This window comes from Pseudomonas moorei, from assembly GCF_008801475.1.
In the GTDB taxonomy this organism is placed as follows: Bacteria; Pseudomonadota; Gammaproteobacteria; order Pseudomonadales; family Pseudomonadaceae; genus Aquipseudomonas; species Aquipseudomonas moorei.
In genome coordinates this window covers 1-57671 of the sequence record NZ_VZPP01000002.1, presented here as the reverse complement: position 1 = coordinate 57671, position 57671 = coordinate 1, and the positions used below count along the sequence as shown (strand labels likewise).

The 57671-nt window shown below is 60.6% G+C and carries 49 protein-coding genes and 1 riboswitch (1 of these 50 running past the window's edge); of the genes, 20 read left to right on the top strand and 29 right to left on the bottom strand.

The window, feature by feature from the left end; translation table 11 throughout:
- The 3 genes from F7R06_RS03175 to ahcY all read right to left on the bottom strand — a co-directional run.
- Positions 1-800 carry the 5' portion of a substrate-binding periplasmic protein gene (locus F7R06_RS03175; protein WP_090325985.1) on the bottom strand. 16 nt of this gene lie to the left of the window's left edge, so only the first 800 of its 816 coding nucleotides appear in the window; the start codon lies at positions 798-800; its stop codon lies off the left edge, out of view.
- A gap of 193 nt (positions 801-993) precedes the next feature.
- The gene (metF, locus tag F7R06_RS03170; RefSeq protein ID WP_090327591.1) at positions 994-1839 is read right to left on the bottom strand and encodes a methylenetetrahydrofolate reductase [NAD(P)H]; all 846 of its coding nucleotides are present in this window, start codon (positions 1837-1839) and stop codon (positions 994-996) included.
- 161 nt (positions 1840-2000) lie between these two features.
- Entirely contained in the window at positions 2001-3410 is a 1410-nt protein-coding gene (gene ahcY / locus F7R06_RS03165; protein ID WP_090325980.1) for an adenosylhomocysteinase, read from the bottom strand.
- Between the two features lie 23 nt (positions 3411-3433).
- A riboswitch (S-adenosyl-L-homocysteine riboswitch) is annotated at positions 3434-3536 on the bottom strand.
- A 198-nt stretch (positions 3537-3734) separates the two neighbouring features.
- Between ahcY and F7R06_RS03160 the strand changes: the two genes are divergently transcribed.
- Positions 3735-4142, top strand: a complete 408-nt coding sequence (locus F7R06_RS03160) for an acyl-CoA thioesterase (RefSeq protein ID WP_003229043.1) — start codon at positions 3735-3737, stop codon at positions 4140-4142.
- A gap of 176 nt (positions 4143-4318) precedes the next feature.
- A complete protein-coding gene (locus F7R06_RS03155; protein WP_090325977.1) occupies positions 4319-5206 on the top strand; it encodes a formate/nitrite transporter family protein in 888 nt (295 codons plus the stop codon).
- A gap of 21 nt (positions 5207-5227) precedes the next feature.
- Here the strand turns inward: F7R06_RS03155 and F7R06_RS03150 are convergent, their stop codons facing one another.
- Positions 5228-6397 carry an MFS transporter gene (locus tag F7R06_RS03150; RefSeq protein WP_090325974.1) on the bottom strand — a complete coding sequence of 390 codons (1170 nt, stop codon included), beginning with the start codon at positions 6395-6397 and terminating at the stop codon, positions 5228-5230.
- A 319-nt stretch (positions 6398-6716) separates the two neighbouring features.
- Between F7R06_RS03150 and F7R06_RS03145 the strand changes: the two genes are divergently transcribed.
- Entirely contained in the window at positions 6717-7550 is an 834-nt protein-coding gene (locus F7R06_RS03145) for an EamA family transporter (RefSeq protein ID WP_090325970.1), read from the top strand.
- 52 nt (positions 7551-7602) lie between these two features.
- Positions 7603-7986 (top strand): MAPEG family protein, encoded by a 384-nt coding sequence (locus tag F7R06_RS03140; RefSeq protein ID WP_090325967.1) that lies wholly within the window; start codon positions 7603-7605, stop codon positions 7984-7986.
- Between the two features lie 110 nt (positions 7987-8096).
- Here the strand turns inward: F7R06_RS03140 and mltA are convergent, their stop codons facing one another.
- Positions 8097-9281, bottom strand: a complete 1185-nt coding sequence (gene mltA, locus F7R06_RS03135) for a murein transglycosylase A (protein ID WP_090325965.1) — start codon at positions 9279-9281, stop codon at positions 8097-8099.
- 129 nt (positions 9282-9410) lie between these two features.
- Between mltA and F7R06_RS03130 the strand changes: the two genes are divergently transcribed.
- Positions 9411-9860: a c-type cytochrome gene (locus F7R06_RS03130; RefSeq protein ID WP_090325962.1), complete on the top strand. Its 450-nt coding sequence runs from the start codon at positions 9411-9413 to the stop codon at positions 9858-9860.
- Between the two features lie 175 nt (positions 9861-10035).
- On the opposite strand, the gene F7R06_RS03125 is transcribed toward F7R06_RS03130, so the two are convergent.
- The 4 genes from F7R06_RS03125 to F7R06_RS03110 form a co-directional block, all read right to left on the bottom strand.
- Positions 10036-10431 carry a DUF1090 domain-containing protein gene (locus F7R06_RS03125; RefSeq protein ID WP_090325959.1) on the bottom strand — a complete coding sequence of 132 codons (396 nt, stop codon included), beginning with the start codon at positions 10429-10431 and terminating at the stop codon, positions 10036-10038.
- A 99-nt stretch (positions 10432-10530) separates the two neighbouring features.
- A complete protein-coding gene (ligB, locus tag F7R06_RS03120) occupies positions 10531-12210 on the bottom strand; it encodes an NAD-dependent DNA ligase LigB (RefSeq protein WP_090325955.1) in 1680 nt (559 codons plus the stop codon).
- Positions 12211-12466: 256 nt separating this feature from the next.
- Positions 12467-13657 carry a methionine adenosyltransferase gene (gene metK, locus F7R06_RS03115; RefSeq protein ID WP_090325951.1) on the bottom strand — a complete coding sequence of 397 codons (1191 nt, stop codon included), beginning with the start codon at positions 13655-13657 and terminating at the stop codon, positions 12467-12469.
- Between the two features lie 19 nt (positions 13658-13676).
- The gene (locus F7R06_RS03110; protein ID WP_090325948.1) at positions 13677-14672 is read right to left on the bottom strand and encodes an ArsR/SmtB family transcription factor; all 996 of its coding nucleotides are present in this window, start codon (positions 14670-14672) and stop codon (positions 13677-13679) included.
- Positions 14673-14931: 259 nt separating this feature from the next.
- Between F7R06_RS03110 and tkt the strand changes: the two genes are divergently transcribed.
- The 7 genes from tkt (at position 14932) to F7R06_RS03075 (ending at position 22005) form a co-directional block, all read left to right on the top strand.
- Positions 14932-16929, top strand: coding sequence for a transketolase (gene tkt, locus F7R06_RS03105; RefSeq protein ID WP_090325945.1), 1998 nt, complete (start codon positions 14932-14934; stop codon positions 16927-16929).
- A gap of 204 nt (positions 16930-17133) precedes the next feature.
- Positions 17134-18198 carry an erythrose-4-phosphate dehydrogenase gene (gene epd / locus F7R06_RS03100; protein ID WP_090325941.1) on the top strand — a complete coding sequence of 355 codons (1065 nt, stop codon included), beginning with the start codon at positions 17134-17136 and terminating at the stop codon, positions 18196-18198.
- Between the two features lie 17 nt (positions 18199-18215).
- Positions 18216-19379: a phosphoglycerate kinase gene (locus tag F7R06_RS03095; RefSeq protein ID WP_090325938.1), complete on the top strand. Its 1164-nt coding sequence runs from the start codon at positions 18216-18218 to the stop codon at positions 19377-19379.
- Positions 19380-19414: 35 nt separating this feature from the next.
- On the top strand, positions 19415-19636 hold the full coding sequence (locus F7R06_RS03090; RefSeq protein ID WP_090325935.1) for a hypothetical protein: 222 nt from the start codon (positions 19415-19417) through the stop codon (positions 19634-19636).
- Between the two features lie 56 nt (positions 19637-19692).
- Positions 19693-20025, top strand: coding sequence for an MliC family protein (locus F7R06_RS03085; RefSeq protein WP_090325932.1), 333 nt, complete (start codon positions 19693-19695; stop codon positions 20023-20025).
- A gap of 260 nt (positions 20026-20285) precedes the next feature.
- Positions 20286-21350, top strand: a complete 1065-nt coding sequence (gene fba / locus F7R06_RS03080; RefSeq protein WP_019694035.1) for a class II fructose-bisphosphate aldolase — start codon at positions 20286-20288, stop codon at positions 21348-21350.
- Between the two features lie 238 nt (positions 21351-21588).
- Positions 21589-22005, top strand: a complete 417-nt coding sequence (locus F7R06_RS03075; protein ID WP_090325929.1) for a hypothetical protein — start codon at positions 21589-21591, stop codon at positions 22003-22005.
- A 97-nt stretch (positions 22006-22102) separates the two neighbouring features.
- On the opposite strand, the gene F7R06_RS03070 is transcribed toward F7R06_RS03075, so the two are convergent.
- Positions 22103-22771, bottom strand: a complete 669-nt coding sequence (locus F7R06_RS03070) for a polysaccharide lyase family 7 protein (RefSeq protein WP_090325925.1) — start codon at positions 22769-22771, stop codon at positions 22103-22105.
- Positions 22772-23093: 322 nt separating this feature from the next.
- Between F7R06_RS03070 and F7R06_RS03065 the strand changes: the two genes are divergently transcribed.
- Genes F7R06_RS03065 through F7R06_RS03055 form a run of 3 tightly spaced genes read left to right on the top strand, consistent with a single transcriptional unit; the run spans position 23094 to position 26068 of the window.
- Positions 23094-25217 (top strand): putative bifunctional diguanylate cyclase/phosphodiesterase, encoded by a 2124-nt coding sequence (locus F7R06_RS03065; protein WP_090325923.1) that lies wholly within the window; start codon positions 23094-23096, stop codon positions 25215-25217.
- A gap of 45 nt (positions 25218-25262) precedes the next feature.
- Positions 25263-25754: a M48 metallopeptidase family protein gene (locus F7R06_RS03060; protein WP_090325921.1), complete on the top strand. Its 492-nt coding sequence runs from the start codon at positions 25263-25265 to the stop codon at positions 25752-25754.
- A 17-nt stretch (positions 25755-25771) separates the two neighbouring features.
- Positions 25772-26068 (top strand): winged helix-turn-helix domain-containing protein, encoded by a 297-nt coding sequence (locus tag F7R06_RS03055; protein WP_007894945.1) that lies wholly within the window; start codon positions 25772-25774, stop codon positions 26066-26068.
- A 105-nt stretch (positions 26069-26173) separates the two neighbouring features.
- Here the strand turns inward: F7R06_RS03055 and F7R06_RS03050 are convergent, their stop codons facing one another.
- Positions 26174-26626 carry a GNAT family N-acetyltransferase gene (locus tag F7R06_RS03050; protein WP_090325918.1) on the bottom strand — a complete coding sequence of 151 codons (453 nt, stop codon included), beginning with the start codon at positions 26624-26626 and terminating at the stop codon, positions 26174-26176.
- 254 nt (positions 26627-26880) lie between these two features.
- Here F7R06_RS03050 and F7R06_RS03045 point away from each other — a divergent pair, with 254 nt between their 5' ends.
- A complete protein-coding gene (locus tag F7R06_RS03045) occupies positions 26881-27618 on the top strand; it encodes a substrate-binding periplasmic protein (RefSeq protein WP_090325916.1) in 738 nt (245 codons plus the stop codon).
- Positions 27619-27796: 178 nt separating this feature from the next.
- Here F7R06_RS03045 and yccS read toward each other — a convergent pair whose 3' ends face one another.
- The 9 genes from yccS to betI all read right to left on the bottom strand — a co-directional run bounded on the left by yccS (position 27797) and on the right by betI (position 41692).
- Positions 27797-29980 (bottom strand): YccS family putative transporter, encoded by a 2184-nt coding sequence (yccS, locus tag F7R06_RS03040; RefSeq protein WP_090325914.1) that lies wholly within the window; start codon positions 29978-29980, stop codon positions 27797-27799.
- Positions 29981-30232: 252 nt separating this feature from the next.
- Positions 30233-31411 (bottom strand): BaiN/RdsA family NAD(P)/FAD-dependent oxidoreductase, encoded by a 1179-nt coding sequence (locus F7R06_RS03035; protein WP_090325910.1) that lies wholly within the window; start codon positions 31409-31411, stop codon positions 30233-30235.
- A gap of 147 nt (positions 31412-31558) precedes the next feature.
- Positions 31559-32896: an ATP-dependent RNA helicase DbpA gene (dbpA, locus tag F7R06_RS03030; RefSeq protein ID WP_231977978.1), complete on the bottom strand. Its 1338-nt coding sequence runs from the start codon at positions 32894-32896 to the stop codon at positions 31559-31561.
- A gap of 105 nt (positions 32897-33001) precedes the next feature.
- Positions 33002-34429, bottom strand: a complete 1428-nt coding sequence (mdtD, locus tag F7R06_RS03025; protein ID WP_090325909.1) for a multidrug transporter subunit MdtD — start codon at positions 34427-34429, stop codon at positions 33002-33004.
- A gap of 162 nt (positions 34430-34591) precedes the next feature.
- Positions 34592-35929 carry a TldD/PmbA family protein gene (locus F7R06_RS03020; protein ID WP_090325906.1) on the bottom strand — a complete coding sequence of 446 codons (1338 nt, stop codon included), beginning with the start codon at positions 35927-35929 and terminating at the stop codon, positions 34592-34594.
- Positions 35929-37371 (bottom strand): TldD/PmbA family protein, encoded by a 1443-nt coding sequence (locus F7R06_RS03015; RefSeq protein ID WP_090325904.1) that lies wholly within the window; start codon positions 37369-37371, stop codon positions 35929-35931. The genes F7R06_RS03020 and F7R06_RS03015 overlap by 1 nt, the downstream gene beginning before the upstream one ends.
- Before the next feature lie 266 nt (positions 37372-37637).
- Entirely contained in the window at positions 37638-39338 is a 1701-nt protein-coding gene (gene betA, locus F7R06_RS03010) for a choline dehydrogenase (RefSeq protein WP_090325901.1), read from the bottom strand.
- Positions 39339-39518: 180 nt separating this feature from the next.
- The gene (betB, locus tag F7R06_RS03005; protein WP_090325899.1) at positions 39519-40991 is read right to left on the bottom strand and encodes a betaine-aldehyde dehydrogenase; all 1473 of its coding nucleotides are present in this window, start codon (positions 40989-40991) and stop codon (positions 39519-39521) included.
- 107 nt (positions 40992-41098) lie between these two features.
- Positions 41099-41692, bottom strand: coding sequence for a transcriptional regulator BetI (gene betI, locus F7R06_RS03000; RefSeq protein WP_090325896.1), 594 nt, complete (start codon positions 41690-41692; stop codon positions 41099-41101).
- Between the two features lie 378 nt (positions 41693-42070).
- Between betI and F7R06_RS02995 the strand changes: the two genes are divergently transcribed.
- The gene (locus tag F7R06_RS02995) at positions 42071-44011 is read left to right on the top strand and encodes a BCCT family transporter (protein WP_245706755.1); all 1941 of its coding nucleotides are present in this window, start codon (positions 42071-42073) and stop codon (positions 44009-44011) included.
- 201 nt (positions 44012-44212) lie between these two features.
- Here F7R06_RS02995 and choV read toward each other — a convergent pair whose 3' ends face one another.
- The 3 genes from choV to F7R06_RS02975 form a co-directional block, all read right to left on the bottom strand.
- Positions 44213-45391, bottom strand: a complete 1179-nt coding sequence (gene choV, locus F7R06_RS02985) for a choline ABC transporter ATP-binding protein (protein WP_090325891.1) — start codon at positions 45389-45391, stop codon at positions 44213-44215.
- Positions 45388-46233: a choline ABC transporter permease subunit gene (choW, locus tag F7R06_RS02980; RefSeq protein WP_090325888.1), complete on the bottom strand. Its 846-nt coding sequence runs from the start codon at positions 46231-46233 to the stop codon at positions 45388-45390. The genes choV and choW overlap by 4 nt, the downstream gene beginning before the upstream one ends.
- Positions 46234-46299: 66 nt before the next feature.
- Positions 46300-47247: a choline ABC transporter substrate-binding protein gene (locus F7R06_RS02975; RefSeq protein WP_090325885.1), complete on the bottom strand. Its 948-nt coding sequence runs from the start codon at positions 47245-47247 to the stop codon at positions 46300-46302.
- Between the two features lie 436 nt (positions 47248-47683).
- Between F7R06_RS02975 and F7R06_RS02970 the strand changes: the two genes are divergently transcribed.
- Positions 47684-49060 (top strand): L-serine ammonia-lyase, encoded by a 1377-nt coding sequence (locus F7R06_RS02970; protein ID WP_090325883.1) that lies wholly within the window; start codon positions 47684-47686, stop codon positions 49058-49060.
- A gap of 540 nt (positions 49061-49600) precedes the next feature.
- Positions 49601-50704, top strand: a complete 1104-nt coding sequence (gene gbdR / locus F7R06_RS02965) for a choline metabolism transcriptional regulator GbdR (RefSeq protein WP_090325880.1) — start codon at positions 49601-49603, stop codon at positions 50702-50704.
- A 155-nt stretch (positions 50705-50859) separates the two neighbouring features.
- On the opposite strand, the gene F7R06_RS02955 is transcribed toward gbdR, so the two are convergent.
- The 6 genes from F7R06_RS02955 to F7R06_RS02925 form a co-directional block, all read right to left on the bottom strand.
- A complete protein-coding gene (locus F7R06_RS02955) occupies positions 50860-51126 on the bottom strand; it encodes a hypothetical protein (RefSeq protein ID WP_090327589.1) in 267 nt (88 codons plus the stop codon).
- 368 nt (positions 51127-51494) lie between these two features.
- Positions 51495-52658, bottom strand: a complete 1164-nt coding sequence (locus F7R06_RS02945; RefSeq protein WP_090325876.1) for a gamma-butyrobetaine dioxygenase — start codon at positions 52656-52658, stop codon at positions 51495-51497.
- A gap of 13 nt (positions 52659-52671) precedes the next feature.
- Positions 52672-53148, bottom strand: coding sequence for a thioesterase family protein (locus F7R06_RS02940; RefSeq protein WP_090325874.1), 477 nt, complete (start codon positions 53146-53148; stop codon positions 52672-52674).
- Between the two features lie 124 nt (positions 53149-53272).
- On the bottom strand, positions 53273-54238 hold the full coding sequence (locus F7R06_RS02935) for an L-carnitine dehydrogenase (protein WP_090325871.1): 966 nt from the start codon (positions 54236-54238) through the stop codon (positions 53273-53275).
- A 129-nt stretch (positions 54239-54367) separates the two neighbouring features.
- Positions 54368-55255, bottom strand: coding sequence for a 3-dehydrocarnitine:acetyl-CoA trimethylamine transferase CdhC (gene cdhC, locus F7R06_RS02930; protein ID WP_090325869.1), 888 nt, complete (start codon positions 55253-55255; stop codon positions 54368-54370).
- Positions 55256-55344: 89 nt separating this feature from the next.
- Positions 55345-56289, bottom strand: a complete 945-nt coding sequence (locus F7R06_RS02925) for a choline ABC transporter substrate-binding protein (RefSeq protein WP_090325866.1) — start codon at positions 56287-56289, stop codon at positions 55345-55347.
- A gap of 208 nt (positions 56290-56497) precedes the next feature.
- Here F7R06_RS02925 and F7R06_RS02920 point away from each other — a divergent pair, with 208 nt between their 5' ends.
- Positions 56498-57442 carry a GlxA family transcriptional regulator gene (locus F7R06_RS02920; protein ID WP_090325863.1) on the top strand — a complete coding sequence of 315 codons (945 nt, stop codon included), beginning with the start codon at positions 56498-56500 and terminating at the stop codon, positions 57440-57442.
- The last annotated feature ends 229 nt before the right edge of the window (positions 57443-57671 follow it).

Genomic DNA, 57671 nt, shown 5'->3' with positions numbered 1-57671 from the left:
TCCTGCTGCTCAACGGTTTTTGCGGTGGTGGCAGTGGCGTGTTCCGCCGGCGCGGTGGTTGTCGGGTCGGCACCGTATCGGGCACTTAGTTCTGCGTAGGCCGGTTCGCGCTTGAAGCGCTTGAGCTCGGCACCGAAGCGCTGCACCAGCAAATCCATGCCGGCATTGCGGCGCACCGCCAGAAACTGGCTCTGCTGGCTGATGATGGTCGGGTTTTCGGTGATTTTGTCGCGGATGTTCAACTGGTCGAGCAGATGCTGGCCGACCCGGCGATCGGTGATCAGCAGGTCAATACGCCCCCGCAACAGTTTGCCGAAGTTGGCTTCATGGCTCGGCGCCGGCTCACGGGTGAACAGTGTCGAGTCCCTGAAGTCCTGGCTGTACAGGTAGCCCGGCGAGGTGCCGATGGTCAGGCCGCGCAGTTCATCGAGGCTGTGGAACGGATGCGGCCGCTCATTGGCGTAGAACATCACGAACTGTACTTCCGAGAGCGGTTCGCCGGGGTAGAGCAGCATCGCGTCGCGTTCGTCGCTGTGGAAAATGTCCAGCGCGCCATCGGCCTGGCCTGTTTCAAGCATCGACAGGCAGCGTTTCCATGGCAGGAATTGCCACTCGACTTCGATGCCCAGTCGCTTGAAGACAATCGCCGTGGTTTCGTAGTCCAGCCCCAGGGATTTGCCGTTCTCCTCATAGACATAAGGAGCCCAGGGTTCCGTGACAATGCGCAGTTTCTCGCCCCGGGCCGCGAAGCTCAGGCAAGTGAAGACAAGCACGGCGATTAGCTGCGTGATCAAAGGCATGGGCTTGAGATTACGACGAGAAACGGCAAAGAGCCAGAAACGGGATCCAGAAGCTCTATCTCCGTGTGTTGCATCACAATAAACCTGCTGTGGAAGCAAAAAATCGCCGCCCGAGAAGGCGCCTACAGAAACGTCGGTTTCCAATGCAGGCGCTTTCGCAGGCGGCGATCTTTTGATCTTGCTTCGATAGCTTTTAGCGCGGCAGCTTCAGGTTGTTCCACACCGCCAGGCTCGCTTCGGCCTGGTTCAGTGTGTAGAAGTGCAGCCCTGGCGCACCACCTTGCAGCAGGCGTTCGCACATCTCGGTGATGACGTGTTCACCAAAGCGTTGAATGCTCTGGGTGTCGTCGCCGTAGGCTTCAAGTTGCTTGCGGATCCAGCGCGGGATTTCCGCACCGCAGGCATCGGAGAAGCGCGCCAGCTTGCTGTAGTTGGTGATCGGCATGATCCCCGGCACGACCGGGATGTTCACGCCCAGTGCCCGTACACGCTCGACGAAATAGAAGTAGCTGTCGGCGTTGAAGAAGTACTGGGTGATCGCGCTGTCGGCACCGGCTTTGGCCTTGCGGACGAAGTTGGCGATATCGTCTTCGAAATTGCGCGCTTGCGGGTGCATCTCCGGGTAAGCGGCTACTTCAATATGGAAATGATCACCGGTCTCTTCACGAATGAATTCAACCAGGTCATTGGCGTGGCGCAATTCGCCGCTGGCCATGCCCATGCCCGAAGGCAGGTCACCGCGCAGGGCAACGATACGTTTGATGCCGGCAGCCTTGTACTGGCTCAGCAGGCCGCGCAAGTCATCCTTGCTGTCGCCCACGCAAGACAAGTGCGGCGCGGCAGGTACTTTGACTTCGCTTTCGAGCTGCAACACGGTGTTGAGGGTGCGATCACGGGTCGAACCGCCAGCGCCGTAGGTGCAGGAGAAGAAATCGGGGTTATAGGTTGCCAACTGGCGGGCAGTGGCGAGCAGCTTTTCTTGCCCGGCATCGGTCTTCGTCGGGAAGAACTCGAAGCTGTAGCGACGATCTTGGGACATGGTCATATCCTTGGAAACGCGTAAAGCGGACGCAGGCCGCTCCTTGCAGGAGCGAGCCTGGTCGCGAAAAACGTGAGGGAAGCGCGTTCAGCCAGGCAGTACGCGTTATCGTTAACGTCCTTGGCGAGCAGGCTCATTCCCACAGGGGAGGAGCCGGCCTATCAGTAGCGGTAAGCGTGTGGCTTGAACGGACCTTCGACGGTCACGCCGATGTAGTCGGCCTGGGTCTTGGTCAGTTGGGTCACTACGCCGCCGAAGCCACGGACCATTTCCAGGGCCACTTCTTCGTCGAGTTTCTTCGGCAGTACTTCAACGGTCAGGCGCTCGGCTTTCTGGGCTGGCGACAGGTCGGCGTACTTTTGACCGAACAGGAAGATCTGGGCCAGAACCTGGTTGGCGAACGAACCGTCCATGATGCGGCTTGGGTGGCCAGTGGCGTTGCCCAGGTTAACCAGGCGGCCTTCGGCCAGCAGGATCAGGTAGTCGTCGTTCTGGGCATCGAATGCGCCAGGACCGGTACGGTGGATCTTGTGAACCTGTGGCTTCACTTCTTCCCATGCCCAGTTCTTGCGCATGAAAGCGGTGTCGATTTCGTTGTCGAAGTGGCCGATGTTGCAGACAACAGCGCGCTTCTTCAGGGCTTTGAGCATGTTCGAGTCGCAAACATTGACGTTGCCGGTGGTGGTCACGATCAGGTCGATCTTGCCCAGCAGTGCCTTGTCGATGCTGGCTTCGGTACCGTTGTTGATCCCGTCGATGAACGGCGAAACCACTTCGAAACCGTCCATGCAGGCTTGCATGGCGCAGATCGGGTCGACTTCGGACACTTTGACGATCATGCCTTCCTGACGCAGGGACTGAGCCGAGCCCTTGCCCACGTCACCGTATCCGATGACCAGCGCTTGCTTGCCGGACAGCAGGTGGTCGGTACCGCGCTTGATCGCATCGTTCAGGCTGTGACGGCAGCCGTACTTGTTGTCGTTCTTGCTCTTGGTGACCGAGTCGTTGACGTTGATGGCCGGGATTTTCAGCTCGCCCTTGGCCAGCATGTCCAGCAGACGGTGTACGCCAGTGGTGGTTTCTTCGGTCACGCCGTGGACGCGATCCAGCACCTGCGGGTACTTCTTGTGCAGCAGCTCGGTCAGGTCGCCGCCGTCGTCGAGGATCATGTTGGCGTCCCATGGCTTGCCATCCTTGAGGATGGTTTGCTCCAGGCACCACTCGTACTCTTCTTCGGTTTCGCCTTTCCAGGCGAAAACCGGAATGCCGGCAGCGGCGATGGACGCAGCCGCCTGGTCTTGAGTCGAGAAAATGTTGCAGGACGACCAGCGTACTTCGGCACCCAGGGCAACCAGGGTTTCGATCAGCACGGCAGTCTGAATGGTCATGTGGATGCAGCCGAGGATCTTCGCGCCCTTGAGCGGTTGCTCTTCGGAGTACTTGCGACGCAGACCCATCAGGGCTGGCATTTCGGATTCGGCGATGATGGTCTCGCGACGGCCCCAGGCAGCCAGCGACATGTCGGCCACTTTGTAATCGGTAAAATCTGCAGGCGTGATAACAGCGCTCATGAAGAGCCTCCATTCGTAATGTATGCGAATGGGCGCCGTTGTGCGTTTAGTGTCTGGCTGATGACAGCCAGGCAACGCCCCATCCGAGCCTGACAGGTTGAACCTGCTGCAGCGCCCCTCGGACAGGTGGCGGGAAAACGGTACCCGGTAGAGGTTACCGTTTTGAAACGGGGGCGATTATAGCGGGCTATGCTGATCTTCCAAAGCCTTTCTGTTGGTCAATGTCCGAACGGTAATCGAGACCATAGTCGATGGTTAATAGAGCTCTGGCCCGGGGTCTGCCAAGATACCGCCCATCATTCGGCAAGACGCTCAGGAGTGAATATGAATTTCCACACCCGCAAATGGGTTAAGCCCGAAGACCTCAACCCCAACGGCACACTGTTCGGCGGCAGCCTGTTGCGCTGGATAGACGAAGAGGCGGCGATTTACGCCATCGTCCAGTTGGGCAACCAGCGCGTCGTCACCAAGTACATTTCGGAAATCAACTTTGTCAGCGCCTCGCGACAAGGCGACATCATCGAACTGGGCATCACTGCCACCGAATTCGGTCGCACCTCGATCACCCTGACCTGTGAAGTGCGCAACAAGATCACCCGCAAAAGCATCCTCACGGTGGAGAAGATGGTCTTCGTCAACCTGGGCGAAGACGGCTTGCCGGCGCCCCATGGCCGGACCGAGATCAAGTACGTCAAAGACCAGTTCAAGGAAGATGAATTGGTTACCAAGTGACATCGGTGTTGGCTACATCGCGAGCAGGCTCGCTCCCTCAAGGATCACGTTATACCTGAGGGGGCGAGCCTGCTCGCGAAAACGGTTGTGCAATCACCAAAGATTTACCTGCCTACTGAACAGCCATGAACCACGGGGGTCGTAACTTAATCGCACGCCAGCGGTTCAGGAGCCCCATGGACACTCAAAAAGACGGCAAGACCCCCGACCTCTCGGCCAAAGAGCAGCGCGAGGTCGAAAAGAGCCAGCCACCGCGCGCGGCGGTGCTGCACGAAATCATCCGCACCCAGGGCGATCAAGAGCTTGAGCGCAGCGTTGCCGCGCTCTGGTGGTCGGCGCTGGCCGCCGGCCTGACCATGGGCCTTTCCCTGATGGGCATGGGATTGCTCAATTCGCGGCTGCCGGAGGGTGAAGGCTTCAAGGTGATCGCCAGTTTCGGTTACTGCGCGGGTTTTCTTGCAGTGATCCTTGCCCGCCAGCAGTTGTTCACGGAAAACACTCTGACTGCTGTGCTGCCGATCATGAGCAAACCCACGCTGGCAAACTTCGGTCGCTTGCTCCGGCTGTGGACGGTGGTGCTGGTCGGCAATCTGTGCGGCACCTTGCTGGTGGCCTACGTCATGCTGAAGCTGCCGATATTCGATAGCAAAACCGATTTGGCCTTTCTGGACATCGGCCGCAAGGTCATGGAAAACCACCCCGGTCAGATGTTCGCCAAGGGCATCGTCTCCGGCTGGATGATCGCCACCATGGTCTGGATGATTCCATCCATGGAGAGCGCCAAGATGTGGATCATCATCCTCATCACCTACCTCATGGCGCTGGGGGATTTCACTCACATCGTGGTCGGTTCGGCCGAGGTTTCCTACCTGGTGTTCGCCGGCGAGCTGCCGTGGAAGGATTTCTGGCTGGTGTTCGCCGGGCCGACGCTGGCAGGGAATATCATCGGCGGCAGTTTCATCTTTGCGCTAATCAGTCATGCGCAAATTCGCAGCGAAAGCGGGGCGCCAAAGGAAGCTGCGGACCGAGACCGGGAGTCCGGTCCGCAGGAGCTCAAAAAATGATCAGGGCAAAAAGGCCGAGGCTCAGCCGGGCACATTGACCACGGCAGCATTGCGCCGCTGCAGATGGATGAAGTACAGCGCCGCCAGTACCGTCAAGCCGCTGACCAGCGCACCCGTCCAGGGCAGGTCGGCCAGGTCGGCACCGCTGGCGACCACCAGGCCGCCGATCCAGGCGCCCGCTGCGTTGCCAAGATTGAATGCGCTCTGATTCAGCGTCGACCCCAGGTTCGGCGCCTCATGGGCCTGGTCAATGATCAGCAATTGCAGGATCGGGCACAGGGCGAAGGCGAAGATTCCCCACAGCACCAGCGTAATGGCGGCCGGGATCACCGAGTGGCTGGTCTGGCTGAACGCGGCCAATACCACCACCACGGCCAGCGCCATGCCCACCAGTGACGGCAGCAGGCGACTGTCTGCCAGGCGCCCGCCGAGCATGCTACCGGCCGTCAAACCGACACCGAACAACAGCAGCATGATGGTCACGCCGTGGGGGCTGACGCCGGTGACGTCTTGCAGAATCGGGGCAATGTAGGTGAACACGCTGAACAGGCTGGTCGATGCCAGCACGCTCATGCCCAGCGCCAGCAGCACGTTGGTTTTACCCAATACCTTGAATTCGCTGGCCAGGTTGGCCCTGTCCATCGCGATGTTCGTGGGCAGCCACACCCACTGTGCAATCGCGGCAATCACGCCGATCACCGACACCGCCCAGAAGGTAGAGCGCCAGCCGGCATATTGTCCGAGTGCCGTGCCCAAGGGGACGCCGAGCACGTTGGCCAGGGTCAGGCCGGTGAACATCATGGCAATCGCCTGGGCCCGTTTGTTGGGTGCGACCAGCCCGGCGGCCACGACCGAGCCGATGCCGAAGAACGCACCGTGACAGAGCGCGGTAATCACCCGCGCGGCCATCAGCGTGGCGTAGTTCGGCGCCAAGGCGCAGAGCATGTTGCCGAGAATGAACATCAGCGTCATGCCCAGCAGCGTGGCCTTTCGGGGCATGTTGGCCGTGCCGACGGCGAGGATCGGCGCACCGAACACCACGCCCAGCGCATAGCCGGTAATCAACAATCCGGCGTGGGGAATGCTCACGGCCAGATCGCGGGCGACGTCGGGCAACAGGCCCATGATGACGAATTCAGTGGTGCCGATGCCGAACGCGGCAACGGCGAGGGCAAGCAAGGCGAGTGGCATGCGCAAGGTCTCTGTCGGTAGTCTTGACGCTGTGATCAGGCATACGCATGCCAAAGTCCGTTCTCGACGAGAGCGGGCAGGGGCAGATTTTATTGGAATTAGTCTGTGCGCAACTGAGTGCGGCGTGGTCACTTGCAGTATAAACAGCCGCTGACATATGGCGAATCAATTATCCGCCCGAACACTGTAGGAGCGAGCTTGCTCGCGATGAACGCCAACGATGACGCGTGCTTGCTGGCTAGTCGCGTTGCTCTTGGTCTTTTCGCGAACAAGCTCGCTCCTGCAGGGGGCGCGGAAAAAATAAAAAAAGGAGTGTGCCGTGCTTGCGACGGCTTTGGTGTTGGTGGCGGCGCTGTTACACGCGGCGTGGAATACCTTGATCAAATTCAGCGCCGAACGGCTGCTGGTGGTGGCCTGCATGGACAGCGTGGCGTTGCTGTTTGTCGCCATCATGCTGCCGTTTGTGGCGTTGCCGCCGCTTGAAATCTGGCCGTGGATCCTGGCGTCGGCGGCGTTCGAGTTGCTCTATCGCTACTTGTTGATCCAGGCCTATCGGGTCGGCGACCTGGGCTTGGTCTATCCGCTGATGCGAGGCTTGTCGCCGCTGGTGGTGCTGGCGTTGACGCTGATCTTTGCCGGCGAGGCGCTGACGGATCAGCAGGTTTTCGGAATTCTGCTGATCCCGCTCGGCATGCTGTGCCTGCTTTGGCAGGGCGGCGGCGGTGCACGCTTGCCGTGGTCGATGTTGCCGGTGGTGGCGTTGATCGGCTTGTGCATCGGTTGCTACACCTACATTGACGGCCAGGCGCTGCGGCGCTGGTCGCATCCGCTGGATTACCTGGTCTGGGTGACGTTGCTCAGTGCCTGGCCATTTCCGTTGTTGGCCTGGGTGAGCAAGCGACCGGCCTTCAAGCTGTTCTGGCGTGAGCAGTGGCGATTGGGGCTGGCGGTCGGGTTCTGCGTATTGTTCAGCTACGCTCTGGTGCTGTGGGCCATGCAGTTGGGTTCGATTGCCGAAGCGGCGGCGTTGCGCGAGATCAGTGTGATTCTGGTGGTGCTGTTCGGCATGCGCTATCTGAAAGAACCTTTCGGCAGACCTCGGCTCTTAGCCTGTGGGCTGGTGTTGGTTGGCATGCTGGTCATGAAGTTCTGACCGGCCCGCGAGGGAGCCCGATTGTCTATAACGTGAAGAAGGGACTGCTTTTATGACGGTTGCTCTGTGGTGCATTTTGATCGCGATTTTTCTGCCCTACCTGTGCACGGGGATCGCCAAGGCCAGTGGCCGGTACAACCTGAAAGACAACCATGACCCACGGGACTTTCTCGAGTCACTCAATGGTTTGGGTCGACGCGCACATGCGGCGCAACTGAACGGCTTCGAAGTGACCCCGGCGTTTGCGGCGGCCGTGATCGTGGCGCACCTGGTCGGCAATGCCGAACTGGTGACGATCAATGTGCTGTCGGTGTTGTTCATTACCAGTCGGCTGCTTTACATCATTTGCTATCTGGCGGACTGGGCGATTTTGCGGTCGCTGGTCTGGCTGGTGGGGATGGGCCTGATTGTGTCGTTTTTTGTTGTATCTGTTTGAATCTCCACCGCCTATAACTGCCGCTTCGCAAGCAGGCTCGCTCCCACAGGGGTATGCATTCCAATGTGGCGAGCCTGCTCGCGAAAGCTTTCTAACGGGCAGCGCCGGTCTCAGGGTTTAGTCTTTTCTGCATCCGCCACCTGCGGTACTTGTGGCAATGCCGCCCCTTTGGGCCACAGCATCCAGATCTGCCCCTGCTGCTTCATGTCCCCGGCCAATTGCCCGGCGGCGTCGCCCGTGCCCCAGAACAAGTCCGCGCGTACTTCGCCGGCAATAGCGCCACCGGTGTCCTGTGCCGCCACGGGGCGGACCAGTGCCGTACCGTCCGGTTTGGTGGTCGACAACCACAACAGGCTGCCCAGCGGAATCACTTTGCGATCCACTGCCGCGCTGTAACCCGCCGTCAGCGGGACGTTCAGCGAGCCGCGAGGCCCTTCGTTGCTGTCGGGGTTGCGGGTGAAAAACACATAGCTGGGGTTGCTGCCGAGCAGTTCCGGAATGCGCGTCGGGTTCGCCTTGGCCCAGGTGCTGATCGCACCCATGGTCACGTCCTCTTTCTTCAACTCGCCTTGCTCGACCAGCCAGCGACCGATGGGTCGATACGGATGGCCGTTCTGATCGGCATAAGCGATGCGCAACTGACGGCCACTGTCGAGCTGGATGCGACCCGAACCCTGGATTTGCAGGAACTGCAGGTTCATCGGGTCGGTCAGCCAGGCCACCACCGGCGCCTTGACGCCCTTGCTCTCGATGGTGGCTGCATCGTCATAAGGTTTGAGCACGCGGCCTTCGAGCCGACCGCGCAGGCGTTTGCCTTTGAGTTCCGGATAGATGCTGTCCAGCGCAACGATGATCATGTCTTCGGGTACGCCATACACCGGGATGTTCGCCGTTGCGGTCTGGGTCAGGCTGCCGGGGTATACCGGTTCGTAGTAGCCGGTGATCAGTCCATTGGGGTTATCGTTGGCAGCGCGCAGGCCATAGACGTCAAGGTTCTGCTTGAGAAAGCCACGGATTTCGTTGGCGGTCTGCGGAACGTTGGCGGCCGCCGTGCAGGTTGCGCCCCAGACCGGGTCAGTCTTGAGTCGGGTGCAAGCGCTGCGCCACGAGCCGAAACCGGCGACAAGGTCATTGTCCGACACCGCCGGCAGTGCTTCCCACTTGGCACTGGAGTAGGTGGCCAGGGCGTGGGTTTTCGGTTTGTTGTTGTCACCTCCGGTGCAGCCTGCGAGCAGGGCCACCATCGGCAGGGTCCAGGCCAGGCTGTGACGCCATGCCTTGAAACGGCTATTCATGGAGTGATTTCCTTTGCCGGTTGCCTGAGTGCTCCATGCGCTCAGGCAACCCTTATCGATAATAGGGCTATTGGTGTTTGCCGATGACGCGAGGATACTGGCCGCCATTTCCCGTGACTTGAAGCCAACATGACTCTTAAAAGACTTTCTGTTGTATTGCTGGCCTGCCTGACGTTGACCGCTTGCGGCGCGGTCGATCCCAACTCGCCGCTGGGTCAGCGCAAGGCTATTTTCAAGCAAATGCTCAAGACCGGCGAAGACCTGGGTGGCATGTTGCGTGGTCGGATTGCATTCGATGGCCAGAAATTCGCTGACGGCGCCGTGAAGCTCGATGCGTTGTCCCATGAGCCATGGAAACATTTTCCGCAAGTGCGCGAAGAAGATCACGCCAGCGCCAAAAGCGATGTCTGGGAGCAGCAGGCACGCTTTCAGGCCATGGCCCGCGATCTTGAAAAGGCTACCGGTGAACTGGTAACGGTCAGTCAGGTTCAACCCTACAAGGCCAGCAACCTGGGGCCGGCGGTGCAGAAGGTCGAGGACGCCTGTAGTGCGTGTCATAAAGCGTTTCGGGATCATTGATTGCCTGAGATGACCGGGTAACTGAACAACTGTGGCGAGGGAGCTTGCTCCCGTCAGGTTGCGCAGCAGCCCCAAAGCCATTCAACCGATTTGTATCAGAAAGACCTGGTCGGCCGAATGTGCGACGGCTGCGCCGCCGAGCGGGAGCAAGCTCCCTCGCCACAGCGTTCGTGGATTACTTATCCAGTTCATCCAGCGCGTCCTGCAATTCCTTGCGCGACTCGGCGAGTTTGTCCTTGCGCTTGTTGATCTTGTCGGGATCGCCTTTTTTCATGGCCTTGTCGAGGTCGGCCTGACGAACGCTGACTTCATGTTTGGCGTCGAGGACCCTGTTTTCCCGTTCCTTTTTCAAGGCGGCGTCGGTGCAATGTTCGGTGACTTCGCTCAAGGCTTTTTCCAGGCCGGCCTGCTGGTCTGCATTGCCGTGGGATTTGGCCAGTTCGATCTGATTGATGATGCCTTGCTTCTTGGCGGCGCAGCCCGTCAGCTCTGGTGCCTCTTCAGCGGCCATCAGTGGGGCGGCCAACACGCTGCAGAGGGTCAACAGGGCGAGCGGTGAAAGAAATTTCATAAAAGCTCCAGGTGAAAAGGCGATCGGGTCAGCGCAGCGATGGCTTGTTTGAGCTCATCGGTACCACAGGGTTCCCGCACGGGCGGGCAGCTGCGGCCGTTAAAAACCGTCGATCCCCACCCTGCGTAAAGTTTCACTCAAGGCCAGGACCTGCGGGTCGCGGAAAAATGCGCTCAATTGCGCCGCGCGTCCCGGGCCGATCCCGGCCTCGGCCTGCCATTGTCCGGTGTCTCGCCGGGCCAGTTCCTGCCAGGAATCGGCAAGGTTCGCCTGGCCTGTCGGCGGCAAACCCAGTGCTTTCAACCAGCGTATAAAAGGGCGTTGCCGGGCACTGTTGAAACTGTCCACGAGACGAGCGGCACTGCGCTCGCCGAAACCGTCAATGTTAGCAAGCTCTTGAGCATCGAGGGTCAACCAATCCAGCAGGTTGTTCAGATGACCTGCCGCAAGCAATCTTTCCCAGGTGCCAGGGCCGACATGGGGCAAGGCCAGGCCCTGCTTGCCACTGAGCCAGGACAGGCGCGCAAGAAACTGACTTTCGCAGCCCGGCGTCGGTTGCCAGCAACTGAGCGGATGAAAGTCTTCTGCCGCCGGCACCCTCAGGTCTGGGCGCAGGGTGCTACGCAATACGACGTCATCCAGCCTTGGAATGGTCAGGCCCGCCAGGCTGATCGCGACCTGGTCGCCCGGACGGATATCCAGGGTTTGCCAGCGCTGCAGGGAGCCCACGCTGACGCGTTTGATTTGCCGGTCATCGAGTGTCACCGGTGTCAGCTCCAGTAGCGGGGTGATGCGCCCGGTCCGGCCAACCTTGAAGTGAACCTTACGCACTTCGGCCAGCGCCTGGGCGAAAGGGTATTTCCAGGCGGCGATCCAATACGGCGGTTTGGCCTGCCAGCGTTCGGCGGGCGGGCGTTGCTCCTGGCGCAGAACGATGCCATCAGTGGCGAAGGGAAGGGGCGAGCGATACCAGTGATCACGCCAGCGCTCGGCGTCGGCGAAACCACTGATCGGCTGGCTGTAGGCAGAGCTATCGGGGAAGCCCAGCGTATTCAGGGCTGCATGACGGGCGAGCAAACTCGCAGGCCCCTGTGGCCAGTCCCAGACAAACAGACCGATACCCGCCGTCTGTCCGGCATCCAGCACCTTGCGTGCCATCAGGCCGGCCACCGTGGTACGGGCATTGAGGCTGCCGGCCCGGACTTGTACGTGGTCGGTCAGGCGCCAGTAGAGTTCGCCTTGCACGACCAAGTCCAGTGGTTGCGACAGTTGCCCGGGAATGGCCGGTATCTGGCGCGCCGCGGCCGTCCAGTCCTGGCCACTTACACCGTCGCCGCGACTGATGGCTTGCACAAGCAGGCCACTGCGATACACCAGGGTGACCGCCACGCCGTCGACTTTGGGTTGAACCCACACATCGGAGCGATCCCGCAGCCAATGCTCGACGGCGCGGGCATCGCGCAGTTTTTCCAGGCCAGTGTGGACGACAGGGTGGGAAGCCGTGCCTCGCGCGGTGCGCAGCGGATCTGTGGAGGGGTCAAGGTTGAAGCATTGGCGCCAATCGGTGAGGCGTGTGTGGGACTGGTCATACAGTTCATCGGCGATCAGTGAGCGACCCTGGCGGTGATAGTGGTCGTCCCAGGTGTCGATTTGTTTTTGCAGGGCGGTGACTTCTTTGAGGACGCGTTCGGGCGGCCAGTCGGGGCATTGGTCTGCCTGGGCGTTCAGGCAGGAGAAAATGAACAGGCAAGTGAAAGACAGGCACAGGTTGCGGAACATCGCGAGCGTCCTTGCTCATGGGGGTGTTTGAAAGCTAGGTCAGTAATGGTGGGTGCGAGGAGCGGGAGTTTTGCCGGGTATTTCTGCTGGCAGTGCCGGCCTCTTCGCGGGCAAGCTCGCTCCGCAGGGGCCGATGGTGTACGCAGAATATGCGCCCGCCCAATCCTTGCTCGCGAAGGCGGTGATGCGGTGAGAAAGCATAAAAAAGCCCCGCACGGTGAACCGTGCAGGGCTTTTGGGTACCGCGGGGGAGGGCTTACAGGCCGGCAGCGGAGCGCAGGGCTTCGGCGCGGTCGGTTTTTTCCCAAGTGAATGTGGTGAAGGTGTCGTCGCCCACAGTCTTGGTTGCCGGGGTACGACCGAAGTGGCCGTACGCAGCGGTTTCGCGGTACATCGGGTGCAGCAGGTCAAGCATCTTGGTGATGGCGTATGGGCGCAGGTCGAAGATTTCGCGGACCAGTTTGACGATTTTGTCGTCGCTGATCTTGCCGGTGCCGAAGGTGTTCAACGAGATCGACGTCGGCTGGGCGACGCCGATGGCGTAGGAAACCTGAATCTCGCAGCGTTCGGCCAGACCAGCAGCGACGATGTTCTTGGCGACATAACGGCCGGCGTAGGCCGCCGAACGGTCAACCTTCGATGGATCCTTGCCGGAGAACGCGCCACCGCCGTGACGGGCCATGCCGCCGTAGCTGTCAACGATGATCTTGCGACCGGTCAGGCCGCAGTCGCCGACCGGGCCGCCGATGATGAACTGGCCAGTCGGGTTGATGTGGAACTGGGTGTCCTTGGACAGCAATTCGGCCGGCAGCACGTGCTTGACGATCAGCTCCATCACGCCTTCGCGCAGGTCGTTGTACGACACTTCCGGGTTGTGCTGGGTCGACAGAACGACGGCGTCGATGCCGACAACCTTGCCGTTTTCGTAGCGGCAGGTCACTTGCGACTTGGCGTCCGGACGCAGCCAGGGCAGCAGGCCGGATTTACGGGCATCAGCCTGACGCTGAACCAGCTGGTGCGAGAAAGTGATCGGTGCAGGCATCAGCACGTCGGTTTCGTTGCTGGCGTAGCCGAACATCAGGCCCTGGTCGCCGGCGCCCTGATCTTCAGGCTTGGCACGGTCGACGCCCTGGTTGATGTCAGGGGACTGCTTGCCGATGATGTTCATCACGCCGCAGGTCGCGCCGTCGAAACCGACGTTGGAGCTGGTGTAGCCGATGTCGGTGATCACGTCACGAACGATCTGCTCCAGGTCAACCCAGGCCGAGGTGGTGACTTCGCCGGCGATGATCGCCACGCCCGTTTTCACCAGAGTCTCGCACGCCACACGGGCGAACTTGTCTTCAGCAATGATGGCGTCCAGCACCGCATCAGAAATCTGGTCGGCGATTTTGTCCGGATGCCCTTCAGACACGGACTCGGAGGTGAAAAGGGAGTATTCGCTCATCTCGATGTTTTCCTGATATTTACCGATGGTGAGTGTCGCCAGTCGACCGCTGAAAATGGCGGACCTGAATCTGGAAACCATTACGTAAGCCTACATAGAGGCTTTCCCCGGGAACGAGTCCCGCAGCGGTGGCCCAACGGGCCAGATCGTCCTGTTCAAACCCCAACCAAAGATCACCGCAGGCTTCCCTGGCCCAACTCTGGTTGTGGCTACATAACTCTGTCACTAACAGGCTACCGCCTGGTTGCAGCAAGTCGGCCATGTGCTTGAGCGCTTCGGCCGGCGCGGCGAAATGGTGCAGCACCATGTTCAGTACAACGCAATCTGCCGTCAGGCTGACGCCATTCAATGCATCGGCCAGTTGCAGGGTAACGTTAGCCAGCGCGTCGCGTTCGCAAACCTGGCGGGCCAGTTCAAGCATCGCCGAGCTGTTGTCCAGCGCCGTGACCTGAGCGAAGCGGCGTGCCAGCTCCGGCAGAAAAGCGCCATCACCGGGGCCGACTTCAATCGCCGTGGCGTCAGCGCTGAAGCTCAATTTATCGAGCAAGGCCACCACGCTTTCGCGGTACTGCGGCAGGCCGGCAATCAAGTCTTGCTGGGCGCGAAATTTCTCCGCGACCCGTGAGAAAAAGTCCTGGCTGGCGGCTGCCCGTTGTCCATGGACCTGAGCAATTCGTGACTGCACATCGACAGGCAGGGGCAGGTTGTCCACTTCTTCGAGCAAGGCGGCGTGCAGCTTACCGCCCAGCAGTTCGGTGTGGGGCAGGGCGCGACGGTAGAAAATCGCATTGCCTTCACGGCGGGTCGCCACCAGGTCGGCCTGGGCCAGTACCTTGAGGTGATGACTCATGCCGGACTGGCCGATGCCGAAGATCTGCGCCAGCTCCAGTACGCCAAACGAGTCGTTGGCCAGTGCGCGCAATACATTCAACCGCAGAGGATCGCCGCCGGCCTTGCACAGGGCCGCCAGGTCATCGCAATCGTCATGTCGAATGGAAGGCGCGCGTAGATTCATAAGGCCGGCAGTCTAGACACGCGCCGAAAGCACCGCAAGGGCAATATCAAAAAGTTTTGATATTGCACGATAAATGGCACTTCTCACGAGGTGGTTAACTCTACAAGCGAACAGCGGAAAGGTTTCATCAGTCGAAACCGCCGTAAACCATGGGAAAAACGTCTCCAGATGACTATCTGTCATTGCCCCGAGGCGGCCGGGTGAGGGAAAATGCTCGCCTTTTTTCCGTTTCGTTTATTCAAACCCCAGGAGATCAGCGATGCCTAGCCGTCGTGAGCGTGCCAACGCCATTCGTGCCCTCAGCATGGATGCCGTGCAAAAAGCCAACAGCGGCCATCCCGGTGCCCCCATGGGTATGGCGGATATCGCCGAAGTGCTTTGGCGCGACTACCTCAAGCACAACCCGAGCAATCCATCGTTCGCCGACCGTGACCGCTTCGTGCTGTCCAACGGTCACGGCTCGATGTTGATCTACTCGCTGCTGCACCTGACCGGCTACGACCTGTCGATCGACGACCTGAAGCAGTTCCGCCAACTGCACAGCCGCACCCCGGGTCACCCGGAATTCGGTTACACCCCTGGCGTCGAGACCACCACCGGTCCACTGGGTCAGGGCCTGGCCAACGCCGTGGGTTTTGCCCTGGCTGAAAAAGTCATGGCGGCGCAGTTCAACCGTCCAGGGCACAACATCGTTGACCACCACACCTACGTTTTCCTGGGTGATGGCTGCATGATGGAAGGCATTTCCCACGAAGTCGCTTCCCTGGCCGGTACCTTGGGCCTGGGCAAACTGATTGCCTTCTACGATGACAACGGCATTTCCATCGACGGCGAAGTCGAAGGCTGGTTCACCGACGACACGCCGAAGCGTTTCGAAGCCTACAACTGGCAAGTGATCCGCAATGTCGACGGTCACGACCCGGAAGAAATCAAGACCGCGATCGAGACTGCACGCAAGAGCCCGCTGCCGACCCTGATCTGCTGCAAGACCACCATCGGCTTCGGTTCGCCGAACAAGCAAGGCAAGGAAGACTGCCACGGCGCCCCGCTGGGTGACGCGGAAATCGCCCTGACCCGCGCGGCACTGAAGTGGAACCATGGCCCGTTCGAAATCCCGGCCGACATCTACGCCGAGTGGGACGCCAAGGAAGCCGGCCGCGCCGTTGAAGCCGAGTGGGACCAGCGTTTTGCTGCCTACTCCGCCGCTTTCCCGACTGAAGCCAACGAGCTGATCCGTCGCCTGAGCGGCGAGCTGCCGGCTGACTTCAGCGAAAAAGCCGATGCCTACATCGCCGAAGTGGCCGCCAAAGGCGAAACCATCGCCAGCCGCAAGGCCAGCCAGAACGCGCTGAATGCCTTCGGTCCGCTGCTGCCTGAGTTCCTCGGCGGTTCGGCTGACCTGGCCGGTTCCAACCTGACCCTGTGGAAAGGCTGCAAGGGCGTCACCGCTGATGACGCCAGCGGCAACTACATGTACTACGGTGTGCGCGAGTTCGGCATGACCGCCATCATGAACGGCGTTGCCCTGCACGGCGGCCTGGTGCCTTACGGCGCGACCTTCCTGATGTTCATGGAATACGCCCGCAATGCCGTGCGCATGTCGGCCCTGATGAAGCAGCGCGTGATCCATGTCTACACCCACGACTCCATCGGTCTGGGCGAAGACGGTCCGACTCACCAGCCAATCGAGCAACTGGCCAGCCTGCGCTGCACGCCGAACCTCGACACCTGGCGTCCAGCCGATGCCGTTGAATCGGCGGTGAGCTGGAAGTATGCGCTGGAGCGTAAAGACGGTCCTTCGGCCCTGATTTTCTCGCGTCAGAACCTGCAACACCAAACCCGTTCTGCCCTGCAGATCGCCGACATCAGCCGCGGTGGCTACGTGTTGAAAGATTGCGCGGGCGAGCCTGAGCTGATCCTGATCGCCACCGGTTCGGAAGTCGGCCTGGCCGTACAGGCCTTCGACAAACTGACCGAGCAGGGCCGCAAGGTACGTGTGGTTTCCATGCCGTGCACCAGCGTGTTCGATGCCCAGGACGCCGGTTACAAGCAGTCGGTTCTGCCGTTGCAAGTCAGCGCCCGTATCGCCATCGAGGCCGCTCACGCGGACTACTGGTACAAATACGTCGGCCTGGAAGGTCGCGTGATCGGCATGACCACCTACGGCGAGTCGGCGCCTGCGCCTGCCTTGTTCGAAGAGTTCGGCTTCACCCTGGAAAACATCCTGGGTCAGGCTGAAGAACTGCTGGAAGACTAAGCACAACGCGGCGGTTTCACGACCGCCGCGATTCCCCTGTAGGAGCGAGCCTGCTCGCGATGGTCGTTAACGATAACGCTGGGTGTCTGTATGCCCGCGTTGTCTGGGTCACCATCGTCGGAACGCCGCCCGGAGCCGGCTCGCTCCTACAGTGGGGTGTGTTGCACACAAGAATTTCGTCTGACTGCGTCTATCGAGAACCCCATGCCTCAACCGCGTCCCTACAAAGTTGCACTCAACGGCTACGGCCGGATTGGTCGTTGCGTCTTGCGTGCGTTGTTCGAGCGAGGCGAGAAGGCCGGGTTTGAAATTGTCGCGATCAACGATCTGGCCGACATGGCCAGCATCGAATACCTGACACGCTTCGACTCCACCCACGGGCGCTTTCCCGGCGAGGTGAAGGTCGACGGCGATTGTCTGCATATCAATGGCAACTGCGTGAAGGTCCTGCGCAGTGCCACCCCCGAAAACATCGATTGGGCGTCCCTGGGCGTCGATCTGGTGCTGGAGTGCTCCGGCGCCTACCACACCCGTGCAGACGGCCAGCGTTTTCTCGACGCCGGCGCGCCCCGGGTGCTGTTTTCCCAGCCGATGGCCAGCGAGTCGGATGTCGACGCCACCATCGTCTACGGCGTGAATCAGGATTGCCTGACCGGTGATGAACTGCTGGTGTCCAACGCGTCCTGCACCACCAACTGCGGCGTGCCGTTGTTGCGCCTGCTGGATCAGGCGATTGGTCTGGAATATGTGTCGATCACCACCATTCACTCGGCGATGAACGATCAGCCGGTGATCGATGCGTATCACCACGAAGACCTGCGTCGCACCCGTTCGGCGTTTCAGTCGGTGATTCCGGTTTCCACTGGTCTGGCGCGCGGCATCGAACGCCTGTTGCCGGAACTTGCCGGGCGAATTCAGGCCAAAGCCGTACGGGTGCCAACGGTTAACGTGTCTTGCCTCGACATTACGATGCAGACCGTCAGCGATACCGACGCCGTCGAGGTCAACCGGATCCTGCGTGAGGCTGCCACCAGCGGCCCGCTCAAAGGCCTGTTGGCCTACACCGAGCTCCCCCATGCAAGCTGTGATTTCAATCATGACCCACATTCGGCCATCGTCGATGCCAGTCAGACCCGTGTTTCCGGCCCCCGGCTGGTCAACATCCTGGCCTGGTTCGACAACGAATGGGGTTTTGCCAACCGAATGCTGGATGTAGCAGAACATTATCTGCAAACAGCTACTTCACTTTCTGTCTCTACAAAACAGTAACTCAGGAAATGCGACCCATGACCGTGTTGAAGATGTCCGACCTCGATCTGCAAGGTAAGCGCGTATTGATCCGCGAAGACCTCAACGTCCCAGTCAAGGACGGAGTTGTCACCAGCGACGCGCGAATCCTGGCTTCGCTGCCGACCATCAAGCTGGCCCTGGAAAAAGGCGCGGCCGTGATGGTTTGCTCGCACCTTGGCCGTCCGACCGAGGGCGAGTTCTCGGCCGAGAACAGCCTCAAGCCAGTCGCCGACTACCTGAGCAAGGCCCTGGGCCGTGAAGTGCCGCTGGTGGCTGATTACCTGGGCGGCGTCGACGTCAAGGCCGGCGACATCGTGCTGTTCGAAAACGTGCGCTTCAACAAGGGCGAGAAAAAGAACGCTGACGAACTGGCCCAGCAATACGCCGCCCTGTGCGACGTGTTTGTGATGGACGCCTTCGGCACCGCTCACCGTGCCGAGGGTTCGACCCACGGCGTGGCCAAGTTCGCCAAAGTTGCTGCGGCAGGTCCCCTGCTGGCTGCCGAGCTGGAAGCACTGGGCAAAGCGCTCGGCGCCCCGGCCAAGCCAATGGCCGCCATCGTCGCGGGCTCCAAGGTGTCGACCAAGCTCGACGTGCTGAACAGCCTGAGCCAGATCTGCGACCAGTTGATCGTCGGCGGCGGCATCGCCAACACCTTCCTCGCGGCTGCCGGTCACCCGGTCGGCAAATCCCTGTACGAGCCGGACCTGCTCGACACCGCTCGCGCCATCGCCGCCAAGGTCAGCGTGCCGCTGCCGGTGGACGTGGTAGTGGCCAAGGAATTCGCTGAAAGCGCCGAAGCGACCGTCAAGCTGATCGCCGACGTGGCGGCCGACGACATGATCCTGGACATCGGCCCACAGACCGCCGCGAATTTCGCCGAGCTGCTGAAATCGACGAAGACCATCCTGTGGAACGGCCCGGTCGGCGTGTTCGAATTCGATCAGTTCGGTAACGGCACCAAAGTGCTGGCCCAGGCCATCGCGGACAGCGCGGCGTTCTCCATTGCCGGCGGTGGCGACACCCTGGCCGCTATCGATAAGTATGGCGTTGCCGGGCAAATCTCCTACATTTCTACCGGTGGCGGCGCGTTCCTCGAATTCGTCGAAGGCAAAGTGCTGCCTGCCGTTGAAGTCCTGGAAAGCCGGGCCAAGGCCTGAGGGTCGCCCGTTTGACCTGGCAAGGGAGTGTTCACATGGTCAAGACGCTAGCGCTGTTGGTCGTCGCGGGCTCACTGGCGGCTTGCGGGAGTAACCCGAAAGCCACGCCGGAGCCTGCACCGGTTGCGCCCCAGAACGGCTGCTACCAGGCCGAGTGGCAGGCGGAAACCAATCCGGTGATCAACAAGCGTTCCGGGCCTGATGGCCTGGACAAATACGAGACACAGACTCCCGCCAAGGAACATGGTTGCCCTTGACGGGTCTGACTGATTACTCAGGGCTGGCGGCGTGTGCTGTCAGTCGAGGAGCACGGATGAAAGGTTTTATCGCCGTCGCGGCGTTGTCGTTGCTGGCCGGTTGTTCTCAGTTGAACCTGTTCCAGTCGTCCGCTCCTGTGGATAACTGGACCACCTGGACCTGCGACAGCCAGGCCAAAGTGCTTTGGCGCTACACCGATGACAGCCGCAAGGCAGTTGACGTGCGCCTGGGCGGTGCCGATCAGGTCTACCGCTTGAAGCAGGAACCGGGCGCGTCCGGTTCGTTGTACAGCGACAACATGCTGGCTTTTCACATAAAAGGTGAGGAAGGCCTGGTTTACTGGGTCGCCACCAATGATTTGATCGGGCGTGGTTGTAAAGCGCAATGATTGACACACCACGGACCCAATGTGGGAGCGAGCCTGCTCGCGATGGTCGTTAACGATAACGCTGGCTATCTGGTTAAACGCGTTGTCCAGAAGTCCATCGCGAGCGGGCTCGCTCCCACAGGGATCTTTGTAGTGTTTGAGGTTTTGGTAACACCGAATTCGCAGCCCGGGCCAACCCCCGATCTGCAATAACTTGAATAGCCGCCGCCGCTACGGCAGGCTGGCACGATTAACGACCCAAACCGGGAGAGACACACACAATGGCACTTATCAGCATGCGCCAGATGCTGGACCACGCAGCCGAGTTCGGCTACGGCGTTCCAGCCTTCAACGTCAACAACCTTGAGCAGATGCGCGCCATCATGGAAGCCGCTGACAAGACTGACTCCCCGGTGATCGTCCAGGCTTCGGCCGGTGCTCGCAAATACGCCGGCGCGCCGTTCCTGCGTCACCTGATCCTGGCGGCAATCGAAGAATTCCCGCACATCCCGGTGTGCATGCACCAGGACCACGGCACCAGCCCTGACGTCTGCCAGCGTTCCATCCAGCTGGGCTTCAGCTCGGTGATGATGGACGGCTCCCTGGGCGAAGACGGCAAGACCCCGACCGACTACGACTACAACGTCCGTGTCACCCAGCAAACCGTGGCCATGGCTCACGCCTGCGGCGTTTCGGTAGAAGGCGAGCTGGGCTGCCTGGGTTCGCTGGAAACCGGCATGGCCGGTGAAGAAGACGGTATCGGTGCCGAAGGCGTTCTGGATCACAGCCAGATGCTGACCGACCCGGAAGAAGCCGCTGACTTCGTCAAGCGTACTCAGGTCGATGCCCTGGCCATCGCCATCGGCACCAGCCACGGCGCCTACAAGTTCACCAAGCCACCTACCGGCGACGTGCTGGCGATCGATCGCATCAAGGAAATCCACAAGCGCATCCCGAACACTCACCTGGTGATGCACGGTTCGTCTTCGGTTCCGCAAGAGTGGCTGGCGATCATCAACCAGTACGGCGGCGACATCAAAGAAACCTACGGCGTACCGGTTGAAGAAATCGTTGAAGGCATCAAGCACGGCGTGCGCAAGGTCAACATCGACACCGACCTGCGTCTGGCATCCACTGGCGCAATGCGTCGCCTGATGGCCACCAACCCGAGCGAATTCGATCCGCGTAAATTCTTCGGCGCCACCGTAACCGCCATGCGCGACGTGTGCATCGCTCGCTACGAAGCCTTCGGCACCGCGGGCAACGCTTCGAAGATCAAGCCGATCTCCCTGGAAGCGATGTTCCAGCGTTACCTGAAAGGTGAGTTGAACGCCAAGGTCAACTAAGCCTCCAGCGTTTTATTTGCATGAAAAACCCGTCGGAAGGCGGGTTTTTTTATGGGCGTGTTAAAAGTCGAAGCTTGAATCTATTCATTTTATTAGTTGTAGGAAGAGTTGCTCAATGAGCAGGTATTTTTCCGTTTGTTTTGGTGGCCTTTGACAGGGTATAGGGCATGCGCTAAATGAGTTTGTCGATGGCTGGATTGCCATCGATTTTGTTTATTCATGGAAGAGGAACTTGAGCATGTTTTCTGGAAAAAATATCAAGCAACCAGGTCTTTATGTTTTATCGATGTTGTTCATGGGGGCTGGCTCGGCCGGTGCCCATGCTGCAGACCGCTTCTTTACGGCCTCAATTGATAGCAAGGGTGCAGTGATAAGGCAGTCACCCGAATGGATCAGTGGTGTGAAACATTACCCCCGGCCGGGATATTTTTCTGAATATGAAATATCCCTCAAGGCTGGCGTATTTGAGCGAGCGTCAGAGTTCTGCTCTGTATCAGTAACCGATGTTGAGTCATACGACGATTTGTTATTCGCTCAAGCCAAACTGGCTGGAACGCCGACGACGCGTAAGTTGAAAGTGATCACCCAAATATCAGGCAGTTCAGAAAAGGATGTGGGGACGTCGAAGAGTTTCATGCTGATGTGCGTTCGCTAGACTTCAGGACGAGCAAGTGATCCGGCGGGTTTTCGGTCGCGCCGGGTCACTCTGTTGCAGCCTCGTCAGGTGTTTCGGGACTTGAAGGACAAGACCGTTATTTATCGTGATCAATGTCCAGCTTGCTGAACGTCACCATCCCGCCCTCGCTGGTATATCCGGTGTTGTCCTGCACATACACCCCGGCCTTGAAGTACAACGGTTTATCGCGCCACGTCGCGCTGATATTGGTATCCCACTGGTAACCCGCCGCGCTGATGCCAAGCGCGCCGCCAGGGCTGAGGTGGATAAGGTAGGAGAACTGCTGATTGAGTTTCACACCGGTGGCGATGGTGATCACCCGGCCCTCATCGTCATCGGGGTGCATGCGCACTTTGGCGACGATGTTGCCGGTCAAGGTCGAGGTCTTGTATTGGTACTCGACCTTCACCAAGGGCTTCTGGCTTTTATAGGCATGGATCTGGCCAATCACGATCTTGCCCGAACTGGGTACCTGGTTCACCGCCAGGGTGGCGCGCAGGGAGTTGTCGGCGTCCGGGTAGTACCAGTTTTTCAGCGTGCCATTGCTGTAGGTTTCCCGCAGTTCGGTGCGTGGGTAAATGGCGTTTTCAGTGCGCGAGCCGGTCACCGGGGTCCAGAAGAACAGCGTGCCGGTGTCGGAATGGAAGTATTGATCCTTGAAGCCGTTCACCAGTTTGGAGGTTTCAACGGTGTACGGCGGACTGCCGACGGGAACGCTGAGGTTCCAGGTTGCGAGGTCGATCATAGTCAGAAACTTCCACGAATTTTTACTGCACGCGCGTACCAATCGCTCTAGCACGCGCCTTTGGGCGGCCTTTATAAGCGTAGAGGACTTTTTTGTTAATGCCCGTCTGGCGGTTTGCTGGCGCCAACATCCTGTCGAAATGCCATCTATGCCAGTTTTAGCGGGCTGTAGCGCCGACCGTTAGTCGGCAAATGAACCCTTCAGTTAAATGATGGCGCTCTGACACCTTCTGATTTTCCGGATCCGGGTCTAGAGTGAAGGCTTAGTATTTGTCCGGTTTTCACAAGAGCCCGGCCTGACGTCCCGAATATAGAGAAGCAGCATGGAATGCGCCCACCCGAAGCCAGTCGAAGGCAGCTCAACCTTATTAATCGTCGACGATTACCCTGAAAACCTGATCAGCATGCGCGCGTTGTTGCAGCGCCAGGACTGGCAAGTCATCACCGCGGCTTCGGGTTTCGAAGCCCTCAGCCTGTTGCTGGAACACGATGTCGACCTGGTGCTGCTGGATGTGCAGATGCCGGGCATGGATGGTTTTGAAGTCGCGCGCCTGATGCGCGGCAGTCAGCGAACCTGCCTCACACCGATAATTTTCCTGACGGCCAATGAACAGTCCCAGGATGCCGTGATCAAGGGTTATGCCAGTGGCGCGGTGGATTACCTGTTCAAGCCGTTCGACCCGCAAATTCTCAAGCCCAAGGTTCAGGCATTGCTGGAGCACCAGCGTAATCGCCGGGCATTGCAGCGCCTGAGCCATGACCTGGAAGTCGCTCGCGCCTTCAATGCCTCGGTGTTGGATAACGCCGCCGAGGGCATTCTGGTGGTTGGCGAAGACGGCCGGATCGGCTTTGCCAACCCGGCGATCTCGCGGCTGCTCACGGCCCCGGTGCAAGAACTGCAAGGCCGGGAGTTTCTGGATTTCCTGCAAAAACCGCATGTCCCGGTCTGGGCCGATTCGGATCTGTTGGCCGGGTACAGGCGCGGCGAAACCTTGCGCCTGCATGATGCGCTGCTGCGTACCGCGCCCGGTCAGCAGGTGCCGGTGGCCCTGTCCTGCGCGCCGTTGCCCGCCGAACAGCGGGCAATGGTGGTGACGATCCAGGACATGTCGGTGGTGCGTCACCTGCATCAGCAACTGGAATCCCAGGCGGTCACCGACCCGCTCACCGGGCTGCTCAATCGGCGCGGTTTTTACCAGACCGTGGAGAACCTGCTGCTGCGCGGCGAACGCTCCGACAGTGCCTGGGTGCTGTTGTACCTGGACCTCGATGGCTTCAAGCGAGTCAACGATTCCCTCGGTCACGATGCCGGCGACCGGGTGCTGCGTTGGGTTTCCGAGCAACTGAAGGCCTGCCTGCGGCCGTTCGATATCCTGGCGCGCATGGGCGGCGACGAATTCACCGCGTTTCTGGACCTGGAATTCCCGGAGCAAGCGGCCAAGATCGCGGAAAAACTGATCGAGCGGGTTTCGATTTGTCAGCAGATCGACGGTCTTGATATTGCCTTGGGTGCGAGCATCGGCATCGCCACATTCCCGGATTGCGGTGCCAATCTGGACGGTTTGCTGCGGGCTTCCGACATCGCCATGTACGAGGCCAAGCGCGCCGGGCGACAGCAATATCGCTTTTACGATCATGAAATGAATGGACGGGCACGCTCGCGGCTGATGCTCGAAGAAAGTGTGCGCACGGCCATCGAGAATCGCGATTTCAATCTGGTGTATCAACCCCAGGTGTCCATCGCCGACGGGCAGATTCGTGGCTTCGAGGCGTTGCTGCGCTGGCAGCACCCCAGCGTTGGCGATGTGCCTCCAGGGCTGTTTTTGCCATTGCTGGAAGAGGCGCGGTTGATCAGTCGGCTGGGCAGCTGGATTTACCATCGCGGTGCCGGGCAGCGCAAAGCCTGGGAAGCGCTGTTTGCCGAGGATCTGGTGCTGGGCGTCAGTTTGAGCAGCACGCAATTTGCCATGCCCAATCTGGTCACCGAGTTGCGCCAGGTGCTGGAGCGACATGGCTTGCAGGCGCGTCATCTGGAAGTCGAGGTGACGGAAGCGGCCTTGATGCATCATCCGGAAGAAACCCGTAAACAGCTGCGTTTGCTGCGTAATCTTGGGGTCCGGGTCGCGCTGGATGACTTCGGTTCCGGCCCATGCTCGCTGGCTCATTTGCGCGATCTGGAACTGGATACGCTCAAACTTGACCGCCATTTAATCGCCCGGCTACCGGATTCTTCACGGGATGCAGCGCTGGTGCGCAATGTCATCGAGCTGTGCAAGCAGTACGGGATGCTGGTGATTGCCGAAGGGGTGGAAACCATGGCGCAGTACGACTGGCTGCAAGCCCATGGCTGCGAGTATGTGCAGGGCTTTCTGGTATCGCGTCCGATGATGGCCGAGGACATCGGCCACTTTGCGCAGCCGTTTGACTGGAGCGCGCTGACTGGCTGAATTCGCTACACTGGCGACCTTTTCGTCACTTGTGTTGCCGCACCGATGACCGCGTTGAAATACCTCCAGGCTTATCCCGCCACGTTGCAGGACCAGGTACGCCAGTTGATCGCTGACGATCGGCTGGGCGACTACCTGAGTCAGCGTTATCCGGAAAAACACGGCGTGCAGAGCGATAAGGCGCTGTACACCTACGCGCTCGACCTCAAGCAGGAATACCTGCGCAACGCCCCGGCCATCGACAAGGTGTTGTTCGACAACCGTCTGGACCTGACCCACCGTGCGCTCGGCCTGCACACCACGATTTCCCGGGTGCAAGGCGGCAAGCTCAAGGCCAAGAAGGAAATTCGCATCGCCTCGCTGTTCAAGGAAGCGCCTTCCGAGTTTCTGAAAATGATCGTGGTGCATGAGTTGGCGCACTTCAAGGAATCCGATCACAACAAGGCGTTCTACAAACTGTGCGAACACATGCTGCCGGGCTATCACCAGGTGGAGTTCGATGTGCGGGTGTACCTGACCTGGCGGGATATGCAATAAAAGAAAAGGATCGTCAGATGGATGTCAGCAAGACCAAAAGCAGCTTCTACCGTCGACTGTATGTGGCGTATCTGATCGACAGCGGGCTGGCCAGCAGCGTCCCGGCATTGACCGAGGTCACCGGGATGCCACGACGCACGGCCCAGGACACCATCGCCGCGTTGGCGGACCTGGATATCGTTTGCGAGTTCGAGCAGGAAGAGGGCGCACGCAACCACGCCGGGCGCTATCGGATTCGCGAGTGGGGAGCGATCGATCGGGGATGGATCGAGCGCAATTTGCGGCAGATCAAGGCGGTGCTGGAGTATCCCTGAGATTTTGTGGCGCCGATGATGAGGCCATCGCGGGCAAGCCACGCTCCCACAAGGTTTGTATCGTTCGCAAAAACTGTGGGAGCTGGCTTGCCAGCGATGGAGCCCTTACTGGCGACGCATGCCTATATGTGGAATGCCATCCTCGACATACTCCTCACCCGCCACCACAAACCCGTACCGCCCGTAGTACCCCTGCAAATGCGCCTGGGCAGAGAGGTAGATCGGGATCTCGGGCCAGTACTTTTCGGCCTGCTTCAGCGCCTGGGCCATCAGCTCGTGACCTAGCCCGGTGCCCCGTGCAGCGGGAGCAATGACCACTCGCCCGATCACCACGTCGCCGCCCTGTAGCTCGGGGTCCAGCAGGCGCAGATAGGCCACCAGGCGATCGCCGTCCCACGCCATCAAATGGCAGGTGTCACCTTCCAGGTCCTGGCCATCGATATCCTGATAGACGCATTTCTGTTCGACGACAAATACCTCTGCGCGCAATTGCAGAATGGCGTACAGCTGTTCCTTGCCCAGATCGCTATGGTGTTTGCAGACCCAATCGATTGTCATGTTCCTGATTCCCTGAAAACGTCCCTGAGATACTAAGCGCCTCGACGCTGGATGTCTTGAAGGCGGAGAAATCTGTGAAAAAGACCAAAATGCCATCATTCATTTCTCGCGCCGCTGTCTTCTTTGTGTAATCTGGGATCAAGCGATGTGCAGTGGCTTCAATGAGCTAACGTTAGTGCCTGGGCGTGCCGGTACGGGGCTTGGAGTTTGGCTGAAAACACGTCGGGCAGCCCGCCCGCTAAGGATTTTCTAGCATGCCGCGATTGCATCGAGCCTTTGCTTTGATTGGATTGCTGTTGCTGACTCAAAGTGCCGCGGCGGAGAAGCTGCGACTGGTGGCGGATGCCTGGCCTCCGTTTACCGACGCCACGCTGATCAATGGTGGGTTGGCCACCGATATTGTCAGCACCGCCCTGGCGCGCGCCGGCTATGCCAGCGATTTCGAGCAGGTGCCTTGGGCACGCGCACTGTTGGGCGTGGGCGAAGGACGCTACGACGTGCTGGTCAACGCCTGGTACACCGACGAGCGCACAAAGCTCGGCCAGTTTTCATCTGAGTACCTGCTCAATCGCGTGCGCTTTCTCAAGCGCAAGGACGCGCCAATCGAATTCAACAATTTGCAGCAACTGCACACCTATCCGATCGCGGTCGTGCGTGGCTATGCCTATTCGGCGGCGTTCGATGAAGACGAATCCCTGCAGAAAATCCCGGTACACAACTTTGCCATGGCCGTGCGGATGGTCGCCGCCGACAGGGTCAAGCTGACCCTGGAAGACGAGTACGTCGCCCGGTATTACCTGGCCCGTGAATCAGCCAAAGTGCGCAACGCCGTGGAGTTTCTGCCCAAGCCCCTGAGCGAGAACAGCCTGCATATCCTGGTCAGCCTGAAGAACCCGCAGCATGAGCAGATCGTCGCGAGTTTCGACCGCGAGATCGCGGCGATGAAGGCGGATGGCAGTTATGAGCGGTTGATGAAGCAGCATGGGATGTAGGCTTTGTGGCGGGGCTGATGGCCTCATCGCTGGCAAGCCAGCTCCCACAGTATCCGGTGGGTTACAAAGGGTTTGTGTCCAACCCATTTCCCTATGGGTTACATAGGATTTGTGTCTACCCCATTTCCCTGTGGGAGCTGGCTTGCCAGCGATGACGTCCGTCAGGACGCCGCAGCCCTCAATCCTCGCTCGTATCCTTGATCAAATGCGCCGCCAGCGTCCTTAGCGGCCCCAGTTGCCGGCAGATCAACGCCAGTTGTGTCTGAACCAGCCGTTGGCCTTCATCGATTTCATCGGGCATCTGCTCAAGCGTATTGGCCAGCGCTTCTTCCTCATCACTCTGAATGGCAATCGCCGCTTTGCTGGCAAGCCCTTGGGCGATTTCGTCGATGCTGGCGGCCAGCTTCACGCCGGCGCCTTCGATCAACTGCTCGCGAACATCCGGCGGCAGTTGGGTTTCCCGGTGTGCGCCCAGTCCAGACAGGTAACTGAGCAATGTGTGCGAGAGCACCAGGAAGCGGAAGCCAACATCGGCCTCCTTACGGAAATGCCCCGGCTCCATCAGCATGTTCGCCAGCGTGGTCGACAGCGCCGCGTCAGCGTTGTGCGCGTTGCGCCGGGCCAGGCGATACGCCAGGTCGTCGCTCTTGCCAGCGGCGTATTGCTGCATGATCTGGCGCAGATAAATGCTGTTGCAGGTCAGGGTATTGGCCAGCACCTTGTTCAGGCGTCGACCCTGCCAGTCCGGCAGGAACAGCAGCACCGCGAGCCCGGCGATCAGCCCGCCGAGCAGGGTGTCGAGCAGCCGTGGCAGAAACAATCCGTAGCCGTCGCCCACCTGGTTGAAACAGAACAGCACCATCAAGGTAATCGCCGCCGTCGCCGCGGTGTAGCGGGTGGTGCGGTTGGTAAAGAACACCACCCCGGCGGCAATCGCGAAGCACGACTGGATCAACGGATTGGGGAACAAGTCGAACAGTGCCCAGGCCAGGGTCAGGCCGATGGCGGTGCCGATGATCCGTTGACCGAGCTTGCGCCGGGTCGCGCCGTAGTTCGGCTGACAGACAAAGAGCGTGGTCAGGATGATCCAGTAGCCCTGGGACGGGTGGATCAAATGCACCATCGCGTAGCCGACGCTCAGGGCCAAGGGCAAACGCAGGGCGTGGCGGAACAGCAGGGACGTCGGCGTCAGCTGCGTGCGCAGGCGTACCCAGACATCCTTGAGGTTGCGTGGCGAGCGGTCGAGCAGGCTGCTGTCGGTGGCGTCGGCCAGGGCGTCGGGGTTGCTGGCGTCGCTGAGCAAACGGTCAAGGGTGGCGAGGTTGGCCGCCAGTGCCCGCAACGAGCGCAGCAAACCGCGCCAGGCCGGGTTGCTCTGGATGCGCAGGTGTTCGAGGGAGGCGTGCAGGTCGCTCAGGGCTTCGGCGAAGCTTGCGTCATAGATGAACGGCTGGCGCATCTGGATCGATTCGGCCAGCGCCCGGCAGGCCTTGCCCTGCTGACGCAGCAGGCGTTGGCAGCGGAACAGCACGTCACTGTGGAAAAACGCCTCGGCCAGTGCGTTATACGGGTAGTGCGAGGAGCTGGCGCGTTCGTGGATGTCCTGGGCGAGAAAGTACAGCTTCAAGTAACGGCTGACTTTCGAGCCCGGCCGACCGTTGCCGACCCGATGCAGGATGATTTCCTTGGCGGCGTTCAGCGCGGCGACCACGCGACCGTTCTGCTGGGCCAGTTCCAGGCGCCGTGCTTCCACGTCCAACTGGCGGATCGGCTCGAACAGCGACGACTTCAACTTCAGGTAAAAACCCAATTCACGGAACAACCGCGCCAGGCTTTGTTGCACCGGCTGATTGGAAAACAGCGCCTGCCACAACACCGACAGAAAACCGTACCAGGCCGCACCGGCCACCAGTAGCACGGGTTCGTGCCAGAAATCGGTGACCGCGCCGCCGCGCTGGTCGACGCCGATCATGGTGTAGACCGACAGAATCAGCGTCGCCGAGGCAATCGCGCCATAGCGTTCGCCCAGGGCACCGAGCATCGTCAGGCAGAACGCAGCCAGGGCGAAGGCAATGATGAAAATGATGGGGTAGGGGAACAGCAGTTCAACCGACAGCGCGGCGACCAGGAAACACACCAGCGTCACCGCCAGTGCGTTGAGTCGACCTTGCCAGCTATCGTCGGTCTCGGCCAGGGCGCTGGCGATAATCCCCAGGAACAGCGGGATCAGCAGCCCCATTTCATCCTGATACCAACACAGCGCCATGGTGCCGGTCAGGGCGATGAACACCCGCACGCTGTAACTGAATTTATCCAGCGCCCAAAGGCGCCGCAAAGACTGACGAAACGAGGTCGATGACATGAAGTGCGAGGGCCTTCCGAGGCGATGACGCTAAATTGAGCCAGTAATGACGCCGACGCAATGGCGCCGATCACATCTGACAGCAAAATCTGTTCCTTTGAGATCCTGTGTCGACCGCAATCTTTGAGATTGATATAGAACCCTGTGGAAGCTGGCTTGCCAGCGATAGCGACCTGGCAGTCAACAAAGACGTTGGATGTACCGGCCTCATCGCTGGCAAGCCAGCTCCCACAGGAATTGTATTTACATTGGTCAGACGTACTGCGCAGCAGCGTAGCCGGAGGCCCAGGCCCACTGGAAGTTGAAACCGCCCAGGTGCCCGGTTACGTCGAGCACTTCGCCGATGAAGTACAGGCCAGGGCTTTTCAGCGATTCCATGGTCTTGGACGAGACCTCGTTGGTATCGACGCCACCCAGGGTCACTTCGGCGGTGCGGTAGCCTTCGGTGCCGGCCGGCACGATTTTCCAGCACGCCAGTTTTTCGGCGATGGCAGCCATTTCAGCGTGGGTGTACTGCTTCATCGGTTTGGAGACGAACCAGTTGTCCGCCAGGAGGTTGGCCATCTTCTTGGTGAAGATTTCACCGAGCAGGGTTTTCAGCTCGCTGTTGGGGCGTTCGGCTTGTTGCTGTTGCAGCCAGGACGGCACGTCATGGTCGGGCATCAGGTTGATCTCGACCGTGTCGCCGGGCTCCCAGAACGAAGAAATCTGCAGAATCGCCGGGCCACTCAGGCCGCGGTGAGTGAACAGGATGTTCTCGCGGAAGCTCTGGTCATTGCAGCTCACCAGGCAATCGACCGAAGTGCCGGACAGCTCGGTGCACAGTTCCTTGAGCTGATCGGTAATGGTGAACGGCACCAGCCCGGCGCGGGTTGGCAGCAATTCGTGGCCGAACTGCCTGGCCACCTGATAGCCGAAACCGGTGGCGCCCAGGGTCGGAATCGACAGGCCGCCGGTGGCGATCACCAGGGATTCACAGGTGACCTGGCCCAACGTGGTGTCCAGCAGGTAGCCCTTTTCGAGCTTCTCGATGGTCTGGATCGAGGTGTCCAGGTGCAGGCTGACGCCGACCTGATCACACTCGTTGAGCAGCATTTCGAGGATGTCGCTGGATTTGTTATCGCAGAACAACTGGCCGAGCTTTTTCTCGTGGTACGGCACGCCGTGCTTGGCGACCATGCCGATGAAATCCCACTGGGTGTAGCGGGCCAGGGCGGATTTGCAGAAATGCGCGTTCTGCGAAAGGAAATTGCCGGGTTCTGTGTACATGTTGGTGAAATTGCAGCGGCCGCCGCCTGACATCAGGATTTTCTTGCCGGCCTTGTTCGCGTGGTCGAGCAACAGCACCTTGCGCCCGCGCCCGGCGGCTGTCAGCGCGCACATCAACCCTGCGGCGCCAGCGCCAATGATCACGACTTCGGTAGAGCGCAAAACGGTGTCCTCAGACAAAATTCATGTTCCCCAGAAACCATTGTGGGAGCGGGCTTGCCCGCGATGGCGGACTGACAGGCAAAATGAATGTTGAATGTACTGACCTCATCGCGGGCAAGCCCGCTCCCACAGGGTCGGTGGCGTTTTTTACAAAATACGCACGCGCAGCGAACGGCCCTTGATCTTGCCGTCGTTCAGGCGCTGCAGGGCTTGTTTGGCGATGCCACGCTCAACCGCCACATAGGCCTGGAAATCGAAAATCGCAATCTTGCCCACCTGAGCGCCGGGAATACCGGCATCGCCGGTCAGTGCGCCGAGAATGTCGCCCGGGCGTACCTTGTCCTTGCGGCCGGCACCAATGCACAGGGTGCTCATCTGTGGCAGCAGCGGACCACCACCCTGGGACGTGAGGTTGTCCACCTGGTCCCAGGTCAACGGCGATTTCTGCAACTGTTCGATGGCTTGGGCGCGCTGCGCTTCGGACGGCGCCACCAGGCTGATCGCCAGGCCTTTCTCACCGGCGCGACCGGTACGGCCGACGCGGTGGATGTGGATTTCCGAGTCACGGGCCAGCTCGACGTTGATCACCATGTCCAGCGAGTCGATGTCCAGGCCACGTGCTGCAACGTCGGTGGCGACCAGTACCGAAGTACTGCGGTTGGCGAACATCGCCAGGACCTGGTCGCGATCACGCTGTTCCAGATCGCCGTGCAGGCCGACGGCGGAAATGCCTTTGGCGGTCAGGTGATCGACGGTTTCCTGAACCTGCTGCTTGGTGAAGCAGAAGGCTACGCAGGACGCCGGACGGAAGTGGCCCAGTACCTTGGTCACCGCGCTCATGCGCTCTTCCGGGGAGATTTCGTAGAAGCGCTGCTCGATCTGTGTGTCGTCGTGGAACGCCTCGGCCTTCACTTGCTGCGGGTTACGCATGAACTTCGAGGCCAACTGCTTGATGCCCACCGGGTAGGTGGCGGAGAACAGCAGGGTCTGGCGACGTTCCGGGGCCTGCATGATGATTTCTTCGATGGAATCGTAGAAACCCATGTCGAGCATGCGGTCGGCTTCGTCGAGGATCAGGGTGTTCAGGCCGTGGAGCACCAGCGAACCTTTGCGCAGGTGCTGCTGAATGCGCCCTGGAGTGCCGACGATGATGTGCGCGCCGTGCTCCAGCGAAGCGATCTGCGGGCCGAGGGACACGCCGCCGCACAGGGTCAGGACCTTGATGTTGTCTTCGGCACGGGCCAGGCGACGGATTTCCTTGGCGACCTGGTCGGCCAGCTCGCGCGTCGGGCACAGGATCAGTGCCTGGCAACCGAAGTAGCGCGGATTGATCGGGTTCAGCAGGCCGATACCGAAGGCCGCGGTCTTGCCGCTGCCGGTCTTGGCCTGGGCGATCAGGTCCATCCCCTTGAGGATCACCGGCAAGCTTTGCGCCTGGATCGGCGTCATCTGGGCATAACCGAGGGAGTCGAGGTTAGCCAGCATGGCGGCGGACAGCGGCAAAGTATTAAAAGCGGTGGCGATGGTGGTCACGGGACTGGCCTGCAAAACAAAATGTCGCGCAGTGTACCAGCCCGATGGCCATTCGCCCTAAGGCTCGATGTGTTCTTCCGGACGTTTGACGCGCCGTCCGTCTTCTCTTGAGAGCTGCGAGAAGATCGTCGCGGCCAGCATCGCCATGATGCCGACGGTCACAAAGGTCAGTTGGAACGCGCCCAGCACGGTTTCCACGCCGTCATTTCCGATCTCCGCCGTGAAGCCGCCAAGCAACGCACCGGCGCAGGCCACGCCCAGGCTCAGGGACAATTGCGCGACCACCGACAGCAGGCTGTTGCCGCTGCTGGCACTGGCGTCGTCGAGGTCGATCAGGGTCACGGTGTTCATGGCGGTGAACTGCAAGGAGTTGATTGCACCCAGGACCGCCAGCAGGCACAGCAGCAACCAGTACGGCGTCTGTTCACTGACCAGGCCCATGCTCGCCAGCATGATGCCCAAGGCCAGGGTGTTGCCGGTCAGCACGATGCGGTAGCCCAGACGCTCGATCAGCGGGCGCGCCACCCACTTGGCGATCATCGCGGCAGCCGCCAGCGGCAGCATGCTCATCCCGGCCTGGGACGGTGAATAGCCCAGCGCCACTTGCAGCAGCAACGGCACCAGAAACGGCAGGGCGCCGCTGCCCAGTCGGGCGAACAGATTGCCCAGAATGCCGACGGCAAAGGTGCGGGTCTTGAACAGCGAAGGCGCGAACAGCGGGTTTTCGATGTGTCCGGCACGAAGCCAGTAGGCCGCCAGGCAAGCCATGCCGCCGAACAGCAGCAACATCACCCGCAGGTGCGGCAGGTGCAGTTCGCCCAGGCCTTCCATGGCGATGGTGATCAGAATCATCGCCGCGCCGAACAGCAGGAAACCCAGGCTATCGAAACGGGTGCGCTCGTTGCCGCGCAGGTCCGGGATGAATTTCCACACGGCATAACAACCGACCACCCCCACCGGCAGGTTGATCAGGAAGATCCAGTGCCACGTCAGGTATTGCACCATCCAGCCGCCCATGGTCGGGCCGATCAACGGGCCGAGCAGGCCGGGAATGGTGATGAAACCCATGATTCGCACCAGTTCCGAGCGTGGGTAGGCGCGCAGCACCACCAACCGCCCGACCGGCAACATCAGGGCGCCGCCCAGGCCCTGGATGACCCGGGCGCCGATCAGCAGGGTCAGGCTGGTCGACAGCGCGCACAGCAATGAACCGATGCTGAACAGCAGGATCGCGCCGAAGAAGATTTTCCGGGTGCCGAAGCGATCGGCGATCCAGCCCGAAGCCGGGATCAGCAAGGCGACCGTGAGCATGTAGGCGATGATCACACCTTGCATGCGCAGCGGGTCTTCGGCCAGGTCTGCGGCCATGGCCGGCAGGGCGGTATTGAGGATCGTCCCGTCGAGGGACTGCATGAAAAAGGCAATGGCGACGACCCACGGCACCCAGCGGGCGGTGACAGCGTCGAGAGGTGGGCGGTTGGGCATGGGACCTCGTGTTAATGTGAGCTTTACACCATTCCTGTAGGAGCGAGCCTGCTCCGGGCGGCGTTTCGACGATGAACTCAAGGACGCCGCGGGGTATCAGGTTCCCCGCGCTATCGTTCACCACCATCGCGAGCAGGCTCGCTCCTACAGGGTTTTGCGCTTTTACAGGGTCAAGGTAAGTTTGCTGACCAGCGCCCCCGGCAACAACGCCGAAGCCGTGGCCCGCTGGCTGTAGGTACTGGCCGATAACAGCATCTCGCGTTCCTGGGTCAACGCCTCCAACTGCGAACCGAGCAGGCTGAAGGCGCTGTCGTCGAAACGCATGGTGCTGACCGGTGCCTGAATCTCGCCGTTTTCGACCCAGAACGTCGCAAACCGGGTCATGCCGGTCAGGCGCGCCGCCGGTTGGTCCGAGTAGTTCAGGTACCACAGGTTGCTGATGTACAAGCCGGTGCCCAGCTCCTTGAGGATTTCCGATTCAGGCAGCACGCCGCCCTTCATGTTCAAGGCACTGGGTGATTCGCCGCCGCTGGCGCCGTTGGCGGTCAGGCCATATTCGGCGGCACTGCGAGAACCCACCAATTGCGCCCCGGCCTTGCCCTCGACAATCAACTTGAGATCACTGCGCGGATAGCCTTCGTCGGAGAACGCCGGGCTCAACGAGCCGCTGACCTTTTCGTCCAGCGAGACCTGCGGGCTGAACGCCTGGTCGCCCCCGTAGAGCTTCTGCAGCGGGCTGTTTTTGCTGGCAATCGACTGCGCCGAAAAACCGCCCCAGCACAGCATGCTCATGATCTCTTCCAATGCGGCTGGCGCAAGATAGGCGCGGTACTGGCCCGGCGCCAAGGTGCGCAAGGGGCGGCCCAGGAACTCAAGCTGCTCGCGGGCCTGCCGGAAGCGCCTGGCGAAGCCTTCGCTGCTCCAGTCGTGCCCGGCGTAGCTGGCTTTCACCGCCTGGCCGTTTTCATGAAACAGGCTGAAATCGAAATTGAAACTGTTGGCCTGATGCCAGCCGAAGGCGCCGGAGGAGCTGGCAAAGCCACGGCTGATGTGACCGGCGGCATAGAAACCGACCAGATCCAGGCCTTGCGCGGCTTGAGCGATTTCAGCGACCACTTGCTCGGTGTCCGGCAGCGGATGCTCCTGCACGTTCTTGCTCTGCCAGCTGTTGTAGTTCAGCAGCAGATACGGGTCCTGCGGCAGCAGCGGCAAGGTTTCCCGCAGCTGTTGCAGGCCTTCGGACAGACGCTGCAAGTCGACGTCGGGGTCGCCAGCCAGGGTGATGTGCAAATCCGCATGACGACCCTCGTTGATCAATTTCAAACCGATGCTTGCCTGCTGCACTTGACCGGACTGGCGCACCTTGGCGTGGTTGAAACGGACGAAAGCCGACGACTCGGCGGCATAACTGAGGGTGAACTGTTCCGGTTCGCGCAGGGCTTCACGCAAACCGGCGACCAATGCCTTGAACGACTCGGCCTGGGTTTTCGATGGACTCATCAGGCGTCTCCTCCGAACACATCCACATGGCTGAACACACAGGCCGGCGAGGCATGGCCGACGCGGATCACCTGATTCGGTTCGCCTTTGCCGCAGTTGGGGGTGCCGAGCACCTCGAAGGTGCTGGCATCGCCGACAGCGTTGAGGCTCTTCCAGAACTGCGCGGAAATCGCCCGGTAATTCGGGTTTTTCACCACGCCCTTGAGTTCGCCGTTTTCAATCAACTGGCCCCATTCGCAGCCGAACTGGAACTTGTTGCGTGCATCGTCGATGGACCACGAGCGGTTGGTGCTCATCAAGATGCCGTGCTCAATGTTGCCAACCAGTTGCTCCAGCGGCTGATCGCCAGGCTCGATGTTGAGGTTGGCCATGCGGTCGATCGGCGGGCGGTTCCAGCCGCAGGCGCGGCTGTTGGCGACGCCTTCCAGGCCGGCGCGGAATTGCGACAACGCGCCACCCAATGGCCGCAGCAGCAGGCCTTCACGGATCAGGAACTGTTTGCTGGCGGCGCTGCCATCGTCGTCATGGCCGTAACTGGCGAGTTGTTCGGGGATGTCCGGGTCGAAGGTCACGTTGAGCAGTTTCGAGCCGTATTGCAGGCGGCCGAAGTCTTCGGCTTTGACGAAGCTGGTGCCCGCGTAATTGCGTTCGTCACCGAGGATGCGATCCAGCTCCAGCGGGTGGCCGATGGATTCATGGATCTGCAGCATCATCTGGTCAGGCATCAGCAGCAGATCGCGCGGGCCTTGGGGCGTGTTCGGCGCCAGCAGCAATTGCAGCGCCTGGTCGGCGACGGTCGGCCCGGCACCGACCAGGCCGCAACGGCTGATAACGTCGGCGCCACCTTGTTGGCCGAAGTTCTCGCGACCGAGGCTGCGGGTCTGGCTGTCGTTGCCGTCGTAGGCGGTGACGTCGAGGCCGGGGTAGACGAAGCGTTGAGCCTGACGCAATTCGGCGCCGGCGCTGTTGAGGTAGATCTGCTCGACATGGGTGATGCCGATGCTCACCTGCCAGTTCACCAGGCGCTCGTCCTTGGGCACGGCGGCGGACTCGTCGCCGAGCAACTGGTAGCAGTCGCTCAGGGACGGGAACGGCTGGTCGAGGTTCGGCGAAAAGTAATCGGCGCAAGCACTCGACACGGCATGTTCGCGCAGGTCCAGCAAGGCGTGGGGCTTGAGGCGGCGAGCTTGCTGTTCGGCACGTTCGAGGGCGGCTTGCAGGCCCTGTTGCGACAGGTCGTTGGTGGCGGCGTAGGCTTCGACACCGTTGACCCGCACCGTCAGCATCGCGCCTTCGTCACGGCTCAGGCTCGGCGGTTCGGCGACGTTCTTTCGCACCGACAGGTACTGACCGGACTCGCGCACATAACGCAGGGAAAAGAATTCAGCGCCCGTGCGCAAGGCAGCAAAACGCTGCTTGAGCTGGGGATGGAAATCGAACATTCGGGAACCTCCTTGGTGTGGAGCATCGATGTTGCGAGGGGAGGGTGAAACGTTTGCGTGGCGCTAGAGTAGGCCTGTGCGGGGGGTGGGATCAAGGTTGGAGCGGTGCGGGAGGGGATTGCTGTGTCTGGCAGGAAAATATGTACTGGTTTGCCCGGCCTCATCGCGGGCAAGCCCGCTCCCACAGGATTCGCGTGATTTCAAAATCGACGCATAACCTTGTGGGAGCGGGCTTGCCCGCGATGGAAGCGGCGCAGTTCTACGCCTTACGCCGTCTGGCCTACTTCACGCAGCGGCTTGCCCTTGACCGGCGCATCGCCGGCGACGTAGTAGGCAGCCTTGCTGCGCGGCAGCGGCTTGCGACCGCGGATTTTGTCGGCGATTTTCTCGGCGATCATGATCGTTGGCGCGTTGAGGTTGCCGGTGGTGATGATCGGCATGATCGAGGCATCGACCACACGCAGGCCCTGCAGGCCGTGCACGCGACCTTCGCCATCGACCACGGCCATCTCGTCGGTGCCCATCTTGCACGAGCAGGATGGGTGGAACGCGGTTTCGGCGTGCTCGCGGATGAACTTGTCCAGTTGCTCGTCGGTTTGCACTTCGATGCCGGGGCTGATTTCGCGGCCACGGAAGGCGTCCAGTGCCGGCTGTTGCATGATTTCGCGGGTCAGGCGGATGCCGTCGCGGAATTCCTGCCAGTCCTGCTCGGTGGCCATGTAGTTGAACAGGATGCTCGGGTGCTGGCGTGGGTCCTTGGACTTGGCCTGGATGCGACCACGGCTCGGCGAACGCATGGAGCCCATGTGCGCCTGGAAGCCGTGCTCTTTCACACCGTTGCTGCCGTTGTAGTTAATCGCTACCGGCAGGAAGTGGTACTGGATGTTCGGCCACTCGAATTCCGGACGGGTGCGGATGAAACCGCCGGCTTCGAACTGGTTGCTGGCGCCGATGCCGGTGCCGTTGAACAGCCATTCGGCACCAATGGCCGGCTGGTTCCACCACAGCAGCGACGGGTACAGCGAGACCGGTTGGGTGCACGCGTATTGCAGGTACAGCTCCAGGTGGTCCTGCAGGTTTTCACCGACGCCCGGCAGGTCGTGGACCACCGGAATATCGAGCTTTTTCAGCAGTGCGGCCGGGCCGACACCGGAGCGTTGCAGGATCTGCGGCGAGGCGATGGCGCCGGAGCACAGCAGCACTTCCTTGCGTGCCTTGACCTCGACGCGCTCTTCGGCGGCGCCGACCAGGTAACGCACGCCGACCGCACGCTTGCCTTCGAACAGGATCTTGTCGGTCAGGGCGTGGGTGACGATGGTCAGGGTCGAACGCTTCTTGGCGATGTCCAGGTAGCCGCGCGCGGTACTGGCGCGACGGCCCTTCGGCGTCACGGTACGGTCCATCGGGCCGAAACCTTCCTGCTGGTAGCCGTTCAAGTCTTCGGTGCGCGGGTAACCGGCCTGCACGCCGGCTTCAACCATGGCGTGGAACAGTGGGTTGTTGCCGGCTTTGGGCGTGGTCACGCTGACCGGGCCGTCGCCACCGTGGTAATCGTTGGGGCCGATGTCGCGGGTTTCGGCTTTGCGGAAATACGGCAGGCAGTCCAGGTAGGTCCAGTCTTCCAGGCCTGGCAGTTTGGCCCAGCCGTCGTAGTCCATGGCGTTGCCGCGGATGTAGCACATGCCGTTGATCAGCGAAGAACCGCCCAGGCCCTTGCCGCGCCCGCACTCCATGCGACGACCGTCCATGTGGGGTTCCGGATCGGTTTCGTAGGCCCAGTTGTAGCGACGGCCTTGCAGCGGGAACGCCAGGGCGGCCGGCATCTGCGTGCGGAAGTCGGAACGGTAGTCCGGGCCGCCCGCTTCGAGCAGCAGGACGGTGACGCCTTCGTCTTCAGTCAGACGGGTCGCCAGGGTGTTACCGGCCGAGCCGGCACCGATGATGATGTAATCGAATTCTTGGGACATTGAATGCACCCTCTTTAGATGTGGTCAGGTCGGACCCAGGCGAGTGCTGCGCACTCGAATCGCTGGCAAGCCAGCTCCCACAAGGATTGGGGGCTGCCACAGATTTGGTGGGCGACACCAAACCTGTGGGAGCTGGCTTGCCAGCGATGACGGCCCGGCAAGCAATACAGGACTCGGGTCTTAGAACACCGAGACGTAATCGCCCAGCTCGACCTGTACCGATTTGATGCGGGTGAAGTTGTTCAGCGAGCTGATGCCGTTCTCACGACCCACACCCGACTGCTTGTAGCCGCCAACCGGCATCTTGGCGTCGGATTCGCCCCAGGCGTTGATCCAGCAGATACCGGCTTCCAGTTGATGAATCACGCGGTGGGCGCGGTTCAGGTCGCGGGTGACGATACCGGCGGCCAGGCCGAAGTCGGTGTCGTTGGCGCGACGGATCACTTCTTCTTCGGTTTCGTAGGTGAGGATCGCCATCACCGGGCCAAAGATTTCTTCACGGACGATGGTCATGTCGTCGGTGCAGTCAGTGAATACGGTCGGCGCGACGAACGCGCCCTTGGCGAATTCGCCGTCGGTCAGACGCTCGCCGCCGCACAGCAGGCGGGCACCTTCTTCCTTGCCCTTGGCGATGTAGCCCAGCACGCTTTCCATGTGGGCGAAGCTGACCAGCGGGCCGAAGTTGGTGTTTTCATCTTGCGGATTGCCGACGCGAATGCGCGCAACGCGCTCAACGATCTTGGCTTCGAAGGCGGCTTTGAGGTGGCTCGGCACGAATACGCGGGTGCCGTTGGTGCAGACCTGACCGGAGCTGTAGAAGTTGGCCATCATTGCGGTGTCGGCGGCGCGATCGAGGTCGGCGTCGTCGCAGATGATCAGCGGGGATTTGCCGCCCAGCTCCATGGTCACGTCCTTGAGCGAAGAGCTCGAAGCGCTGGCCATGACTTTCTTGCCGGTGTCGGTGCCGCCGGTGAACGAAACTTTTTCGATGCGTGGGTGCTCGGTCAGCCAGGTGCCGACTTCGCGGCCGCTGCCGGTCAGGACGTTGAATACGCCAGCCGGAACGCCTGCCTCGGTGTAGATCTCGGCCAGTTTCAGGGTCGTCAGGGATGTGACTTCGCTAGGCTTGAAGATCATCGCGTTACCGGCCGCGAGGGCTGGCGCGGATTTCCACAGGGCGATCTGAATCGGGTAGTTCCACGCGCCGATACCGGCCACGACGCCCAGCGGCTCGCGACGGGTGTAGACGAACGAAGTGGTGCGCAGCGGGATCTGCTCGCCTTCGATGGCAGGCACCAGGCCGGCGTAGTACTCCAGCACGTCAGCGCCGGTGACGATGTCGACGTAACGGGTTTCGGAATATGCCTTGCCGGTGTCCAGGGTTTCCAGGGCGGCCAGCTCGTCATTGCGCTCACGCAGGATTTCCACGGCGCGACGCAGGATGCGCGAACGCTCCATCGCGGTCATTGCCGCCCAGATTTTCTGACCCTTTTCAGCGCTGACCACCGCGCGCTCGACGTCTTCCTTGGTTGCGCGCTGTACGGTTGCGAGGACTTCACCGTTAGCCGGGTTGATGGCTTCGAAAGTGGCGTCGCTGCTGGCGTCGGAGTACGCGCCATCGATGTAGAGTTTTTGCAGTTCGAAACGGGCCATATAGTCCTCGCAAGAGCATAAGTGGTTGGCGTTAACCACCGGGCGTGCCGTGGAGCCTTGGCGTCGCTGGTCGGTGGCGGTTCAGGGGTCGAGCGGTTATGTGTGCTCTAACTCACCTGCTTGGCCAATTGGATATCCATGTATTCGTAAGCGATCTGTTGCGCCTGCTCGGTGTCGAAAGCGTCTCCCGACAACGCGCCGCGCAACCACAACCCGTCAATGAGGGCTGCCAGGCCACGGGCGGCGCTGCGCGCTTGATCGAGCGGCAACACACGGCGGAACTGGCAGCACAGGTTGGAATACAGACGGTGATCGTTGATCCGCTGCAACCTGTGCAAAGACGGCTGGTGCATGCTGGTGGCCCAGAAGGCCAGCCAGGTTTTCATTGCCGGGCCATTGACCTGGCTGGCGTCGAAGTTGCCTTCGATGATCACCTGCAGATGTGCCCGGGGGCTGTCGTCTGCCAGCGCTTGGCGGCGCAGGGTGACGTTCTCGCTCAGGACGCTCATCAGATACCGCATCGTGGCGGCGATCAGGCCGTTCTTGTCCTGAAAGTAGTGACTGATGATGCCATTCGAGACACCGGCCAAACGGGCGATCAGCGCAATGCTGGCGTCCCCCATACCGACCTGATCGACAGCCTGCAAAGTGGCTTCGATCAACTGCTGGCGGCGGATGGGTTGCATACCGACCTTGGGCATCTTGCACATCTCCTTAGGCCTTCCGGCGGACGAAGAACGACCACCGGGCTGAGGCCAGTCTATTTTGTTTTGATTGAACGTTCAATCAACAAAGAATAAGATCTGCGACAATTCGTCGCTGCTTACAGATTTTTCCTACATGTAAATGGCGTCAAACCGACATCCGAAAACGCTCGAATCCTGTACGCGCTGGCGTCTGCAGGGCTTCGGGCTTTTTCGGCGTGTCTTTATATCACCCACCGGTCGGCTGCCCACTAACCGATTGGTCGGGTAACACACTGCCTTGCGTTCTTCTCTCGCACTGCCCGGAGCATCTGTGCCATGAGTTCTGCCTCGCTAATAAAGACCCCACCCGAGAAGGTGACGGTCAACGGTTGGGTGTTCTACACCTCTACCGCGTTGATTCTGTTGTTGACCGCCATTCTGATCATCGCCCCGCAAGAGGCCGGCAGAATGCTCGGTACGGCGCAGGCCTGGTTGTCCCGCAGCTTCGGCTGGTACTACATGGTGGTGATCGCCGCCTACCTGATTTTTGTCGTTGGCCTGGCGTTTTCGTCCTACGGCAAGCTCAAGCTCGGCAGCAAGGACGATACCCCGGACTTCAGCTACGGCGCCTGGGCGGGGATGCTGTTCTCGTCGGGCATCGGCATTTCGCTGTTGTACTTCGGCGCTTCCGAGCCGCTGGACCATTATTTCAACCCGCCGGAAGGCGTGGCGGGCAGCAACCTCGCCGCGCGTCAGGCGGTTCAGCTGACGTTCCTGCACTGGGGCCTGCACGGCTGGGCGATCTATGCGCTGGTCGGCCTGGCCGTGGCGTACTTTGCCTATCGGCATAACCAGCCACTGGCGTTGCGTTCGGCGTTGTATCCGCTGGTGGGCGAGCGATGGGTCAAGGGTGCGGCCGGTCATGCGGTGGACGGCTTTGGCATGTTCGTGACCCTGTTGGGTCTGGTGACCAACCTGGGGATTGGTTCGCTGCAAGTGTCGTCGGGCCTTGAAAACCTGTTCGGCATGGAACACAGCAACACCAACCTGCTGATCGTGATCATCGTGATGAGCACGGTGGCGACCATTGCTGCGGTGTCGGGCGTGGAAAACGGCATCCGTCGCCTGTCCAACCTGAACATCGTGCTGTTCAGCGGCCTGCTGATTTTCGTGCTGCTGTTCGGCCCGACCCTGCACTTGCTCAATGGTTTTGTGCAGAACGTCGGTGATTACCTGAACGGCGTGGTGCTGAAAACCTTCGACCTCTATGTGTACGAAGGCGACACAGAGAAGTCCGACCGCTGGCTGGGCCTGTGGACCCTGTTCTACTGGGCCTGGTGGATTTCCTGGGCACCATTCGTGGGCATGTTCGTCGCGCGTATCTCCCGTGGTCGCACGGTGCGTGAGATGGTGGCCGGCGTACTGCTGATTCCGTTGGGTTTCACCCTGGCGTGGCTGTCGATTTTCGGTAACTCGGCGCTGGACCTGGTGATGAACCACGGTGCGGTGGAGCTCGGCAAGACGGCGCTGGAACAGCCGTCCATGGCTATCTACCAGTTGCTGGAGCATTACCCGGCGTCGAAAGTCGTGATCGGCGTGTCGATCTTTGTCGGTTTCGTGTTGTTCCTGACCCCGGCGGACTCCGGCGCGGTGATGATGGCCAACCTTTCGTGCAAGGGCGGTAACGTCGACGAAGACGCCCCGCACTGGTTGCGGATCTTCTGGTCGGTGGTGATCACCCTGGTGACCATCGGTCTGCTGTTTGCCGGTAACTTCGAGGCCATGCAAACCATGGTGGTGCTGGCCGGCCTGCCGTTCTCGGTGGTGCTGGTGTTCTTCATGTTCGGCTTGCACAAGGCCATGCGCCAGGACGTGCAGATCGAACAGGAACAAGCCGAGCTGGCGGCGCGTGGTCGTCGTGGTTTCAGCGAGCGTTTGACGCAACTGGACCTGCAACCGAGCCAGTCTGTCGTGCAGCGTTTCATGGACAAGCATGTGAGCCCGGCGTTGCAGGATGCGACGGCGCAAATGCGTGCCCAGGGCCTGCAAGTGCAGACGCTGCTGGGCAAGTCCAAGCGTTGCATGGGCGTACGGGTGGAGATGGAAGAGGGCAACCCGTTTGTCTACGAAGTGAGCCTGGACGGCTACCTGGCCACGCCAACCGAGTCGGCTCAGTCCGATGAATCGCGTCAGCGTTACTACCGTGCCGAGGTGTACCTGCACAACGGCAGCCAGGACTACGACTTGATGGGCTTCACCCAGGATCAGATCACCCGTGACGTGCTCGACCAGTTTGAAAGCCATCGGCAGCTCCTTGGCCGGGTGTATAGCTAAGGCTTGAGGGATGCGGTGCGAGTAGCTGCACCGCAATCCCTGTGGGAGCGAGCTTGCTCGCGATGGCGGTGGGTCAGTCAACACTTAGGCTGAATGTTCCGCCCTCATCGCGAGCAAGCTCGCTCCCACAGGTTTTTCCACAGGTTCTATGCACCAACAAAAACGCCGCGATTCTCTCGCGGCGTTTTTGTGTCTGTTGCCTTACCCCAGGTTCTTGCCGAGCAGCGCGTGGTACAGCTCGCTGTCGCCGAGAATCCCGACCACATGGTTGTTGTCGTGCAGCACCAGTTTGTTGCCGGTCTGATAACGAATCTGCAGCGCATCGCGCATGCCGATGTTCGAATCCACCAGCGTTGGTCGACGACCCAACCCTTCAACCGCCTGACCCGGTACCCAGTTCTGCAGGTCCAGAACCGAGCCGTTCTGGCGTGCACCCTTGATGGTGTTGCCTTCGGCCAGGTCCAGCCAGGAGTCGCCGCCCGGATCGAGGCACACCGAACCGTTGATGCGCTTGCAGTTGTCCAGGGTGCGCATCAGGCTGCGACCGCACAGTACGTTCAGCGGGTTGGTGTGGGCCACGAAGGTCCGCACGTAGTCATCCGCCGGGTTCAGCACGATCTCTTCCGGCACGCTGTACTGGATGATCCGGCCGTCTTTCATGATCGCGATACGGCTACCGAGCTTCAGGGCTTCATCGAGGTCGTGGCTCACGAACACGATGGTTTTGCTCAGCTTGCGTTGCAGTTCCAGCAGTTCGTCCTGCAGGCCTTGGCGGATCAGCGGGTCGAGGGCCGAGAACGGTTCGTCCATCAGCAGAATGTCGGCGTCCATCGCCAGGGCGCGGGCCAGGCCCACGCGTTGTTGCATGCCACCGGACAGCTCGTTGGGTTTCTTGTTGCGCCACTGGGTCAGGCCCACCAGCTCAAGCTTTTCGTCCACCAGCTTGCGTCGTTCCTTCTCGGGACGACCCTGCATTTCGAGGCCGAAGCTGATGTTCTCGCGCACCGTCAGCCAAGGCATCAGGGCGAACTTCTGGAACACCATCGCGATGCGCTTGGTGCGCATCATTTTCAGTTCCGCCGGGGTACAGGACGCAATGTCGATCTGCTTGCCTTCATGCTCGACGAACAGCTTGCCGCGGCTGACGGTGTTGAGGCCGTTGATGCAGCGCAACAGACTGGACTTGCCGGAGCCGGACAGGCCCATCAGTACGCAGATTTCACCTTTTTCGATGTCCAGGCTGGCCTTTTCGACCCCCACGATCTGCCCGGTCTTTTTCAGGATCTCGTTGCGGGTCATGCCTTGATCCAGCAGCTTGAGTGCCTCGCGTGGATCCTTGGAGAAGATAACGTCGACGTTATCGAAGCGAATAATGCTCATGCGTCACCCCCTACTTTGGCTTCGGGTTGTTTGCAGATACGGTCGAGCATGATCGCCAGCAGTACGATCGCCAGGCCGGCTTCGAAGCCCAGGGCGATATCAGCGGTATTCAGTGCGTTGACCACCGGTTTGCCCAGGCCATCGGCGCCCACCAGTGCCGCGATCACCACCATCGACAACGACAGCATGATGCACTGGGTGATACCGGCCGCGATGCTTGGCATGGCGTGGGGCAGTTCGATTCGCGAGAGCAGTTGACGTCGCGAGCAGCCAAAGGCCTTGCCGGCGTCCATCAATTCTTCCGGAACATCGCGGATACCCAGGTAGGTCAGGCGGATGGGCGCGGCAATCGCGAACACCACCGTCGAAATCAGACCCGGGACCACACCCAGACCGAAGAGGGTCAGGGTAGGAATGAGGTACACGAAGGTCGGTACGGTCTGCATCAGATCGAGTACCGGACGCATCAGCGTGTAGAACATCGGTTTGTGCGCGGCGACGATACCCAGGGGGACGCCGATGACCACGCAGACCAGGGTGGCGAACATCACCTGGGCGAGGGTTTCCATGGTTTCCTGCCAGTACCCCAGATTGAGGATCAGCAGAAAGGAGGCAATGACGAATACGGTCAGGCCCCATTTGCGCTGGATGAAGTGTGCTAGTAGTGCAATCAGGCCGATCAATGCCAGCGGGTTGAACCAGGTCAGCGCAAATGTCACGCCGTGGATCATCGTTTCCAGTGTCACGGCGATTGCGTCGAAGGTGCTGGCGCCGTGTTTCGTCAGCCATTCAACGAAGCCCGCGATGTACTGGCCTAAGGGGATTTTCTGATCAATCAGCATGGTAGTGAACGTCCGCATGCAAGGAAATAAACAGCCCGGGCGGGCTAGCCCGCCCGGCGTAAGCGATTACTGCGCGAGCTTGGCTTTCACGGCCTCCAGGCCTGGTTTACCGTCAATGGTGGTCACGCCAGCGAGCCAGGTATCGAGCACCTGTGGATTCTTTTTCAGCCAGGCCTTGGCGGCCGCTTCAGGCTTCATCTTGTCGTCCAGGATGTTGCCCATGAGGGTGCTTTCCATGTCGACAGTGAACTCCAGATTCTTCAGCAACTGACCCACGTTGCTGCATTCCTGGGTGTACCCCTTGCGGGTATTGGTCAGGACGGTTGCTGCACCGAAATCCGGGCCGAAATAATCGTCGCCGCCGGTGAGGTATTGGATTTTGAAACGCTTGTTCATCGGGTGAGGAGCCCAGCCGAGGAACACCACGGCGGTGTCGCGTTTCTGCGCGCGGTCGACCTGCGAGAGCATGCCGGCTTCACTGGATTCGACCACTTTGAAACCGGCGTCTTTGAGGCCGAAGGCGTTCTTGTCGATCATACTCTGGATCAGACGGTTACCGTCATTACCCGGCTCGATCCCGTAAATCTTGCCGTCGAGCTCTTTCTTGAACTTGGCGATGTCGGCGAAGTCATGCAGGCCTTTGTCATACAGGGCCTGTGGTACCGCCAGGGTGTATTTGGCGCCTTTGAGGTTGGTGCGCACGGTATCCACGGTGCCGGCATCGCGGTAGGCCTTGATGTCGTTTTCCATGGTCGGCATCCAGTTCCCCAGGAAAACATCCATGTTCTTGCCGTCGGCCAGGGACTTGTAGGTCACCGGCACGGAAATCATTGTGGTCTTGGTCTTGTAGCCCAAGGCATCGAGTACGACGCTGGTGGTGGCGGTTGTTGCGGTGATATCGGTCCAACCGACATCGGAGAAGTTTACGGTACTGCATTGTGCCGGCTCGGCGGCTTGCGCCAGGAGCGGCAGACTAAGCATGGCGGCCAACAACAACGACGGGGAACCTTTCATGGATGGACTCCTTGGTGTTTTTTTTGGCAGTGTTCCGACTGGGACCACCGCACTTATGGGTTGCGGTTGGATGGCGTTTTGGAGACAGCTCTACCACGGCGCCTTGCAATCGAGTCGATACGATCATGTACCAGTGAAAATCTGACGCCTACAGGGTGCGTCGTAACCAGTACAGGGAGGGTCGCATCCAGTGTCAGTGACGTCGCTTACAGCTTTTTTCAGCCCGATTTCCCCCTGCGTGTCGCAAAAAAACGGCGAAAACACGACGTAAAAGACACGCGGCGTTCGTGAGCATGAGTGCGTCGGTGTGAGACGTCGAACGACAAATTAAAAGCCTGATGATGCGGCCATCCCGACGGATTGCAGCTTGAGCGTAGCAGCTCCGTCACCGGGCGCTTTTGCGCCTGGAGTTGGCACATCCAGGAGTCCGGCAGTAATGGCTATCAGTGTTTTCGACCTGTTCAAAATCGGCATCGGCCCTTCCAGTTCGCATACCGTGGGCCCTATGCGGGCAGCGGCGCTGTTCGTGCAAGGTTTGCGTGAGCGCGGATTGCTGGAGCAAGTGCGGCGCGTCGAAGTTCAGCTTTTCGGTTCGTTGTCGGCCACAGGCATCGGCCACGGCAGCGACAATGCGGTGATCATGGGGCTGATGGGCGAATGGCCGGATGCGATCGATCCGTCGCAAATCGGCATTCGCATCGCCACCCTGCGTGAAACCCACACGCTGTTGCTCGACGGTCGCCTGTCGGTGCCTTTTATCTGGGACCGGGACATGCGCCTGATCGACGAGAACCTGCCGTTCCATCCCAACGCCATGACCCTGATTGTCGAAGACGATCATGGCGAGCTGCATCGCGACACCTACTATTCGGTCGGCGGTGGCTTTGTCGTCGATGAGGCCCAGGCATCCAGCGGTGTCGTCGACCTCGACAGCACCGTATTGCCTTACGACTTCTCCAGCGCCGCCGAGCTGTTGGAACTGTGCAAAAAGCACGACCTGCGCGTGGCTGAATTAATGATGGCCAACGAGAAGGTCTGGCGCAGTGAAGAAGAGATTCGCAGCGGTTTGATGAAGCTCTGGCGTGCCATGCAGGATTGCGTGGATCACGGCCTCAAGCACGAAGGCATCCTGCCTGGTGGCCTGAATGTGCGCCGGCGCGCGGCCAAGCTGCATCGCAGCTTGCAGGAATTGAACAAACCCAACGTGATCGGCTCGACGCTCAGTGCCATGGAGTGGGTCAACCTGTTCGCCCTGGCGGTCAACGAAGAAAACGCGGCCGGCGGGCGCATGGTCACGGCGCCGACCAATGGCGCGGCGGGGATCATTCCGGCGGTGTTGCACTACTTTATGAAGTTCAGCGAAGACGTGACCGACGCCAATGTCGTCGACTACTTCCTTGGGGCCGCTGCGGTCGGGATTCTGTGCAAGAAGAACGCTTCGATATCCGGTGCCGAAGTCGGTTGCCAGGGGGAGGTCGGTTCGGCCTGTGCCATGGCGGCGGCCGGGTTGGCGGAAATCCTCGGCGCCACGCCGGAGCAACTGTGCAACGCAGCGGAAATCGGCCTGGAACATAACCTTGGCTTGACCTGTGACCCGGTAGGCGGGCTGGTGCAGGTGCCGTGCATCGAGCGCAACGCGATTGCCGCGGTGAAAGCGATCAACGCGGCACAGATGGCCTTGCGCGGCGATGGTCAGCATTTCATCTCGCTGGATCGGGTGATCCGCACCATGCGCGATACCGGTGCCGACATGCATGACAAATATAAGGAAACATCGCGGGGCGGGTTGGCGGTCAGCGCTGTAGAGTGCTGAGACCGTGTCGAGCCCAATCGCTGGCAAGCCAGCTCCCACAGGTTCTTCGGTGTGTCTGATATCTGGCTCACACCACAAATCAGTATGGGAGCTGGCTTGCCAGCGATAGCGCCAGATCAGTCAAAACTGCGCGCTAAATGAACACCCGATCGAAAACGCGCCACCTTTTGGCGCGTCGCAAACAGGTAAATCATGACCTCAGGGTCAGGGATCGCCAGGGACCCTGACCGCCTGTCACCTGTGCCTGCGGTGACACTCTTCCCCGTATCGTTTCAGCCCTGTTCCCACAAGTGCTACCGATTTGCTCACACGCAACGGGGCAGCGCACTTGTCCGGCCCGATGGCCTCTTAATCCCTACTCGCCGCGCGTCATATGCAGACACATTCCGACGTCGTTTTTAGGAGTTATTGAACGCGCATTCAAATTTAGGCATGGCATTTGCTCTGTCATTACAAAGCCCGTCTCCCACGCGAGAACGATGGCAATAACAAGAGCCTCCGCCTGAGGCCATCACCCGCTTTGTGTGAGGAGATACCGCGATGACGTCGTTCAACTCCGGGGCCCAACCCCAGAACCGTGCGCCTCAATCCATCGGCTTTCTGCTGCTGGACAATTTCACGCTGATTTCCCTGGCTTCCGCAGTGGAGCCTCTGCGAATGGCCAACCAATTGTCCGGTCGCGAGCTGTATCGCTGGACCACTCTCACCGTCGATGGCGGTCAGGTCTGGGCCAGTGACGGTCTGCAGATCACTCCCGACGCCTCCATGCACAAAGCCCCGCCAATGGACACCGTGATCGTCTGCGGCGGCATCGGTATTCAACGCACTGTTACCCGCGAACACGTGTCATGGCTGCAGAGCCAGGCGCGTCAGTCCCGTCGCCTCGGTGCGGTCTGCACCGGCAGCTGGGCACTGGCGTGCGCCGGCTTGCTGGACGGTTTCGACTGCAGCGTGCACTGGGAATGCCTGGCCGCGATGCAGGAAGCTTTCCCGCGTGTGGCCATGAGTACGCGTCTGTTCACCCTCGACCGTAACCGCTTCACCAGCTCCGGTGGCACCGCGCCGCTGGACATGATGCTGCACCTGATCAGCCGCGATCACGGTCGCGAACTGTCGGCTGCGATTTCGGAGATGTTCGTCTACGAACGCATCCGCAACGAACAGGATCACCAGCGCGTGCCGCTCAAGCACATGCTCGGCACCAACCAGCCGAAATTGCAGGAAATCGTCGCGTTGATGGAGGCCAACCTCGAAGAGCCGATCGACCTGGACGAACTGGCGGTGTATGTCGCCGTGTCCCGTCGTCAACTGGAGCGGCTGTTCCAGAAGTACCTGCACTGCTCGCCGTCGCGTTACTACCTGAAACTGCGCCTGATCCGTGCACGGCAGCTGCTCAAGCAAACGCCGATGTCGATCATCGAAGTGGCGTCGGTCTGTGGCTTCGTGTCCACGCCGCACTTCTCCAAGTGCTACCGCGAATACTTCGGCATTCCGCCGCGTGACGAGCGCGTAGGCTCCAATACCACCCAGCAAGTGGCGATGATGCCGCTGCCGCAAGCGCTGGTGCTGTCGCCGTTGTCCGGGCCGTTGTCGGCGCTGAGTCAGGCGCGCAACGAGTCGACGTTTGCCAGCGTAAGGCTCTAAACCACTGTGGCGAGGGAGCTTGCTCCCGCTGGGCTGCGAAGCGGCCCCCTGGATCGGCGGATGCGGTTTTCAGAATAATCGCATTCGCCGGTTTTGCGACCGCTTCGCGCTCGAGCGGGAGCAAGCTCCCTCGCCACAGAGTATTTGCAGGTCGCCTATCGGGCGCGATGGCTCTGCTGATACTCCGCCAACGCCGGCAGCAATTGCCTGTCGATGGCCTGACGCACGGCCGGCAGGATGGTCGCGCCGCTGGTGTACATCTGCTTGACCATCGTGCGCAGCACGATCGCCCGCTCGTTGTTCAAACCTCGTACCGCACATTCGCAAGCCTGGTCGGCGGTCGCGCCATTGGGCGCTTGGAAGCCCAATGCCTTGAGCTGACCCAACAGGTCTTCCTGGTCAATCAAATCGGCGTGCATCATGACGCAAATCCTTCTTCTGGGAACGGTGTCGTGGCTCGATTCTGGTAGGGGTGCAGGGTGGCGGCAAGGGCGATTTGTCGCGATGGCCGCAATGGCTATGAACAGGTCGTTTTCGGCTAACTTGCCGGTCAAGGGAGTCGGCAAACTGGAATCAGCTGGCTTCACGAAGGTTTGGTCACCCTCGCGCGCAGCTCCTCAACAGTACCTTCTGCCTCGATCTTGTCACGGCTTGATCGGGGTTTTTTTTGGTCCATGAATCCTGGTTCTTGTGTTGCTTGTGCGGACGCCATCGCGAGCAGGCTCGCTCCCACAGAGGATCGCGTACCCCATGTGGGAGCGAGCCTGCTCGCGATGAACGATGACGCGGTTTAACGCTGTAACACGAGGATGCGCGACAGCAACTCATCGCGGTCCACATAGCAACCTTGGAAATGCCGGGCGCCGGTGGCGGGGTCGAAGGCATTGCGGGCGTGCAGGGTGCGGCGGTTGTCGAAGCACCAGAGTTCGCCGGGATTGAGCCTTTGCATCAAGCGGAACCGGGGTTCGCGCGTCATCGCAATAAAGCGCCGATAGGCCCGATACAGCCGGGGCATTTGTTCCACCGAGGCATCGAACGGGCCGCGCAAAAAGTTGGCCATGCGGATTTCCGACACCTGCCCGCAAGCGTTCAGGGCGATGATCGGCGCGAGGCAGCGGTAGTCGCTGTGGCGGTCCTTGTTGCGAAATTCCACCGGGATTTCGCAGAGGCTTTGAAAGGCTTGCGGATCTTCCTCGCGTAACGCCTCGGCGATGGCAAAGCCGTCGACAAAAATGCTCTCGCCCCCCTCGGCGTCGTTGACCAGGCAATGCAGGAACTGCAGCCCCGGTTGCAGCTCTCGGGTCGGCAAATCACTGTGCAGCGGCAGGTTGAAAGCGGTGTAGGCGTTGCTGTCGGCATCGGCCTTGGATTGCACGTTGAACAGCACACCGAAATTGCTTTCGCGGATGAACGAAATACGCTGCGCGATCAACTTCAATGAGCCGGGTTCGGTGGGCACGCCACGGACCTGGGTCAGGCCGACATCGCGCACTGCCAGCAGCCATTGCAACAAGGCCTGGTTGTCTTGCATCAGCGCCTCATAGTCGAACACAGGCAGTTGCAGATCGCTGTGCCAGAGCCTGGCTTTCGGTTTGCCGGCCTGACGCTCGGCACGGGATTCGTCGTCATACGCGTGGGCGCGCAGCCAGCCAGGGTCGAAGCGACTGAGGTGGCCATCTTGCCACTGCACGCACAGGCAGCCTTCGGCATCGACGCCGGCCTCTGCGGGTACCAGCTGTTCCGGGACGTCGACAATCTCCAGTACTTGCTCACGGGTGACGGTGTAGACGCATTGCGGGCAGGGGCAGTTGTCCCGTAGCCATTGATGATGAAACGGGCTGAGGCGGTTGTCGGCCCACTTCACCAGAACATGATCGGCCATGACCTGCACGCCCTTCAGCGCGCTGATCAACGGATAAGTACGGAAGTCGGCGAAAGCGGCGGCGGTGTTCATGGCGATCTCCTTGTTATTTTTTTGGGGGTAACGCGATCACTCGGCCAATGTACTCGGGGGTGGGCAGGTCGGTTTGTTCGGCGACGATGGCTTGCAGGCGACCCAGGGTGTCTTCGCTGAACGGCGCGGAACGCGGCCCGGCGAGGTCGACGTGCAGCAGCATTTGCTCGTTGCCCGCCAGTTCCTTGTCGTCACCCACAATATGCAGGCTGTGATAGAGGTGCAGGCGTTTGCTGTCGTGGCCGATGATCTGCGTGTGCACTTCGACCTCGGCGTCGAGCTTCACTTCGTGCAGGTAGTTGAGGTGCAGCTCCAGGGTAAACAACGAGTTGCCGCTGGCTTCGCGGCTGTTGCTGTCGAGCCCCAGGCGATCCATCAGCGCATCGGTAGCGTAGCTGAAGATAAGCAGGTAGAAGGCGTCGCGCAGGTGGCCGTTGTAGTCGACCCAGTCGGGGATGATTCTGGTTTGGTAGGTGGTGAGGGTGGGCATGATTCCGGTTCCAATGTTGGTGGTGACTGGACCGCCGCTTTCGCGAGCAGGCTCGCTCCCACAAGGACAGCGCAAACCTGTGGGAGCGAGCCTGCTCGCGAAGGGGCCAGACCTGCGGGGCTCATTATTCGGCAAATGCCATCCCATGCTTCTCTTTGGTGGTCTTCACCGCCTCCAGCACCGCCAGCAGGCAGTCATCGCGATAGCGCTCCAGCGCCGAAATGCTGTGTTTGCCCAATTGCTCGCTGGTGCCATCGACCACGTCATCGATCAGCTTGTCGGTCAGCTCCGGCGCTGGCAGGTAGGTCCATGGCAACTGCAACGCCGGGCCGAACTGTGCCATGAAGTGGCGCATGCCGGCATCGCCGCCGGCCAGGGTGTAGGTCAGGAAGGTGCCCATGAACGACCAGCGCAGGCCCGCGCCGAAACGGATCGCGTCGTCGATTTCGCCGGTGGTTGCGACGCCGTCGTTGACCAGGTGCAGCGCCTCGCGCCACAGCGCTTCGAGCAAGCGGTCAGCGATGAAGCCCGGCACTTCCTTGCGTACGTGCAACGGGCGCATGCCGAGGGATTCATAGACTTTCATCGCCGCTTGCACCGCTTCAGGCGCGGTGTTTTTGCCGCCGACCACTTCGACCAATGGCAGCAGGTAAACCGGGTTGAACGGATGGCCGACCACGCAGCGTTCCGGGTGCGTGGCGCTCTCGTAGAACTCGCTCGGCAACAGGCCGGAGGTGCTGGAGCCGATCAATGCGTCGGGCTTGGCCGCGGCGCTGATTTTGCTGTGCAGTTCCAGTTTCAGTTCCAGGCGTTCCGGGGCGCTTTCCTGGATGAAATCGGCGTCGCGAACGCATTCCTCGATGGTCGCGACAAAGCGCAGACGATCCTGTGAGGCGCCAGGGGCCAGGCCTTGTTTTTCCAGCGCGCCCCAGGCGTTGGCAACGCGTTTGCGCAGGGCTGCCTCGGCGCCGGGCGCCGGGTCCCAGGCGACAACGTCGAGACCGTGGGCGAGGGCGCGGGACACCCAACCGCTGCCGATGACACCGCTGCCCAGGGCGGCGAAAGTTTTGATATCGGTGATAAAGCTCATGGCAACTTCCTGAATAGTTCGGTGATCCTTGTAGGAGTGAGCCTGCTCGCGATGGTATTCCAGGCGCTGAGTGGCGTCGGCTGTACCTTTTTCGCGAGCAAGCTCGCTCCTACAGGGGAAAAAGAGGGGTTATCCGCGCTGGGTCAGGCCCATTTTCTTGCGGCCTTCAGCCGGGGTGAGCACGCGGGCACCGAGGCGGCTGAGGATTTCCGTAGCGCGTTCGACCAGTTGGCCGTTGGTCGCCAGCACGCCCTTGTCCAGCCACAGGTTGTCTTCCAGACCGACTCGCACGTTGCCGCCGAGCAGCACCGCTTGAGCGGCCATCGGCATTTGCATGCGACCGATGCCGAAACCGGCCCACACCGCATCGGCCGGCAGGTTGTCGACCATGGCCTTCATGGTGGTGGTGTCAGCCGGCGCGCCCCATGGGATGCCCAGGCAGAGCTGGAACAGCGGGTTGTCGAGCAGGCCTTCCTTGATCATTTGTTTGGCGAACCACAAGTGACCGGTGTCGAAAATTTCCAGCTCGGCCTTCACGCCCAGCTCTTGAATGCGTTTGGCGCCAGCGCGCAGTTGCGCGGGGGTGGAGACGTAAATGGTGTCGCCGTCGCCGAAATTCAGGGTGCCGCAATCGAGGGTGCAGATTTCCGGCAGCAGTTCTTCTACGTGAGCCAGACGGGTCAGCGGGCCGACCAGGTCGGTGTTCGGGCCGAACTCCATCGGGTTCTCGCCAGCGCCGATTTCCAGGTCGCCGCCCATGCCGGCGGTCAGGTTGACGATGATGTCGACGTCGGCTTCGCGAATGCGCTCCATCACCTCGCGGTACAGCGCCACATCACGGCTGAACTTGCCGGTTTCAGGGTCGCGAACGTGGCAGTGAACCACGGTGGCGCCGGCCTTGGCGGCTTCCACGGCGGCAGCGGCGATTTGTTTCGGGGTGACCGGCACATGTGGGCTCTTGGCGGTCGTGTCGCCAGCACCGGTGAGTGCGCAGGTGATGATGACGTCGTGGTTCATGAGGTGGTTCCTTGCAGGCGTGATTGGTCTGTCCGCAGCCCTTTCGGGCTGCGAATCGGTGGTTCGATTCAGGTCGTGTTACGGGTGAGTCATTTGCTGGTCAGTTGAAGATTCTGAGCAGCCGGTTTGCCATCGAAGGTGGTGACGCCTTCAAGCCAGCGTTGCTTGTCTTGCGGGTGATCCTTGAGCCATTGCTTGGCGGATTCCAAGGCGTCCTTATGATCGAGCAGCGGCTGCATCATGCGGCTCTCGTCTTCGGCGGTGAATTTCAGATTGGTCAGCAGGCGACCAATGTTTGGGCACTGCTCGGCATATTTTGGCGCGGTGACGGTCCAGACGGTGGCCTTGCCTTCGTTCGGGCCGAGGGCGTCGTCGCTGCCGGTCAGGTAGGTCATCTTGACGTTGACGTTCATCGGGTGCGGCGCCCAACCGAAGAAGACCACGGCTTCATTGCGACGCACGGCGCGATCCACCGCGGCGAGCATGCCGGCTTCGCTGGACTCGACCAACTGGAACTTGCCGAGGCCGAACTGGTTCTTGGCGATCATCGCCTTGATCTGGGTGTTGGCGCCCGAGCCTGGCTCGATGCCGTAGATTTTGCCGCCCAGTTCTTTTTCGAACTTGGCGATGTCGGCGAAGGTTTTCAGGCCCTTGTCAGCGAGGTAGGTGGGCACGGCCAGGGTGGCGCGTGCGTCTTCCAGGCTGGGTGCCTCAAGTACCTTGACCTGGTTGGCCTGGACGAACGGGGTGATGGTCTGGGTCATCAGCGGGTTCCAGTAACCCAGGAACAGGTCGAGGCGCTGATCACGGATCCCGGCAAAAATGATTTGCTGGGAGGCGCTGGTTTGTTTGGTGTTGTAGCCGAGGCCATCGAGCAATACCTGGGTCATGGCGCTGGTGGCGATCACGTCGGTCCAGTTCACCACACCCATGCGCACGTTCTGGCATGCGGCGGGTTCGGCGGCCATGACACTGGCGCTCAGCAAAGCGGTACCGCTGAGTGCAAGAACACAGCTGCTGATCAGTCGTTTCATCTCAGGTTTCCTCGGCAGTTCGTTATTGTGAGTTCCGGCGTCTGACGCGCCGGTGATGCCAAGTTACGCACCCAGGGCGCCATGAAAGCGCACTGCGGCGACCAGCTCTTGCACTGCAGCGACCTGTGCTCTTGAATGCCGCTGGTAAGTGGCGTATCAACATCAACACGCTGTCCGCCCTCTCGTTTCCGCCAACCGAGTGCGCTCCATGTCCCAGGATTTCTATTTCTTGTTGATGCCGGGCTTCTCGGCCATTGGATTTATCTCGGCCATCGAGCCATTGCGGGTCGCCAATCGCTTTCGCGGCGAGTTGTATCGGTGGCATGTATTGAGCGCCGATGGCGGGGCAGTGCTGGCCAGCAACGGCATGTCGGTCAACGCCGATGCGGCGCTGGAGCCGCTGAAAAAAGGCGCGACCCTGTTAGTGGTCGCCGGTTTCGAACCGCTGAAGTTCGCGACCCCGACGCTGGAGCATTGGCTGCGACGGCTGGACAACGAAGGCGTGACCCTCGGCGCCATCGACACCGGCAGTTTCATCCTCGCGCAAGCGGGCCTGCTCGACGGCCATCGCCTGACCCTGCACTGGGAAGCCATCGACGCCTTCAAGGAATCCTATCCGCAGCTCAGCGTCACCCAGGAGCTGTTCGAGATCGACCGACGGCGCATCACGTCGGCGGGCGGCACGGCCTCCATCGATCTGATGCTCGACCTGATCGCTCAGGCCCACGGCCCGGAGCTGGCGATTCAGGTCAGCGAACAGTTCGTGCTCGGCCGCATCCGCCCGCGCAAAGACCACCAGCGTATGGAGGTCGCCACCCGATATGGCATCAGTAACAAGAAACTGGTGCACGTGATCGGCGAAATGGAACAGCACAGCGAACCGCCGCTGAGCACGCTGGAACTGGCGGAATCGATCAAAGTCACCCGGCGTCAGCTCGAACGGCTGTTTCGCCTGCACCTGAACGACACACCGAGCAATTTCTATCTGCGCTTGAGGCTGGAGAAGGCCCGGCAATTGCTGCGCCAGACCGACATGAGCGTGCTGGAAGTGAGCATTGCCTGCGGGTTTGAGTCGCCGTCGTATTTCACCCGTAGTTATCGGGCGAAGTATGAGCGCTGTCCGCGGGAGGACCGGCGTACTGCCAAAGCGTGATTCTGAAAACACCGAAAAAACTGTGGGAGCGGGCTTGCCCGCGATGAGGCCGGCACATTCAACATTGATGCTGACTGATACGCTGCCATCGCGGGCAAGCCCGCTCCCACATCTATGGATATCCCCATTTCTGCAATACTGTTTTCGATGCGTGCTTGGCTTGCTTTCATCTATCCGGCGTCTGGGTGGCGACCCTGCGCCTCGATGAGAATCGCGCCCGACGGCCCTT

What these genes read in the sequence shown, in the direction of transcription:
- metF (WP_090327591.1), bottom strand. Translation starts at nt 1,839, where the DNA reads ATGTCCCAAGATCGTCGCTACAGCTTCGAGTTCTTCCCGACGAAGACC.
- ahcY (WP_090325980.1), bottom strand. Translation starts at nt 3,410, where the DNA reads ATGAGCGCTGTTATCACGCCTGCAGATTTTACCGATTACAAAGTGGCC.
- F7R06_RS03160 (WP_003229043.1), top strand. Translation starts at nt 3,735, where the DNA reads ATGAATTTCCACACCCGCAAATGGGTTAAGCCCGAAGACCTCAACCCC.
- F7R06_RS03155 (WP_090325977.1), top strand. Translation starts at nt 4,319, where the DNA reads ATGGACACTCAAAAAGACGGCAAGACCCCCGACCTCTCGGCCAAAGAG.
- F7R06_RS03150 (WP_090325974.1), bottom strand. Translation starts at nt 6,397, where the DNA reads ATGCCACTCGCCTTGCTTGCCCTCGCCGTTGCCGCGTTCGGCATCGGC.
- F7R06_RS03140 (WP_090325967.1), top strand. Translation starts at nt 7,603, where the DNA reads ATGACGGTTGCTCTGTGGTGCATTTTGATCGCGATTTTTCTGCCCTAC.
- mltA (WP_090325965.1), bottom strand. Translation starts at nt 9,281, where the DNA reads ATGAATAGCCGTTTCAAGGCATGGCGTCACAGCCTGGCCTGGACCCTG.
- F7R06_RS03130 (WP_090325962.1), top strand. Translation starts at nt 9,411, where the DNA reads ATGACTCTTAAAAGACTTTCTGTTGTATTGCTGGCCTGCCTGACGTTG.
- F7R06_RS03125 (WP_090325959.1), bottom strand. Translation starts at nt 10,431, where the DNA reads ATGAAATTTCTTTCACCGCTCGCCCTGTTGACCCTCTGCAGCGTGTTG.
- ligB (WP_090325955.1), bottom strand. Translation starts at nt 12,210, where the DNA reads ATGTTCCGCAACCTGTGCCTGTCTTTCACTTGCCTGTTCATTTTCTCC.
- metK (WP_090325951.1), bottom strand. Translation starts at nt 13,657, where the DNA reads ATGAGCGAATACTCCCTTTTCACCTCCGAGTCCGTGTCTGAAGGGCAT.
- F7R06_RS03110 (WP_090325948.1), bottom strand. Translation starts at nt 14,672, where the DNA reads ATGAATCTACGCGCGCCTTCCATTCGACATGACGATTGCGATGACCTG.
- tkt (WP_090325945.1), top strand. Translation starts at nt 14,932, where the DNA reads ATGCCTAGCCGTCGTGAGCGTGCCAACGCCATTCGTGCCCTCAGCATG.
- epd (WP_090325941.1), top strand. Translation starts at nt 17,134, where the DNA reads ATGCCTCAACCGCGTCCCTACAAAGTTGCACTCAACGGCTACGGCCGG.
- F7R06_RS03095 (WP_090325938.1), top strand. Translation starts at nt 18,216, where the DNA reads ATGACCGTGTTGAAGATGTCCGACCTCGATCTGCAAGGTAAGCGCGTA.
- F7R06_RS03090 (WP_090325935.1), top strand. Translation starts at nt 19,415, where the DNA reads ATGGTCAAGACGCTAGCGCTGTTGGTCGTCGCGGGCTCACTGGCGGCT.
- F7R06_RS03085 (WP_090325932.1), top strand. Translation starts at nt 19,693, where the DNA reads ATGAAAGGTTTTATCGCCGTCGCGGCGTTGTCGTTGCTGGCCGGTTGT.
- fba (WP_019694035.1), top strand. Translation starts at nt 20,286, where the DNA reads ATGGCACTTATCAGCATGCGCCAGATGCTGGACCACGCAGCCGAGTTC.
- F7R06_RS03075 (WP_090325929.1), top strand. Translation starts at nt 21,589, where the DNA reads ATGTTTTCTGGAAAAAATATCAAGCAACCAGGTCTTTATGTTTTATCG.
- F7R06_RS03070 (WP_090325925.1), bottom strand. Translation starts at nt 22,771, where the DNA reads ATGATCGACCTCGCAACCTGGAACCTCAGCGTTCCCGTCGGCAGTCCG.
- F7R06_RS03065 (WP_090325923.1), top strand. Translation starts at nt 23,094, where the DNA reads ATGGAATGCGCCCACCCGAAGCCAGTCGAAGGCAGCTCAACCTTATTA.
- F7R06_RS03060 (WP_090325921.1), top strand. Translation starts at nt 25,263, where the DNA reads ATGACCGCGTTGAAATACCTCCAGGCTTATCCCGCCACGTTGCAGGAC.
- F7R06_RS03055 (WP_007894945.1), top strand. Translation starts at nt 25,772, where the DNA reads ATGGATGTCAGCAAGACCAAAAGCAGCTTCTACCGTCGACTGTATGTG.
- F7R06_RS03050 (WP_090325918.1), bottom strand. Translation starts at nt 26,626, where the DNA reads ATGACAATCGATTGGGTCTGCAAACACCATAGCGATCTGGGCAAGGAA.
- F7R06_RS03045 (WP_090325916.1), top strand. Translation starts at nt 26,881, where the DNA reads ATGCCGCGATTGCATCGAGCCTTTGCTTTGATTGGATTGCTGTTGCTG.
- yccS (WP_090325914.1), bottom strand. Translation starts at nt 29,980, where the DNA reads ATGTCATCGACCTCGTTTCGTCAGTCTTTGCGGCGCCTTTGGGCGCTG.
- dbpA (WP_231977978.1), bottom strand. Translation starts at nt 32,896, where the DNA reads ATGCTGGCTAACCTCGACTCCCTCGGTTATGCCCAGATGACGCCGATC.
- mdtD (WP_090325909.1), bottom strand. Translation starts at nt 34,429, where the DNA reads ATGCCCAACCGCCCACCTCTCGACGCTGTCACCGCCCGCTGGGTGCCG.
- F7R06_RS03020 (WP_090325906.1), bottom strand. Translation starts at nt 35,929, where the DNA reads ATGAGTCCATCGAAAACCCAGGCCGAGTCGTTCAAGGCATTGGTCGCC.
- F7R06_RS03015 (WP_090325904.1), bottom strand. Translation starts at nt 37,371, where the DNA reads ATGTTCGATTTCCATCCCCAGCTCAAGCAGCGTTTTGCTGCCTTGCGC.
- betA (WP_090325901.1), bottom strand. Translation starts at nt 39,338, where the DNA reads ATGTCCCAAGAATTCGATTACATCATCATCGGTGCCGGCTCGGCCGGT.
- betB (WP_090325899.1), bottom strand. Translation starts at nt 40,991, where the DNA reads ATGGCCCGTTTCGAACTGCAAAAACTCTACATCGATGGCGCGTACTCC.
- betI (WP_090325896.1), bottom strand. Translation starts at nt 41,692, where the DNA reads ATGCCCAAGGTCGGTATGCAACCCATCCGCCGCCAGCAGTTGATCGAA.
- choV (WP_090325891.1), bottom strand. Translation starts at nt 45,391, where the DNA reads ATGAGCATTATTCGCTTCGATAACGTCGACGTTATCTTCTCCAAGGAT.
- choW (WP_090325888.1), bottom strand. Translation starts at nt 46,233, where the DNA reads ATGCTGATTGATCAGAAAATCCCCTTAGGCCAGTACATCGCGGGCTTC.
- F7R06_RS02975 (WP_090325885.1), bottom strand. Translation starts at nt 47,247, where the DNA reads ATGAAAGGTTCCCCGTCGTTGTTGTTGGCCGCCATGCTTAGTCTGCCG.
- F7R06_RS02970 (WP_090325883.1), top strand. Translation starts at nt 47,684, where the DNA reads ATGGCTATCAGTGTTTTCGACCTGTTCAAAATCGGCATCGGCCCTTCC.
- gbdR (WP_090325880.1), top strand. Translation starts at nt 49,601, where the DNA reads ATGACGTCGTTCAACTCCGGGGCCCAACCCCAGAACCGTGCGCCTCAA.
- F7R06_RS02955 (WP_090327589.1), bottom strand. Translation starts at nt 51,126, where the DNA reads ATGATGCACGCCGATTTGATTGACCAGGAAGACCTGTTGGGTCAGCTC.
- F7R06_RS02945 (WP_090325876.1), bottom strand. Translation starts at nt 52,658, where the DNA reads ATGAACACCGCCGCCGCTTTCGCCGACTTCCGTACTTATCCGTTGATC.
- F7R06_RS02940 (WP_090325874.1), bottom strand. Translation starts at nt 53,148, where the DNA reads ATGCCCACCCTCACCACCTACCAAACCAGAATCATCCCCGACTGGGTC.
- F7R06_RS02935 (WP_090325871.1), bottom strand. Translation starts at nt 54,238, where the DNA reads ATGAGCTTTATCACCGATATCAAAACTTTCGCCGCCCTGGGCAGCGGT.
- cdhC (WP_090325869.1), bottom strand. Translation starts at nt 55,255, where the DNA reads ATGAACCACGACGTCATCATCACCTGCGCACTCACCGGTGCTGGCGAC.
- F7R06_RS02925 (WP_090325866.1), bottom strand. Translation starts at nt 56,289, where the DNA reads ATGAAACGACTGATCAGCAGCTGTGTTCTTGCACTCAGCGGTACCGCT.
- F7R06_RS02920 (WP_090325863.1), top strand. Translation starts at nt 56,498, where the DNA reads ATGTCCCAGGATTTCTATTTCTTGTTGATGCCGGGCTTCTCGGCCATT.